Source organism: Streptomyces sp. NPDC026575, from assembly GCF_055567415.1.
This window is the reverse complement of record NZ_JBVHQM010000012.1, coordinates 114,326-171,996: the sequence shown is the minus strand read 5'-3', so window position 1 is coordinate 171,996 and position 57,671 is coordinate 114,326. Positions and strand designations below refer to the sequence as shown.

Genomic DNA, 57,671 nt, shown 5'->3' with positions numbered 1-57,671 from the left:
GGGGCTGACCCGGGAGCGGTCGCGGCCGGCCGTGGTCGCGCATGACTTCGGCGGGTGCGTGGCCCTGCGGGCCCATCTGCTGCACGGCGCGCGGTACGCCCGGCTGGCGCTGGTCGACCCGGTGGCGCTGGCCCCCTGGGGCTCCCCCGCATACCGGCTGCTGGGCGGTCGCAGCGAGGTATTCGGTCAGCTGCCGGCCGCGCTCCACCGGGCGCTGGTGCGCGAGTACGTCTCCTCCGCGAGCCATCCGGGCCTGGCTCCCGCCGTCCTCGACCGACTCGTCGAGCCCTGGTGCACGGACGAGGGACGGCCGGCGTTCTACCGGCAGATCCAGCAGAACGACCAGCGCTTCACCGACGAGATCCAGGGGCGCTACGGAGAGATCGAACCGCCCACGCTGGTCTGCTGGGGCGCACAGGACGGCTGGATCCCGGTGGCGAAGGGACACGAGCTGGCGTCCCGTATCCCCGGCGCGCGGCTTCGGATCATCGAGGGCGCGGGGCATCTGGTGCAGGAGGACGCGCCCGCGGAACTCGCCGTGGCGCTGGCGGAGTTCCTGCGGCCGTAGGCCCGCCCTGCGGAGGGGCGGACGGGCCGGCCCGGAAGGATCGGACGGGCCGCCGTACAAAGCCGACGGGGGCACCCGGACGTCTGTGTCCGGGTACCCCCGTCAGGGATGGGACGGCGTCGAGGGCCGTCTGCCGGGAGCTGGAGAGCCCGTTCCGTTCAGCCGGGGCCGTCCGGAGGTCTCCGCTACTTCCCCTGGGGCGCCGCCTTGACCGCGATCTGCGGGTTGCGGGCCTTCAGGACGAACCAGCCGATCGCCAGGCAGACGGCCCAGCCGGCGCCCACGTACAGCGACACGCGGCTGTCGGGGTCGATGGCGATCAGGCCGGTCACCAGGAGCAGGAACGCCACCGCGATCCAGCTGCACACCGTGCCGCCGGGCGCCGGGAAGGGCGAGGCGGGCAGGCGGCCGGCGACGACCGCGCGGCGGTAGAGGATGTGGCTGACGAGGATCATCAGCCAGGTCCAGATACCGGCCGCGGTGGCCACCGAGGTGACGTAGCCGAACGCCTTCTCCGGGACGACGTAGTTGAGCACCACGCCGATGCCCATGAGGACGGCGGAGAGGGTGATGCCGAGGGCCGGGGTCTTGGTGGAGCTCAGCTTGCCGAGCACCTTCGGGGCCTCGGAGTTGGCGGCGAGGTCGCGGAGCATCCGCCCGGTGGAGTACATGCCCGAGTTGCAGGAGGACAGGGCGGCGGTCAGGACGACGAAGTTGACGATCGCCGCACCGGCCGGGATGCCTATCTTCGCGAACGCGGCCACGAACGGGCTGACGCCCGGCTGGAACTCCGTCCACTTGACGACCATCAGGATCACGCTCAGCGCGCCGACGTAGAAGACGATGATGCGCCACGGCAGCGTGTTGATGGCCTTGGGGAGGGTCTTCTCCGGGTTCTCGGACTCACCCGCGGTGACGCCGACGAGCTCGACGGCCAGGTAGGCGAACATGACGCCCTGGAGGGTCATCAGGCTGGAGCCGACGCCCATCGGGAAGATCCCGTCGTGGGCCCAGATGTTGGAGACCGCCGCGGTGTCGCCCGCCTGGCTGAAGCCGAAGGTGACGACGCCGAGACCGATCACGATCATGCCGATGAGCGCGGTGACCTTGACCATCGAGAACCAGAACTCGATCTCACCGAAGATCTTCACCGAGATCAGGTTCGCCACGTACAGCACGACCAGGAAGACCAGTGCGGTGACCCATTGCGGGATCTGTGGGAACCAGAAGTGCACATAGATCGCGGCGGCCGTCAGTTCGGCCATGCCCGTGACGACCCACATGAGCCAGTACGTCCAGCCCGTGACGAACCCGAAGAACGGGCCGAGGAACTCGCGGGCGTACTCCGCGAAGGAACCCGAAACGGGGCGGTACAGGAGCAGCTCGCCGAGCGCTCGCATGATGAAGAAGACAATCACGCCGGCGAGGGCGTACATGAGGATGAGACTGGGCCCGGCCTTCGCGATGTTCGCGCCCGCGCCCAGGAAGAGGCCGACGCCGATGGCGCCGCCGATGGCGATCATCTGGACTTGACGGCTGCCGAGACCCCGCTCGTAGCCCTCTTCCGGTGTGCTGCCCGATGCCTCGTTGCCTTCGTCGAGGTTCGTGCCGACCTGCGTTGAGGTCATGTGTGGTGCGCCTTCCGCTCCATGCCGACCCGCGCCTTCCTTGGCGTCGGATCGGGTCTCGATCCCCCCGGATACTGATGGAGTTGCATGCCGGCGATCGGCCGACTCAAGCGCCCCCTACGCAGACATGGATGACGTCCGGCAGGTGGTGGTCGTGAAGATGTACCACGGTCGAATTCCAGCCAGCGTGACGGCCGTCACGGAGCAAATGCGACATACCGCAAACGTTCCGGCAAATTGCCAGTCGGTGTGACCGAATCGATATCCGGTTCGAGCAACCCGCTGAGCGAACACCGATACCCCGCACCCGTTACCGATGAGGCTTTGCGGTCATACCGAGGCGCAGAGTCGACTATTGCGAACAAAATGCGACACAGCGCGAGGGGCGAAGCGGAGGCGCATTCTCCGGTTGGGGCGGGCGGTCGCCTCGCCGATGGCGTGATCCAGACGTCCAGAGGGCAGAACCGGGCAGGACCGGGCAGAGCCGGTCAGGGCGGCGGCGCAGGGCCGCGCCGGAAGCCGCGCCTTTGCGGAGGCCGTGCCCTATGCGGTGAGGCGGCCGCTGAGCGTGTGGACCGTGTGCGCCGCGTCGAGCGTCTCGGGGTCGCGGGCCCACTCCGGCAGGGACCCGGGCGAGGACGCCTCCGCCAGGGACGTGCGCAGGAGCGCGAAATCGGCCCGCGGCGGGCGGCCCGTACGCGCGAAGTCGTCCGTGTGGAGGGCGAGTTCGGCCTCCAGGGACGCGAGGGTGGCGAGGATCGGGCTGTGGGGAGCGGCCTTGGCCCGAAGGCGGTCGCGGAGGACGCCGACGGCCGCCGTCAGGTCGCGCAGGACCGTGCCGACGGTCGCGATGCCCGTGGTGCGCGACGCCCCGTGCTTGTGCGCGCCGCCCGCCGGCGCGGCCGGCTTGTCCCGTAGCAGGGCCCGTACACCGTCGGCCTCCGGGGCGCCGAACGCCTCGTAGACGCCGAGCGCGTCGCGCCAGTGCGCCTGGGCGCCCTGCTTGCGGCCGAGGGCGGTCTCGGCGTGCCCCAGCGCGGTCAGCGCATCGGCCCGCCACCGCTCACCACCGGGCACCAGCAGCCGCTTCGCGGCCTCCTGCCCCGCGGCCGCCGCCTCATTGGGCCGGATCAGCGCGGCCATCTCCTGGGCCATCCGGCAGCGGGTGCGACCCGCCCAGACGCGCTGGCGGTCCTCCTCGAAGAGCGGCAGCGCCTGGAACAGCGTACGGAGCGCCTCGGTGTGCCGGCCGGCCGACGACAGCGCCTCGGAGAGCGCGTACAGGCCGTGTGCCAGGCGCGGGGAGCCGTCGCCGTCGCGGCGGTGGATGTCCACGCTGCGCTCGGCGAACAGCAGCGCGTCCTGGCTGTTGCCGACCGCGGCCCACAGCCGCGCCAGGGCGGCGAGCACGACGGCCTCGCCGGCCTCGTCCTTGCGGTCGCGGCAGTGCACACAGGCCGTGGTGAGATACCGCCCCGCTTCGTCGTGCCGCCCCTGGTGGAGGGCGATGACACCGCGGAGGTACGGGGCACGGGCGCGGGTGAGGGCATCGCCGGAGCGGTCCGCCAGGCTTTGCGCGCGCCGCGCCTCGGGCTCGGCCTCGGCGACCTTGCCCAGGGCGAGGTATGCCTCGGCGAGCGCGACCCGCGCCCGGCCCTCCGCCTGGCCGTCGCCCTCCGCCGCCGCCCGCGCGGCCACGGTCCGCCCGGCCGTCTCGAACGCGGCGGAGCGCGCCCCGCAGTCCGCCGTCACCTGCGCCAGCAGCAGGAGGTCGGCGGCGGGCCGCAGGAGCGCCGGGGCGGCTGTCGCCGCCTGGCGGACGAGCGCGAGGAGGTGGGGTGTCTCGTCGGCCCAGGCGGCCAGCTGCCCGGCGCCGTCCTGCGCCTTCGGGAGGGACGGGGAGGCGGCGCGGGTCAGGCGGCTCAGCCACCGCTCGCCCGGATACCGCGTCTCGTGCAGCCGGCGGCCCATGGCCAGATACAGGTCCAGCAGCCGGGACAGCGCCTTGTCGCGCTGCTGCCTGGGCAGCTCGCGGTGGGCGATGCCCTCGGCGAAGGCGCGGAGCCGGCCGACGTGGCGGTAGCGGCCGCCGGAGGTCTTCTCCAGGGCGCCGATCGCCGTCAGCTCGTGCAGAGGCGCCCGCGCCCGCTCCGGTGTCGTGGCCAGCAGGGCGGCGACGGCCGGCAGCGTCAGCCCGTCGCCGGACGGTACGGCCAGCAGCACCAGGGCGCGCCGCGCGGGCGGGCCGAGCTGGGCGTCGAGCCACTGGAGCAGCAGATGCTCGGGCAGCGCGGTCTGGGCCTCGGTCGCCGGCAGCCTGGTCAGCGCGGTATCGCCGGTGAGCCCGTCGAGCCGCGGGCGGTGCCGGCCGGTGATCAGGACGGCGCCGGCCCAGGCGGACGGCTCCCGCAGGAGGGCGGCGAGCGCCTCGTCGTCGTCGAGCACGTCGTCCAGGACGAGCAGCACCCGCCGCCGGGCCAGCAGCGCGCGGCAGTGCGCCCAGCGCTCGGGGCCGGCCTCCCGCATGTCGATGAAGAGCGGCCCGTCGGGGAAGTGCCCGGCGACCTCGTGCGCGACCCGCAGCGCCAGCGCCGTCTTGCCCGCACCGGGCGGTCCGTGGACGGCCCAGCAGGGCTTGTCGGCGTCGTGGCTCCGCAGTGCGGCCGCCAGCTCGGCGATCTCCTCCGTCCGGCCGAAGAAGTGCTCGGGGACGGGCGGCAGGGCGGCGGAGTCGTCCTCGGCCAGGGGGTGGTACCGCCCGGCCAGGAGGTCGGCGCGCCAGCGCGCCAGGCGCTCGCGGGGCGCCTCGGCGAAGGCCACCGGGAGGCCGGCGAGCGGCTCGCCCTCCCACAGGGCCAGTGCGGCATCGCACAGGCGGCGCGCCTCGGCCGGATCCGCGGCGTCGCGGGCGTGGGCCACCAGCCGCTCGGCCAGATGCAGATCGAGCTCGACGACGGCCGCCCGGCCGTCGGGGTGGCGCAGCCCGTACCCCTCGTCGGCGTCGCCGACCACGAGGTCCCAGTCCAGCTGCCGGCCCAGCCGGGCGGCGTAGACGTCCAGCAGCTCACGGGCCTCCCGGGGCGGCGCCTCGCCCCAGAGGTCGCCGACCAGTTCGTCCGCCGTGGCCGCGTAGCCGGGCCGCAGCAGCAGGCAGGCCAGCAGCGCCCGGACCTCCGGGCCGGCCAGCGCGACCTCGCTCTCGCCCCGCCAGGCCCGCACCGGGCCGAGCACCCCGAAGCGCAGCGGCGGCCCGGCCACCGGGCGGCGCGGCCGGGGCGGTGGGTCGTCCGCGGTCACCACGGGGTGCTCCGGCACCGCCCCGCCCATCCGCTCCAGTACCGGGCTGGCGAGTACGGCGAAGGCCCGTGCCGACGCCCGCAGCCGCAGCTCGCCGTCCTCGTCGCCCATCAAGACCGGGAAGTCCGGCAGCCGTCCCAGATACGGCTCCAGGGACCGGCCGACCGCCTCGACGACCTCCACGGCCTGTTCGGTGCCGAGCCCGCTGAACAGCAGCTCCCGCACCCCGGGGCGGAAGTCGTAGACGGGCTGGACCAGTTGGCCCGGTGGTGCGCCCAGGGCGCGGTCCAGGGTCTGCGCGGCGGCCGTGTCCCTGACTTCGTCGGTGCGCTCCAGCAGGCCGCCGAGCAGGATCTCCGCGACATGGGTGGGGCCCGCGTCGCGCATCGTGGCGGCGCGGACCAGCTGCATCAGCGGGGTGGTCAGCGGGCGGACCGCGGAGAGGCGGACGGCGAGGCGGTATGCCTCGGGGGAGAACGCGCCGCGGAAGCGGGCCAGCAACTCCTCGGCGGTGCCGTGCGGTTCGGGCGGCGCGGTCGGCGACGGCGCCTCGGCCAGCAGCGCCGTCTCGATCAGATGCGGCACTCCGGGGCGGGTGAGCAGCCCGGCCCACTGCCCCAGCGCGGAGGCGGTCGGGTGCAGGACGGGCAGCGCGAGGAAGCCCTCCGCGTCCGGATCGGGCTCACCGCTCAGCGCGTCGCAGACGGTCAGCCGCCCTACGGGCTCGAACTCGCCGGGCGCGGCCAGGAGTCGGGGCCGGGCGTCCAGGGCGGTGCCGCGCCACAGCCGGCGGGGCAGCGGGTTGAGCACGGCCACCGGGCCGCCGCGGCTCCAGGCGGTCAGGGCGCGGACGGCCCGCGGACCGCGCCACCCGGGGTTCGTCCCGTCGGTGAGCAGGAAGGTCACCGACGCGCCCGCGGCCTGCCGGCGCGGCAGGGGGCCGCCGGGGTCCCGGGGGTCGACCGGATGGACCTGGACGGAGCGGAAGGCGGTACTCCGGGTGAGCAGCGCACGCAGCTCGGTGGCGAGCGAGCCCCATACCTGCATGGACGGCGAGCAGTCCACCAGCAGCACCGCCGACCAGCGCCGCTCCTGTTCCGGGCGGGCGACGACGTCCAGGAAGCCGGTCTCGGCGGCGAGGCGGACGGTGGCCTCGATGTCGGTGACGGTGCGGTGCGGGTGGTCCCGGAAGCGGCGCAGCGGGCGCAGCGACCGGCCCAGCTGCTGGGCGTCGGGCAGTGCGCGCTGACCGGGGACCCGGGCGGGGCGGGCGCGGTCCCCGCCCTGCGCGCCGCCCTGGCTTCCCATGGCGTACAGGGCGCGGCGGGGCGGACCGGAGGGGGCCGGGGGCTCGGCGGACTCGCAGGCGTCGGCGGGCCCGGCGGGATCGGCGGGCCCGTCGGCGTGGAGCGGCTCGTCGACGTGGAGCGGGTCGGCCGGCTCCGGGGGCGCGGCGGTCCCGGCGCGATCACCGGGGTCGACGGGCCCGGCGGCGGCCTCACCGGAGTGCGCGGGCTCGGCGTGCTCCCCCTCCCCCGGCGTCGCCGGCTCCCCCGGCTCCTCCGTCGTACGGGACGCCGCTCCGCCCTCCATCGCCCGTGCCAGCCACAGCACATCGAGGAGTTCGGTGGCCCCCAGGTCGTAGCCGGCGGCCGACATCGCCTGTCGCAAGGGGTCGATCATGGCGACATGGGCTCGTCGAGGCGGTGCAGGACGGCGGCGAGCAGCTCTTCCTTGCCGAGGTCGGCGCCGCTGATCCGCAGATGGACGGCGGCCAGCAGCTGGTCGGTGGCCAGGGTCTGGGTCTTGGCGCGCTGGTGGAAGACCTCGATGAGGTCCTCGGCGGCGGCCACCGCCGCCTCGCCCAGATTGTGCTCGATGATCTTCCGCAGCCGGTCGCCGGTCGGCTCCGGCAGGTCCAGCCGTACGCAGCGGCGCATGAACGCGGGCGGGAAGTCCCGTTCGCCGTTGCTGGTCATGATGACGATCGGGAAGTGCGCGCAGCGCACCACTCCGCGCTGGACCGCGACCCGCTCGCGGCTTCCGCTCAGCAGGACCTGCACCTCCTGCTGGTGCTCGGGCAGCCGGGCCAGCTCCGGGATCTCGAACTCGCCCTCCTCCAGGACGACGAGAAGGTCGTTGGGCAGGTCGATATCGGCCTTGTCGAGCTCGTCGACGAGCAGCACCCGGGGGCGGTCGGCGGCCAGCGCGCTGCCCAGCGGGCCCAGGCGCAGGTACTGGCCGATGTCGCCGGCCGCGGCGGCGTGCCGGGCCCTGGGGCGGCGGCCGGAGCCGCGGGGCGCCTCGCGCTCGCGGCGCAGCGATGCCTCGCGCAGCCGGCCCACGGCGTCGTAGCGGTAGAGGGCGTCCTGGAGCGTGGAGCGGCTGTTGACCGACCAGCGCAGTACGTCGCCCAGGCCCAGTTCGTCGGCGACGGCGCGGGCCAGCGAGCTCTTGCCGGCGCCGGGCCGGCCGGTGACGAGCAGCGGGCGGTGCAGATGCAGGGCGGCGTTGACGACGGAGATCTCGTTGCGCTCCAGGAGGTAGGGCGCCTGGGCCGCGGCGCCCCGGGTGGCCGGAAAGCGACGCCACGGGGGCGGGGCGGGCAGTTTGGAGGGGCCGCGGAAGACCCACCAGTCCTCCGGCTCCGGCACCAGGCCGTCGGGGGCGCCAGCTGCGCTTGATCCGGTCACCGCGGGTTCTCCTCGTTCGTGGCGTGCGTCCACGCACAGGCGTTCATGGTTGCGTCAACACCCAGGCGTCGGGGGCGAGTTGCGGGGGTCGGTGATCCGGGGCGTCGTACAGCAGGGACAGCCGGCGGCCGTGGTGGGCGGCGCTCTCGGGCTCGGCCATGGCCTTGGCCCGCTCCAGGCGCACCGCCTCGGGCACCTCGGTGTGGTCCATGCCGTCGACCAGGGCCAGCAGGTCCTGGGCGATGTGCTCGCCGTGTTCGACGCGGTGCCACAGCACGGTGTGCACACCCGCCTGGACGCACTGGCGCAGCAGCGTGCCGTGGTGGTGCGGTTCGCAGCACACGATCACCGTCCCGGCGTCGCGGTGCACCTCCAGCTGGGCGCGGGCGACCTTGCGGTCGGTGTGCCGGTGGTCGAGGACCAGGCGCTTGGCGTGCGGCAGGGCCGCGGTGCGCTGTTTCCAGCCCGCGTAGCTCTCCCGGGAGCGCTCGGTGGTGCGCACCACCACCCGGCGGGTGATGCCCGGCGCGAACGGTCCGTCCTCGTCGCTGTCGGGCGACTCCCAGGAGTCGACGTCGAGGCCGAGCCAGGCGGACGGCAGGAAGTACTCCACCAGAGCGGTCTCCGGGTCCTCCCTGACCTCGGTGCGCAGCACCCGGCGGATGTCGTCGACGACCTGCTCGCTGCCCGCCTCCGCGTCCCGGACCAGCGCGAGACGGTGCGGCTGGCCGTCGGCGAAGGTCCAGATCTGGTACGTGAAGCGGCGCCCCGTGGCGGTGGGCAGCAGCTCCACCTGGACGCGCGGCGGAGCGGCGGAGGGGCGTGCGCCGGGGGCCGAGGGGTCGGCCCCGGGGATGCGCGCCGGGGACCGGGTGGCCTCGACGTCGGCGCGGAACTGGCTGACCGCCGCCTCGTCCACCCCCGACCGGGCGGCCACCCGCTCGACCCAGGCGTCCAGGTCCTCGGCCGGATAGACCTCGCCGGCCGCGCGCTCCTCGACGCTGATCCGCACCACCGCCTGGAGCAGCGGCGGCACCGGCGCGCCGCTCGCGGAGCTGAAGCCCTCCAGCGCGTCCATGGTGTCGGCGAGGCCCGCCACGGCGGGGAGTTCCGGGGCGTGCGGGAGTACGCGTTCCAGCAGGGCGCGGGGGTCCGTGCGCGTGCAGTGGGCCAGCAGACCGGAGAGGTCGCGGCGCTGGCGGGTGGTCAGATACTCGCCGGGGCGGACCGTATGGGCGGCGCGGCGCAGCCGTTCCCAGTCCTCGCGGGCGCCGTAGTGGCCGGGGCGGCCATGGGGGTCGTACGGGGCGGAGTGGGCGGGGGGTTCGTAGTCCCGTACCAGGTCGAGGAGTTCGGGGATGCCGCGGCGGACGCCGACCGCGAGGCCGACGAGCCGTTCGAGGTCGGCCGCCGGGCCCGCGGAGGGCCTGCCGAGCCGGGCGGCGAGCCGCTGCTCGCAGGCCAGCACCGCCTCGCGTCCCTTGAGGACCCGCTCCAGGGCGGTGAGCAGCTGCTGGACGCCGCGGCGGGCGGTGGGCACCGCCGAGGGCGGCAGCGCGGGGAGTTCGGCCTCGATGGCGGGGACGCTGATCGCGTACATCGTCGCGGGCGGCGCCCCGGGGGCGGCGGATTCCGGGGAGCGGTGCACGGCCGCGACGAGGCCGACGACTGCCTGCCGCTCGCGGTCCCACAGCGGCCCGCCGCTGAACCCCTCGGTGACCTGGGCGCCGCCGAGCACGTCCAGCGCGATCCACGGCGGTGCGGAGACCCGCGGCACCGCCCGGAGCGTGGGCAGCGGATTGCCGCTGGCCCATAACGCGATGGTCTCGCCCGCGTAGTTGTGCTGCAGGAACGGGGCCGGCTCGGCGCCCTGGGGCGGGGCGGCCGCCAGCTCCAGTACGGCGAGGTCGCCGTGGTAGGGCAACCGCCCGGGCCGGACGGGGTCGTTGCCGGCCGCCCTGGCCCGCGGCGGCACCCACATCTCCGGCACCACCCGGGCGGTCAGGTCCGTGCCGGCCGCGACATGCGGCAGCCGGAGCGTGACGCTCTCGCTCCGGCCGGGGAGGTCCTGGGCGAAACGCTCTCTGCCCAGTGCGCTGTTGACGACATGGGCGCAGGTCAGGACGAGCCGCTCGGCGACCAGCACGCCCGCGCCGACGGCCTGGTCGCCGTGGCGTACTGAGGCGAAGGACAGCTGGAGCGGGGTGTCCGGACCCACGCCGGCGATCATGGTGTCGACCCGCCCGATCCGCCCGAGTCCCGGTCGAGGTTCCAGGTGGCGGAGACCGTGAAGCTCGCCTCGCCGTTGCCGGAGAACACGCCCAGGCGGAGATCGGATCCGAGGGTGACGCCGAACTCCACCGTGACCTCGTCCGGGCGGTGTTCGCCGCCGGCGATCGAGCGGTGGATCTGGCCGAGGACGCCGCCGAGCGGGCGCAGGGCCTCCTCCAGGACCTCCCCGCCGCGGGTCAGCGCACGGCCCATCCGGCTGTCCACGCTGACCGGCTGGGCGGAGCCGAACGCGTCGGGAAGCTCCAGCTCGCCGTCGTCGTCGCCGGTGTGCGCGGAGCGGCCCGCGCCCGAAGGGTCCTTCGCGGCCGGCTCGTCGGCCCGCAGCCACACGACGGTCCCGTCATCCAACTTCAGTGCCACGTCCCCCATGCCGCTCAGTCTGGCATGAGGCCCAGGGCCCACGCGCGCACTTTGCGTCACACTCCGCCCTTCGCCACCGGTAGCCGTCTGCGAAAAGGGGGTTCCAAAGGGGTCGGCACGGCACATGGCGGGCAGGCGCGTCGCGCCTACTCCGCGAGCAGGACCCTGGCCAACTGGCGCGACTGCGCCACCAGTCGGTCCTCGGAGTCCCAGACCTCCGCGTCCTCCTCCAGGAAGCCGCCCGCCATGTTGCGGGTGGTGATGGCGACCCGCAGCGGGCCGGGGGCCGGGCGCCGCCGGATGTGGCAGGTCAGCTCGACGGTGGGGACCCAGCCGGACAGGCCCATCTCGAAGGCGGTGGGCGGCAGCGCGTCGACGGTCAGCAGGAGGGAGAGCGGGTCGGGCTCGCGGCCGTCGGCGAGGCCGAACCAGGCGCGCATCTCGCCCCTGCCGGACGGGGCGCCGACGGCCCAGCCGGCGGTCGCCGGGTCCAGGCGGATGGCGAGCCGGTCGGCGATCGCGGTGCTGCCGGGGATGGCGGGGCGCTCGCCCGGGGCGCTGTCGGCCCCCAGGCAGTGCTCGTACGGCGGGATGGCGGGCGGCTTGGCGGTCGTGCGGACGTCGTCGGGCAGCGCGCCGAGGTCGCCGTACGAGGCCAGCACCCGCAGCCGCTCGACCTCGCTGCCGTCGTCGGCGAACTGCACGAGGGTGGCGGTGCCGGTCGACATCGTGCGGCCGGTGCGGACCACCTCGGTGCGGATGACGGCGGGGCCCGGGACGGAGGCGGTCAGGTAGTGCGCGGTGACCGTGAGCGGGTCGGGGTGCGGGAGGGCGTCGCCCAGGGCGCGGCCCATGAGGGCGAGGAGGTAACCGCCGTTGACCGCCTGGATGATCGTCCAGCCGGCGGAGAGGTGGGCGTCGTAGACGCCCGGGGCGCGGCGGGTGACCGCCGTGTCGCGGTCGAACTCACTGTTGCCAAGCGTCACCAGAGCCATGGGTTGCACGCTACACCGGATAGTTACCGACCGGTAGTGTCAGTTTTGACGACCGCGCCCGGAAGCCCTCCGTCCGGGCCTGCGATGATGCCGCCATGCTTCACGTGCTCTACCTGTTCGGCGTCGCGGCCTTCGCGGCGAGCGGCGTGCTGGCCGCCTACCGCGCCAACATGGACCCCTTCGGCGGCCTGGTGCTCGCCTTCGCCGCGTCCATCTCCGGCGGGACGCTGCGCGACCTCATCCTCAACCGGCAGCCGCTGTACTGGACGCACGACTGGGTACTGCTGACGGTGATCATCTGTGTCGGCGTCGGCACCATGATCTATCTGCGCTTCTGGACGCTGCCGCGCAAATCGCTGCTGGTCGTCGACGCGATCGGACTCTCCGTCGTCACGGTGATCGGCGCCCGCGCCGCAATCCAGGCGGGCGCCACCCCGCTCGCCGTGATCATCCTGGCCGTGCTGACCGGCGTCGCCGGCGAGGTCATCCGCGATGTGCTGTGCGGGGAGTTCCCCCCGCTGCTGCTGCGCGAGGACGTGTACGCGATCGCCGCGATGGCGGGCGCCTGCTGCCTCCTGCTGCTGCACCAGCTCGGCGTCGGCGCCACCCCCGCCGCGGCGGTCTCGGCGGGGCTGGTCTTCGCACTCCGGATGGGCGCGGTCTACCTGGGCCTGCACCTGCCGCGTCCCCAGCAGCTGCGCCCCAGGCCGGGCCAGAAGAACACCGACTGACCCGGCCCGCGGTGCCTACTTGCCGGGCAGCGCCGGCTTCTTGGCCGTGTACAGCCAGGTGTCGAAGAGATCGTCCAGCTGCTGCCCCGAGATCTTCTCGGCCAGCGCGATGAACTGCGAGATCTCCGCGTTGCCGTAGCGGTGCTGGCGCGTCCAGGTGGGCAGCAGGTTGAAGAACGCCTTGTCGCCGATCCGCTCGCGCAGCGCCTGCAGCGTCATCGCGCCCCGCTGGTAGACCGCGCCGTCGAACATCGTGTCCCGCTGCGGATCGCCGACCTTGATCTTCCAGAAGGGGTCGTCGGCAGGCCGCTTGCCGTATGCCTTCAGGAAGGAGTCATGGGCGCTGGCGCGGCCCTTGTGCTCCTCCCACAGCCACTGGGCATACGTGGCGAAGCCCTCGTTGAGCCAGATGTTGGGCCAGGTCTTGACCGACACCGAGTCGCCGAACCACTGGTGGGCCAGCTCGTGGACGATGGTGGACTCGTCGCGGACGGCCGAGTAGACGGGCTTGGACTGCACCTCCAGCGAGAAGCCCGCCTCGGGCATGTCGTCGACGATGGCGCCGGTCTCCTCGAAGGGGTACGGGCCGAAGACCTTCGACCAGTAGTCGGTGGCCTCGGCGGTGATGCCGTAGACGTCGACCTTGCCGGCGGGCAGGGTGGGGTCGGTGGCGACGTAGATGGGGGTGCCGCCGGGGGTGGTGCCGGTGCGGACGTCGAACTTCCCGATGGTGGCGGTGGCCAGGTACGTCGCCATCGGCTTGGTCTCGCGCCAGTGGGAGTACGAGCGGTCCCCCTTGACCCGCGACGAGACCAGACGGCCGTTGGAGACGCCGGTCAGCCCCTTGGGGGCGTCGATGCGGATGTCGTAGGTGGCCTTGTCGCTCGGGTGGTCGCTGGAGGGGAACCACGTCGAGGCGGCGTTGGGCTGGCAGGCGACGAAGACGCCGTCCTTGGTCTTCATCCAGCCGTAGTCGGAGCCGAACAGGATGGGGCCGCTGAGCGGCTTCGGTATGCCGCCGTAGGTCACCGTCACGGTGAACCGCTCGCCCTTGGGCAGGCGGGCGGCCGGGGTGACGGTGATCTCGTCCCCGGACCTGGTGAAGGCGGCCTTGCGCCCGTTCACCTTGATCGCGTCGACGGTGAGCTTGTGCAGATCGAGATCGAAGGTGCGCAGGCTCTGGGTGGCCTTGGCCTTGAGGGTGGTGCGGCCCTCCAGCAGGCCGCTCTGGGGGTCGTACTTGACGCCGAGGTCGTAATGCAGGGCGTCGTAGCCGCCGTTGCCCAGCTCGGGGAAGTACGGGTCGCCGACACCGGGGGCACCGCCCGACGCGCCGGGCGCGGCAGCCGAGACACCGGGCGCGGCGGCGAGGGTGGCGGCCGAGGCGACCGCGATGGACAGGGCGATCAGGCGGGGAGTGCGACGCACGGACCGGGAGAGTGCCATGGGCCGTCCTTTCGAACATGCGAATGAATGATCAATCGCGCCAACTCTGCACTCTCCCGGCCGGTTTCGCCGGGGATTTTTCCAAGCTCTCAGGTGTCACTGATCACTTGACGCCTTACCGGCCGCCCCGGCCGGCGCGTTCTCCGGGTGGTGGCAGGCGACTTGGTGCCCCGTCCGCAGCGCGACGAGCGGCGGCTCGGTGGTGGCGCACACCTCGGTCGCCTTCCAGCAGCGGGTACGGAACCGGCAGCCGGAGGGCGGGTTGATCGGCGAGGGCACGTCGCCCTTGAGCAGGATCCGGTCGCGCTGGGTGCGCCGCTTGGGGTCGGGCACCGGCACGGCGGACAGCAGCGCCTTGGTGTAGGGGTGCATCGGCGTCTCGTAGAGCCCCTTGCGGTCGGCCAGTTCCACGATCTTGCCGAGGTACATCACCGCGATCCGGTCCGAGACGTGCCGGATGACCGAGAGGTCGTGGGCGATGATGACGTAGGTCAGGCCCAGCTCCTCCTGGAGGTCGTCCATGAGGTTGACGACCTGCGCCTGGATCGACACGTCCAGCGCGGAGACCGGCTCGTCGGCGACGACCAGCTTGGGCTTGAGCGCGAGCGCGCGGGCGATGCCGATGCGCTGGCGCTGACCGCCGGAGAACTCGTGCGGATAGCGGTTGTAGTGCTCCGGGCTCAGGCCCACCAGCTCCAGCAGCCGCTGCACCTCCTTCTTCACCCCGCCCTCGGGCTCGACGCCCTGGAGGCGGAAGGGGGTGGAGACGATCCCGCCGATGGTGTGGCGGGGGTTCAGCGAGCCGTACGGGTCCTGGAAGATCATCTGTACGTCGCGGCGCATCGGGCGCAGCCTGCCCGGCGACAGATGGGTGATGTCCGTGCCCTGGAACTCGATCGAGCCGCCGGTCGGCTCGTCGAGCCGGGTGATCAGCCGGCCCATCGTCGACTTGCCGCAGCCGGACTCGCCGACCACGCCGAGCGTCTCGCCCGGACGTACGTCGAAGTCGATGCCGTCGACCGCCTGCACCGCCCCGACCTGCCGCTTGAGCAGGCCCTTGGTGATCGGGAAGTGCCGCACCAGCCCGCGGACCCTGAGCAGCGGCTCGGCCGCGGCGGAGCCCTCCGCGGTCCCGGCCGGGGCCTCGGTCCCCTTCTGGAGCGGGATCTTGTTGTTCTGGTCGTCAGTCGTCTCGGTCACAGCTTCGGCGCAATCTCTTCGGTCCAGATACGCTCCCGCTCCTCCGGCGCCATGTGGCAGGCGGAGAAGTGCCCGCCGCCGGCCTCGCGCAGTTCGGGGCGGACCGTACGGGTGAGGTTGTCCTTGGGCACGTCCGCGTACGGGCAGCGGGGGTTGAAGGCACAGCCGGACGGCACGTTGATCAGGCTGGGCGGGGAACCCTTGACCGGGATCAGCCGCTCGGTCTGGTCGCGGTCGATGCGCGGCATGGAGCCGAGCAGGCCCCAGGTGTAGGGGTGCTGCGGCTCGTAGAAGACCTTCTCGGCCGGGCCGCGCTCGACGCACCGCCCGCCGTACATCACCAGCAGATCGTCGGCCAGCTCGGCGACCACTCCGAGGTCGTGGGTGATGATGATGACCGCCGAGCCGAACTCCTTCTGCAGATCGCGGATCAAATCCAGGATCTGCGCCTGGACGGTGACGTCCAGGGCGGTGGTCGGCTCGTCCGCGATCAGCAGCTCGGGGTTGTTGACCAGCGCCATCGCGATCATGGCGCGCTGGCGCATACCGCCGGAGAACTGGTGCGGATGGTCGTCCACGCGCTTGTCGGGCTGCGGGATGCCGACCCGGTCGAGCATCTCGATCGCCCGCTTGCGCGCGGTCTTCTTGTCGACGTCGTTGTGGACCCGGTATGCCTCCATGATCTGCTTGCCGACCGAGTAGAAGGGGTGCAGCGCGGACAGCGGATCCTGGAAGATCATCGCCATCTCGCGGCCGCGCAGCCGGCGCACCTCCTCGGGGTCGGCGGAGACCAGCTCCTTGCCGTCCAGCCAGATCTCGCCGGACATCCGCACCCTGTTGCGCTGCTGGCGCGAGGCGCGGTGCAGGCCCATCACGGCGAGCGAGGTCACCGACTTGCCGGAGCCGGACTCGCCGACGATGCCGAGCGTCTTGCCCTTCTCCAGGCTGAAGGTCAGCCCGTCGACGGACTTCACCAGGCCGTCGTCGGTGGGGAAGTGGACCTTGAGGTCCCGCACCTGGAGGAAGGCCGCCGGCCGCGCTCCCGGCTCGGTGGCGGCCGCGGCGGGCTCGGCCGCGGCGCTCTGGGGCTTCTCTACGGTCTTGTCCTCGGAGGAGTCGGTCACGAGAGCCTCACCCGCGGGTCGACGGCGGCGTACAGAACGTCCACCACCAAGTTGCATATGACGATGAAGAACGCGGCGAGCAGGGTGACGCCGAGGATGTTCGGCAGGTCGTTGGCGTTGATCGCCTCGACCGCGAAGGCGCCGACTCCCTTGAGCGAGAAGACCTGTTCGGTGATGAGCGCACCACCGAGCAGCAGGCCCAGGTCCATGCCGAAGACCGTGATGATCGGGGTGAGCGCGGCCCGCAGACCGTGCCGGACGACCACCTTGCGCTCGCGCAGGCCCTTGGCGCGGGCCGTACGGATGTAGTCCTCGCTCAGCGTCTCCAGCATGCCGGCCCGGGTGAGGCGGGCGTAGAGCGCGGAGTAGAGGAAGGCCAGGGTGACCCAGGGCAGGACCAGGGTCCGGGCCCACAGGAACGGGTCCTCCAGCAGCGGTACGTAGTCGCTGCGTTCGAAGATCGGCCACTGGTAGGTGAACAGGGCCAGCGCCAGCGCGCCGGTGAAGAACATCGGGAGGGAGACGCCGGCCAGCGCGACGCCCATCGCCATCCGGTCGAAGAACGAGCCGGGGCGCAGCGCGGAGAGCACGCCGGTGGCGACACCGGAGACGACCCACAGCACGGCCGCGCCGGCGGCCAGCGAGAGCGTCACCGGGAGCCGGGACTGGATCTCCGGCCACACCTCGATATGGGTCTTGAAGGAGTAGCCGAAGCACGGCACATGGCACTTGGCCGCTTCCGGACCGAACTTGTAGTCGACGCCGACGAAGATGCCCTTGAGGAAGTCCCAGTACTGCTCGTACACCGGCTTGTCCAGGCCGAGGTTCTTCTTGACCGCGGCGATGTCCGCGGGCGTGGGGGCCTTTCCGATGTACTGCTGGGCAAGCTGGTCGGTGCTCTGCCCGGCCAGTTTCGGCAGCAGGAAGAAGATGCCGAAAGTGACCGCGCTGACGATCAGCAGCAGGATCACTGCGCTGATCAACCTGCGGATGATGTACGAGAACACGGGGATGCGGCGTCGGCGCCGCGGGCCGGCCGCAACCGGCCCGCGGACACCAATGCCTTCACCTGCCTTCCAGGGCTGCTACTTCTTGACGCCGATGTTGAGGTAGTCGTACTGACCGCTGAAGGCCGAGGTGGACACCAGGTTGGTGGCCTTGGGCGAGCGGTACATCAGGACCTTGAAGTAGGTGAGCGGGACCATCGCCGCCTGCTCCATCGTCTTCTTGTCGATCTCGGCGTACGCCTTCTCGCGGGCCGCCTTGTCGGTGTTGGCGATGGCGGAGTCGAGCAGCTTGTTGATCTCCGGGTCGTCCAGCTGGGACAGGTTGGTGTTACCGGACTTGCTGATCGCCTTGCCGTTGAGGATCTGCTGCAGGTAGCCGTAGCCGGTCGGGAAGTCCGAGCCCCACTGCATCATGATCAGGCCGACGTTGTTCTTCTTGTTGAACTCCGGCACACCGGCGTAGTCCGAGAAGTACTTGCTGGTCGGGTACGACTGGATCTTGGCCGTGACGCCGATCTTCTTCAGCGACTCGATGACCGAGGTGGCCGCGTCGACCTCGTCCTGGCGGTCGTTGCGGGCCAGGATCGTGGTGCTGGTCTTGCCGGCGCCGCACTTGTCCCAGTGCTTCTTGGCCTCGGTCAGGTCCAGCTTGTCGCCGTTGTACTTCTGCGGGTACAGGTCGTACTTCTGGTAGCCGTCGATGTCGGTCGGCAGGACCGTGGAGGCCAGCTCACCGCGGATCGGGCCGCCGAGCGAGGTCTGCACGGCCTTCTTGTCGATCGCGTACTCGACGGCCTTGCGGCACTCCAGGTTGTCGAACGGCTTCACCTTGGTGTTGATCGCCGTGTAGACCAGGCGCTGGCCGAGCGCGTTGTCGGTGTTGGCCTTCTCCTTGGGGTCCGTCAGGAGCTGGGCCTGCGTCTGGCCGTCCACACCGCGGCCGGCCAGGTCGACCAGGGTGTTGCCGGACTGGAGGTCCTTGTCGATGGTCGACTGGGCGACCTTCAGCTTCAGGACGATCTTGTCGGGCAGCTGCTTGCGCAGCTTGTCGGTCGCCGCCGACCACTGCGGGTTGCGCACGAGGGTGAGCTGCTTGCCCTCCTCGTAGCTCTGGAACTTGTACGAGCCGGTGGACAGCACGGACTTGGTGTAGTCCGCGCCCTTGTCCTTGGCCTGCGGGACCGGAGCCGTCTGCGGGGCGCTGACCAGGTAGTCGAACTCGGCGAACGGCTTCTTGAGGTGGAAGACGATCGTGTGGTCGTCCGGGGTCTCGATGGACTTGAGCCCTTCCTTGCTCTTGTCCTTGTAGGGCCCCTTGTAGCCGCCCTCGTTGTCCTTGAGGAACTGCTGGAAGTAGTTCGGGCCCAGCGAGAGGGTGTCGCGCGCGAAGTTGGAGCGCTCGACCGCGTACTTGACGTCCTGCGCGGTGACCGCGGAGCCGTCCTCGTACTTCACGCCCTTGCGGATCTTGTACGTCCAGGTCCTGCCGCCGTCGCTGGGCTTGCCCATCTCCTCGGCGAGGTCCGGGACCAGCTCGTTGCCCTTCGTGCCGGGGCCCGGCTTGAAGGTGGTCAGCGGGCGCGCGTAGAGCCGGCTGAAGTTGTAGATGAAGGCGTAGTAGGTGTTGCCCGGGTCGAACGACTCCGGGGCGTCGCTCATCGCGTAGTCGACCGTGCCGCCCTTCGCGTCCGAGGCGTTGACCACGCCCTTGGTGGCCGCGTTCGCCTCGGAGGAGCCGTCCGAGGAGCCCTTGCCTCCGCTGCAGCCGGCCAGCAAAAGGCCCGCACTGGTGATGGCCGCTATCGCCGCGACCGGAACTGACCTTCGCATGATGGTCCGTGTCCCCTTCGTTCGTCGAGAAACTTCACACTCAAAAACTTCACTGGCGGTGGAGATTGGTGGGCGCCGGCGCCCGGCGGAGCCGTCAGCGGCTGCGCGGGTCCAGCGCGTCCCTCAGGCCGTCACCGAGCAGGTTGAACGCGAGCACGGTGACGAAGATCGCGAGGCCGGGGACGATCATGTACTGGGGGTCGACCTCGTAGTACTTGACGGCCTGGTTGAGCATGCCGCCCCAGGACGCCTGGGGCGGCTGGATGCCGACGCCCAGGAAGCTCAGGGCCGCCTCGAAGAGGATGTTGGAGGGGATCAGCAGCGTCGAGTAGACGATGATCGGACCCACCAGGTTGGGCAGCAGCTCCCGGAAGAGAATGAAAGGCCCGCGCGCACCCATACCGCGGGCGGCGTCCACGAATTCGCGCTCGCGCAGCGACAGTGTCTGCGCGCGCACGATCCGCCCCATATACGGCCAGTTGAAGAAGCCGATCACGAAGATCAGCACCGAGATATGCAGCGGCAGGCCCTCCAGGCCGAAGGCGCCGCCCTGCAGCGAGGCGGAGATCGCAATGGCGAACAGCAGCAGCGGGAAGGCCAGGAAGACGTCCATCATCCGGCTGATGAAGGCGTCCACCCGCCCGCGGTAGAAGCCGGCGACCACACCCAGCACGGTGCCGATGGCGACCGACAGCAGCGTCGCGCCGAACGCCACGATCAGCGACACCCAGGAGCCCTCCAGGATCCGGGCGAGCAGATCGCGGCCGAACTTCGGGTCCACACCGAGCGGGTGGTCCCCGCTCATCCCGCCGAACTCCCCCTTGGGGAGCGTGGTGTTGGGGTCGATCAGCGACTGGTTGGGGGAGTTGGGGTCCAGGCCGAGCAGCGCCTGGAGGGGGCGGGAGAGCGCGGCGATGACGACGAGCAGGATGACAACGATGGCACCCGCCACCGCGACCTTGTCCCGCCTGAAGCGCAGCCATGCGATCTGGCCGAGCGAGCGCCCTTCGATGCGCTTGCCCTCCACGCCTTTCAGCACCGCTTCCGGCTGCGCCTCGGCAGCCGCCCCGGTGGTCTCGATCGGTGCGGTCACGGTGACCTTGACCCCTCTCGGCCGACGGTTCGGCCGGCCCCTGCCCGCCGCAAGAGCGGCCTGATTCACATCACTGGTGCAATTCGGTGCAAGTACTGCGGGTATCGCGGAAGTTCAGACAGTGGAACTCGGAGATTTCACGCGACGCCGTACGCGATGACGCTCGATGACGCTCGCACAAAGGGCCGAGGCCCTCGGTGTTTTCCGGAGTCTTCATCCCCTTCGCGATCAGTCACCAGCCCTGACCGGGAAAGGATGCGCAACTGTGATGTGCTCCACGGCATTCCGTTATACGGACTCACGGTCGAGCTGAGCGGAGTGAATATCCACAAAAGAGGGCCCCAACCGTGGGGAATACGGGGCGAATTCACCCCGGAATAGACGCCTCGGCGACACGCTCCGTCACCGGAGGGTGTCGCCGAGGGGTGGTGCGATCCGGACAGCCGGCGGGCGGGTCAGTAAGGGCGCGGGTAGCCGTAGCCGTACGAGGGCGCGGGGGCCGGCTGGCCCTGCGGCTGGGCGTAGCCGTCGCGGTCGAAAAAGGGGCGCGCGCTGGCCCGCATCCACATCGCGACCGGGTCGTAGTCGTCGTTCATCGCGACCGTGGAGACCGGCAAACCGTCCGGAACCGCGCCGATCGACTGCTGGATCATCAACCGGGCCGAATCCACCGCTTGTTGGCCGGTGTCGTACAGATCCAGCCCGACCGCCAGATACGGGGCGCCGAGCGCGGGCTGCACCCAGGCCCGGCGCAACGACCGCACGGCGGGGGTGCGATGGGCGTTCTGGGCCAGCAGGGCGTAGAACTGCGGGATGTCGATGACCGGCTCGGAGATCCGCAGCGGTCCGGCCGGCAGCCGGTCGAGGCCGCCGGCGATGCGGCGCAGGTCCAGCCAGGGGATGCCGACACCGCCACCGGGGGCGTGCGGGTTCAGCCACAGGCCCCAGCGGTCCGGGAAGAGCGCGCCGGCGATCTCCAGCCCGCCGACGACCTCGTGGTCGCGATTCCAGCCGGAGGCGGCGAGTTCGGGCGCCGAGGTCACGCACGGCGCATAGCCGAGGCCGTCGACCTCCATGTTCCCGTACTGCGCGTCGGGGGAGCCGGCCCGGCCGTGCCACAGCAGCATCCAGACCTGGCCCGCGGCGAGCGCCTGGAGCAGCGCCTCATAGGCGTCGTAACGGCCGGGCGAGACCTGCTGGAGCAGCTGCTCCAGCGCTCCGGCCGCCGGCGGCCCCTGATGCGCACCCGCGCTCACGTGGTCCGTCCCTTCATCTCGGCAGGGCACGTGTGGGTGCGCCCGCGCGTCATCCAACCAGCTTACGAGTGGTCGCGAGAGTAGAAGGGCCGCACGCGCTCCAGCATCCGGTCGGCGACCGGGTCGCCGTGGGCGAGATCGAGCATCACCAGCTGCACCGGCCAGGGCACCGGGACCGCGCCGAGCGCACGTCCCAGGGCCATCAGGACCGTCTCGCGGGCGGTGCCGTCGTGCAGCGCGGCGGGGTCCACCGCGATCTGAACACCGACGAACAGTGTGGGCGTGTCGCCCTCGACACTAGCCAGGACACGCCGGGCAGTCAGGACAATTCCGGCACCGGAGAACTCCAGTCCGGCGGCGGCCAGGAAGTCCACCGGCTCCTCCTGCCAGTCCGGCTCGAAGAGCCGCACCCGCCCGCCGCTCGGCAGCCCCTCGGCCTCATGGCGCCCCAGCCGGCACAGCTGGGCCACGGCGGGCGGCGGCAGCGGCACACCGACCACACCGTCCGGATTGACCGCGATCCCGATCTGCGGCGGCAGCCCGCGGGCGAACTCCACGGCCGGCGCGACGGTGAAGGACATATGCGAGCCGACCACCCGCAGGAACTCCTGCTCGGAGCTGTAGACCGGGACATGGGCCAGCCCGCCGATCTCGACGGTGGGCAGGTCCAGGCCGCGGGCGCCCAAGCCCGCGCTCTCCGGGCCGCCGCCGTTGGGCAGCGGCACCCACACCCGGCTGCGGCCCAGGACCTCGACGATCCGGCCGCCGGCGCCGGGATGCCCGACCGACGCGGCGAGCACCTCTTCGAGCTCGTTCGCCGGCCACGCCAGCTGCGGTATCCCCTGCTCCGGAAGACTCATCTGTTCCCACCCGTTCCGACCACGCACATCGGCCCACGACACTAGACGAGAAAGGCCGGAGACAGTTCATACGGGGGCGGGGTACGGCACACCCGGAAGCGGCAGTCCGCTCAGTGGAAACCGACCGTCTTCAGTGCGCTCGCCGCCCGCCGGTCCAGCAGCACCACCGAGCTGAACCCCTTCGGCGGCCCGGCCGCCTCCGCCGCGCCGACCAGCCGGCCCACCGCCCTGCGGTGCCGCGCGAAGGCGTACCCCGACACCCCGCGCCCGCGCGCCTCCTGGCCGGACCGCGCCACCTCCGGCGGCACGTCGAGCAGCACCAGATGCAGCCCGCGCCCGCCGCGCGCCGCCGACCGGGCGACCCAGCGCCGCACCCATGCCAGCGTCCCGCAGTCGTGCACCACCACGCTGTCGCCCGACCGCAGCGCCCGACCCAGCGCCAGATAGTGCGCGGCCCGCACCAGCGGGCGGTACAGGCCGTACGGCAGCCGGCGCAGCCTGCCGCGCGCCCAGCGCTCGCGGACGTCCTGCGAGTCGATGCGGTGCACCACGAGGCCGCGGCCGTCCGACGGCGGCACCACCCGATGCATCAGGGTGCTCTTGCCGCTGCCCGGCAGCCCGGAGACCACGACCAGGTCACCGGCGGCGAACCGCAGCTCGGCGGTGCCGCGGGCCCGTCTGCGGCCGCGCAGGTCCCGCACCCGCGCACCGCTCCCCGGCCGGACGACGGCCCGCCCCGCGCGCCGGGCCGGGGGCGCGGCGGCGGACGCCGCCACCGGCGCACCCGGGGGCACGGCCCCTGAAGTGGCCGCGAATGCCGCTTCCCTCTGCACCGTGATCGCCCTCCCCGTCCAGTTCCGGTCCGAGTCCGTCCCTTACCCGCAGAGTGTCAAGAAAAGGTAATGGCCATCAAGGCGATTGTCCGATCTGTCGGCGTGGCGGGCCCGGTCCTGGACGGGGCGGCGACCAGGGCTCCTCGATCCGGCGATCCCGTGTAATGATGTGGCCGCCACGTGCACGGCTCAGCTCATCCGTGCACCGCCAACTCCATACCGGCCGCTTGAATCCGCGCGGGAGAGTCCCCGGCCGCCATGGCGGGGCGCCGAAGGAGCAAGTCCTCCCTTGAATCTCTCAGGCCCCCTATACCGCGCGGGCGAGGCAGATCTGAAAAGCGAGCCACTGCCCGGTCCACGGGGCGGCTCCACCCAAGGTGCAAACCGGGTCCGTTCGCGGGATCCCGGTGAACCTCTCAGGTTCCGATGACAGATGGGGAGAACGTCTTGTCACCCATGCCTGGGAGCCCAGAACCATGACAGATGCCCCCCGCCGCACCGCGCTGGACGCCACCCACCGCGCGCTCGGCGCGACCATGACCGACTTCGCCGGCTGGGACATGCCGCTGCGCTACGGCAGCGAGCGCGACGAGCACGTCGCCGTCCGCACCCGCGCCGGTCTCTTCGACCTCTCCCACATGGGCGAGATCACCGTCACCGGCCCGCAGGCCGCCGACCTCCTCGACTACGCGCTGGTCGGCAACATCGGCGGCGTCAAGACCGGCCGCGCCCGCTACACCATGATCTGCGAGGACGGCGGCGGCATCCTGGACGACCTGATCGTCTACCGGCTCGCCGACCAGGAGTACATGGTCGTCGCCAACGCCTCCAACGCCCAGGTGGTGCTGGACGCGCTGAACGCGCGAGCGGGCGGCTTCGACGCCGCGATCCGCGACGACCGGGACGCCTACGCGCTGCTCGCGGTGCAGGGACCGCAGTCCCCGGGGATCCTCAAGTCGCTGACCGACGCCGATCTGGACGGCCTGAAGTACTACGCCGGTCTGCCCGGCACGGTCGCCGGCGTCGACGCGCTGATCGCCCGTACGGGATACACCGGCGAGGACGGCTTCGAGCTGTTCGTGCGGCCGGCGGACGCGGTGGCCCTGTGGGAGGCGCTGACCGCGGCCGGCAAGGACGCGGGCCTGGTGCCCTGCGGTCTGTCCTGCCGCGACACGCTGCGCCTGGAGGCGGGCATGCCGCTGTACGGGCACGAGCTGACCACCGCCACCACGCCGTTCGACGCGGGCCTGGGCCGGGTCGTGAAGTTCGAGAAGACCACCAACAACGGCGACTTCGTGGGCCGCGCCGCGCTCGCGGCGGCCGCCGAGCGCGCCGAGACCGCCCCGCCGCGCAAGCTGGTCGGGCTGATCGCCGAGGGCCGCCGGGTGCCGCGCGCCGGATACCCGGTCGTCGCGGCCGACGGCACGGTCATCGGCGAGGTCACCTCCGGGGCCCCCTCCCCCACCCTCGGCAAGCCGATCGCCATCGCCTATGTCGACGCGGCCTACGCCACCCCGGGCACCGAGGGTGTCCGCGTGGACATCCGTGGAAGCCATGAGCCGTACGAGGTCACCGCGCTGCCGTTCTACAAGCGGCAGAAGTAACGGTTCGCCGGCGGCAGCCCCGGAAGTGGGGCGCGCCCGCGTGTCTCACTGTGCAAGACGCTCCCCCGGACCTTCGCCCGGGAGGTGCCCCCATTCACGATCACACCCTCGCGTACAGGAGAATCGAGCCATGGACAACCCCCAGCAGCTGCGTTACAGCAAGGAGCACGAGTGGCTGACGGACGCCGTGGAGGGCGTCTCGACGGTCGGGATCACCGAGCACGCGGCCAACGCGCTCGGCGATGTGGTCTTCGTGGAGCTTCCCGCGGTCGGCTCGACGGTCACGGCGGGCGAGTCCTGCGGTGAGCTGGAGTCGACCAAGTCCGTCAGCGATCTCTACTCGCCCGTGGACGGCGAGATCACCGAGGTCAACGAGGATGTCGTCGGCGACCCCTCGCTGGTGAACTCCGCCCCGTTCGAGGGCGGTTGGCTGTTCAAGGTGAAGGTCAGCGGTGAGCCCGAGGACCTGCTCTCGGCCGACGAGTACACCGCCTTCGCCGCCGGCTGATCCCGGACCCCTCTCCCCAGGAAGACTCATGTCGCTTCTCAACAGCTCCCTGCACGAGCTCGACCCCGACGTCGCCGCCGCCGTCGACGCCGAGCTGCACCGCCAGCAGTCCACCCTCGAAATGATCGCCTCGGAGAACTTCGCCCCCGTCGCCGTCATGGAGGCCCAGGGCTCCGTCCTCACCAACAAGTACGCCGAGGGCTACCCCGGCCGCCGCTACTACGGCGGCTGCGAGCACGTCGACGTCGTCGAGCAGATCGCCATCGACCGCATCAAGGCGCTCTTCGGCGCCGAGGCCGCCAACGTGCAGCCGCACTCCGGCGCACAGGCCAACGCCGCCGCCATGTTCGCCCTCATCAAGCCGGGCGACACCATCCTGGGCCTCAACCTCGCCCACGGCGGTCACCTGACCCACGGCATGAAGATCAACTTCAGCGGCAAGCTCTACAACGTGGTGCCCTACCACGTCGACGAGAAGACCAACCTCGTCGACATGGAAGAGGTCGAGCGCCTCGCCAAGGAGCACCGCCCCAAGCTGATCGTCGCCGGCTGGTCCGCCTACCCCCGCCAGCTCGACTTCGCCGCCTTCCGCCGGATCGCCGACGAGGTCGGCGCCTACCTGATGGTCGACATGGCGCACTTCGCCGGCCTGGTCGCCGCCGGACTGCACCCCAACCCGGTCCCGCACGCCCACGTCGTGACCACCACCACCCACAAGACCCTCGGCGGCCCCCGCGGCGGCGTCATCCTGTCCACCCAGGAACTCGCCAAGAAGATCAACTCCGCGGTCTTCCCCGGCCAGCAGGGCGGCCCGCTGGAGCACGTCATCGCGGCCAAGGCGGTCTCCTTCAAGGTCGCCGCCTCCGAGGACTTCAAGGAGCGCCAGCAGCGCACCCTCGAAGGCGCCAAGATCCTCGCCGAGCGCCTCGTCCAGGACGACGTCGCCCAGCACGGCGTCTCCGTCCTGTCCGGCGGCACCGACGTCCACCTCGTCCTGGTCGACCTGCGCGACTCCGAGCTCGACGGACAGCAGGCCGAGGACCGCCTCCACGAGGTCGGCATCACCGTCAACCGCAACGCGATCCCGAACGACCCCCGTCCGCCGATGGTCACCTCCGGCCTGCGCATCGGCACCCCGGCCCTGGCCACCCGCGGCTTCACGGCCGAGGACTTCCGCGAGGTCGCCGACATCATCGCCGAGGCCCTCAAGCCCGCCTACGACGCCGAGGCCCTCAAGGCCCGGGTCACGGCGCTCGCCGACAAGTACCCGCTGTACCCGTCGCTGTGACGCGTCTCATGCGGTGATCCTCCGCCCCGCCGGTCACCGGCGGGGCGGAGGCCGAACGGGCCGTGGGCCCGGGGCCGTTGGTCCCGGGCCCACCGTCCGCGTACCGGTTCTCCTCCCCCCTTTCGCGAAATCACGAGGAAAATCCGGTGATCGGCGAGAAATAAGGTGGCCCCCGGCAAATGGCAGGGCCCCTCGACCGTGAAGGGGGCACTTCTCGACGGCAGGACGGACGACACATCCCATGGACATGAGCGCGGGCGAGCGCAAGGGGCTCAGCCTCTTCGCCCTCATCATGATCGGCATAGGCTCGATCTTCGGCTCCGGCTGGCTCTTCGGCGCCGGTGCCGCCGCCCAGGTGGCGGGCCCCGCGGCGCTGGTCGCATGGGTGATCGGCGCCGTCTTCATCGGCATGATCGCGATGTCCTACGCGGAGGTCGGCTCGGCCTACCCGATCCCCGGCGGCATGGCCCGCTACGGCCATCTCTCCCACGGGCCGGTGCTCGGCTTCCTCACCGGCTGGGCCGTGTGGATCGCGGTCGCCTCGCTCATCCCGATCGAGTCGATCGCCGCCACCCAGTACATGACGTCCTGGAGCTTCGAGTGGGCGAAGGGGCTGGTCGACCCGGCCACCCACCAGCTCACCCTCTCCGGCATCTGCACGGCGCTGGCGCTGACCGTCGTCCTCTGGCTGACCTGCTTCTGGTCGGTCCAGCTGCTGGCCCGCGCCAACACCGTGCTCACCCTGGTCAAGTTCGCCATCCCGGTGCTCGCCGTGCTGGCGCTGATCGGCTCCGGCTTCCACACCTCGAACTTCACCTCGCAGGGCGGGTTCGCCCCGTACGGCTGGCCGGCCGTGCTCACCGCCGTCACCACCTGCGGCGTGATCTTCGCCTTCAACGGCTTCCAGGCCGTGGTCAACCTCGGCGGGGCCGCCAGGAACCCGGGCCGGGCCATCCCGATCGCCCTGGTCGGCGCGCTCGCGCTGGGCCTGGTGATCTATCTGGCGCTGCAGACCGCCTACCTCGGCTCCGTACCGCCCGAGCAGCTCCAGCGGGCCGGCGGCTGGCAGGGCGTGAACCTCAGCTCGCCGTTCGCCGACCTCGCCAAGCTGCTGATGCTGCACTGGGTGGTCACACTGCTGCAGTTCGGCGCCTTCATCTCGCCGGCCGGCTCCAACATCGCCAATGTCGCCTCGGCCGCGTACATGGTCACCAATCTCGCCGAGACCGGCTTCTTCCCCAGGAAGCTGGCGGCCGTGCACCCGCGCTACGGCACCGCGCGCCCCGCGATGTGGCTCAACCTCGGCTTCTCCGTCCTGCTGCTGCTCACCGTCGGCCGCAGCTGGCAGGCGCTGGCCGGGGTGGTCTCGGCGGCCATGGTCATCTCGTATCTGATCGGCCCGATCGCGGTGGGCGTGCTGCGGCGGACCCAGCCGGACCTGCCGCGCCCCTTCCGGCTCCCCGCCGCCGGGTTCCTGTGCCCGCTCACCTTCACCTTCGCCGCCTGCGCCCTGTACTGGTCGAAGTGGCCGGACACCGGCAAGGTCGCCGTGCTGACGCTGGTGTCCGTGCCGATCGCGGTGCTGGTGCTGCGGCGCAAGGGGGAGACGCGGCTCGCCCGGCAGTTCGCCCCGGCCTGGTGGATGATCGTCTTCCTGGTCTGGATGGCCGCGCTGTCGGCGCTGGGCAGCCCGGACTTCGGCGGCCATGGCATCATCCCCGGCGGCCTGGACATCGCCCTGGTCGCGCTCTCGGCCCCGGCCTTCTATTTCTGGGCCGTACGCGCCGGAGTCGGGGCGCGGACGGCGGGCCTGACCGGCCCGTCCGCCGGCTCCGTATCCGTCCCGAAACCCACTGTTACGCCCGAGGACGAACGCCCGATGGTCTCCGTCTGACGGCACCGCGCCGGGTCCGGGTTACGCTCGACAAACGGCGCAGAAACGTACCTCCTGCCCCATTGCTCCACCGTCCACCACGAGCAGACAAGGGAGTCCGCCACCGTGGCCATCTCCGTCTTCGACCTCTTCTCCATCGGCATCGGCCCCTCCAGCTCCCACACCGTCGGCCCCATGCGCGCCGCCCGGATGTTCGTCGGACGCCTCAAGAAGGACGGCCTGCTCGCCCAGACGGTCAAGGTACGCGCCGAACTCTTCGGCTCCCTGGGCGCCACCGGCCACGGCCACGGCACCCCCAAAGCCGTCCTCCTCGGCCTCGAAGGCCACTCCCCCCGCACCGTCGACGTCGAAACCGCCGACGACCAGGTCGAGCGCATCCGCACCACCAAGCGCCTGCGCCTGCTCGCCACCGAAATAGGCACCGACCAGGAAATCGACTTCGACGAGTCCAGCGAACTGATCCTGCACCGGCGCCGGGCCCTGCCCTACCACGCCAACGGCATGACCCTCTTCGCCTACGACGCCGCCGGCGCCCCCCTGCTGGAGAAGACCTACTACTCCGTCGGCGGCGGCTTCGTCGTGGACGAGGACGCCGTCGGCGAAGACCGCATCAAACTCGACGACACCGTCCTGACCCACCCCTTCCGCACCGGCGACGAACTCCTGCGCCTGACCCAGGAGACCGGCCTGTCGATCTCCGCCCTGATGCTGGAGAACGAGAAGGCCTGGCGCACCGAGGAAGAGATCCGCGCGGGACTGCTGGAGATCTGGCAGGTCATGCAGGCATGCGTGGCCCGCGGCATGTCCCGTGAAGGCATCCTGCCCGGCGGGCTGAAGGTCCGCCGCCGCGCCGCCACCGCCGCCCGCGCACTGCGCGCCGAAGGCGACGCCCAGGCCCACGCGATGGAGTGGGTCACCCTCTACGCCATGGCCGTCAACGAGGAGAACGCCGCCGGCGGCCGGGTCGTGACCGCCCCCACCAACGGCGCCGCCGGCATCATCCCCGCCGTCCTGCACTACTACCTCAACTTCGTCCCCGGCGCCGACGAGGACGGCATCGTCCGCTTCCTGCTCGCCGCCGGCGCCATCGGCATGCTCTTCAAGGAGAACGCCTCCATCTCCGGCGCCGAGGTCGGCTGCCAGGGCGAGGTCGGCTCCGCCTGCTCCATGGCCGCCGGCGGCCTCGCCGAAGTCCTCGGCGGCTCGGTGGAACAGGTCGAGAACGCCGCCGAGATCGGCATGGAACACAACCTCGGCCTGACCTGCGACCCCGTCGGCGGCCTCGTCCAGATCCCCTGCATCGAGCGCAACGGCATGGCCTCGGTCAAGGCCGTCACCGCCGCCCGCATGGCCCTGCGCGGCGACGGCCGCCACCACGTCTCCCTCGACAAGGTCATCAAGACCATGAAGGACACCGGCGCCGACATGAGCGTCAAGTACAAGGAGACGGCGCGGGGCGGGCTCGCGGTGAACATCATCGAGTGCTGAGGCCGCTCCTCGATGTAGGCCCTGACCAGCGCGTTCGTCTCTTTCAGCGCTGTCAGGGCCTTCCCTGCTTACGCGGCGGAAAGTCCCTGAAATCTCCCTGGGACAGGCGTGAAAGTCCCTGAAAAGTCCCTGGGAAATTCTTCGCCGATCGGCGTCTGACCTGGGGTTCATCGCACCTGCTCGACGACGGCCCCCTCTCCCAGCGCCCTTCGATCGGCTCTGCGGTGACGATCAACTAGGCAATGCCTGCACGGAGGATCGGGCACGGTTAGCGACCCCCTCAATAACAAGAGTGTTGTTAAAGTAGATCCATGGCCACCTCCTCCGCTCCCGGCGAAGGCCCCGTCCGTCCGGTCTCCGTCTCCCTCCACGAAGGCACCATCGCCGCCCTCAAGGCACGTACCGGCAAGCGAGGCATGTCCGCCTACGTCGAAGCCCTCATCCAGCGCCAGCTGGAGCGGGACCGGCTGCGCGAACTCATCGAAGACGCCGAAGCCGAACACGGCCCGGTGGACCAGGCAGCGGTCGAGACCAAGCGAGGCATCCTGCGCGGTGACACGGCCAGCTCGGCGGACGCCGCGTGAGCGGGACGCTCGTCCTGGACTGCGAGGGGCTGTCCAAACTCGTACGACGCTCCCCTGAACTCACCGAGTGGCTGGCTGCGGCCGAGGCCGAGGACATCCGCGTGGTCACCAGCTCCGTCACGCTGGTCGAAGCACGCGATCCCAAGGTCAACCAGGCCCGCTTCGACTACGCCGTTTCCCGCGTGAACATCGTCCCGCCCACCGAAGCCATCGCCCGCCACGCCAGCAAACTCCTCGCCGCTGCCAGCCTGCACGGCCACAAGTACGCCCTCGACGCCATCGTGACCGCCACCGCACTCGCCTCGCCGGCCCCTGCGACCGTCCTGACGTCGGACCCCGAGGACCTCCTCATGCTGTGCGGCCCCGGCATCCGCATCGTCAAGGTGTGACCGCGAGGCCGCGGCTCAACGGAACGCGGATATCCCTGCGTGTGGAGCGCGCCGCGCACAGCCCGCAGCCCGTCTTCGTCCCATCCTTCGACCACGGCCCCGACGGTAGCGCGCCACCGAGGACGTACGACGCCGGGACCCATCGGCTTCCCGCTGCCCGATCCGTACACAGGCGCCGGTCTCGCCCGGCGCCGGCGGGGTGGACGATGTTGTTCCACTCAGCGGCGCCGCTGGCGGCCGCTCTTGCCTGCGGGGCGCCTGGGCTTCCGGGCGCGGCCGAGGAGAGCACCGGGGGTACCCAGTGCCCGTGCCGCCAGCTGCCTGAGCTCGTCGAGTCCGGACCGATCCGGGTGCGCGGAGTCCAGTGCGGCGGCAACCGCATCCCTGGCCTCGATGCCCTGGGCGCGCAGCGCCTCCTCGGCGCCGTCCCGGCCGCCCGCCAGCTCCACGAACTGGAGCAGGCTCTCGGCGAGCACCAGCAGATGCTCGGCGTCGGTCATGTCCTCGGGAGGCAGCAATTCATGGCGCGCCAGTTCGCTCAGCGCGAGCGGCGCGAGCTGAGCATCGCCACGCAACTGGCGCAGCAGCCGTTCGCCCTCGCCGTCCGGCAACGCCGCCAGAAGTACGCCAAGCATCGCCTGCGCACGCACACGGAAAGGCATCGACCGTACCGCTTCGACGAGTTGCCGCAGTGCGGCATGCCGCTCGCCGTGGGCCGAAATCCAGCCGGCCAGCTCCGCGCGGGCGGCATCCGGGTCGTAGTCGTCGGCCAGCACCCCCAGCAGGCCGGCCGCCGAGGCATGGGCCAGCTCGCCGACCAGCGGGGCGTCCCGGCCGACCGCCAGCAACCGCTGCCGTACGGCCCAGGTGCCCAGCTCGGTGAGACGGATGAGCTCGACCGGCCCAGCGGTCAGCTCCTCACGCTGGGCACGGTCACGCTCCTGCGCCGCCGGATCCGCTGCCGCCCCCGCGACACCCAGCAGCTCCGCGAGCTCGGGTGGCATGTCCGCGGGCAGATCGTCTCCGACGTCCGAGAGGTCGACATCAAGGAACACCGGATCGGCCATGCCTCGGTCGCGGTCGATCGCGCCGAGGTCCACCAGAACGTCGAGTACCGTGCGCAGATCCCGGTCAGCGTGTTCGAACCACATCCGGTGCTGGACGTCCGACCCGCCGTCCCACTCGAAGATGGCCCGGTAGGCCAGGTGCACAGAGTCACGCAGCCGCGGCCAAGGCATCGGGTACGGAAGGCTGTAGAGCGTGTTCAGCACGTCCTCCAGCACGTCCTCGTACACATCGAAGAGCATCGACTCCACATGCCAGCCGCTGCGCGCACCGATCACGGCCTGCCGGAGCTCGAAGCACGCGTCGAAGGCGCGCAGCCACAGCTGAAGCGGGTCGGCCAGCAAAGGCCGGGCCTTGGCCACCGCATGCAACCGCCCCTTGACCACCCGGACCAGCCGCGCCTTCTTCGCCCACTCCACCAGCAACCCCAGCCGCGGCAGGTCAGCCGATGAGCGCACCCCCTCGACGTTGTCGCCAGTGCCCAGCACGTCCACCAGTTCGCGGGCATCGGCCATCCGCAACCGCCCCGCCGCCGTCACCACGCGGCCGCCCTGGCCCGCCCACTCGGCGAGCCCACGCAACTGCGCCACGATCGTCGACGCCTCGGCCCGTCGGCGCAGTTCGCCGTCCGGGAGGAGCGCCACGGGCAGCTGCGGCTCGGCCCGGGCCGAGCCGGACAGCGCATGGCCGGTCACCCGCCGTTCCATGATCGCGTCGAGGGCCTGCTCATCGTAGGCGGCCTCCCCACGCTGCGCCCGCTCCGCGAACCGCTGCAACGCCGCACCGTCCAGGACGTCCACGCCCTGTTCGGCGGCGGTCATCGCCCAGAACTTCGCCAAACCCCAGCGGGTACGGTCCGCCATCGCCGCCGGATACTGCTCGGCCACTGTGTCGACCGCTGCGAGGGAGTCCTGAAGTGCGGGGCCGCGCGGGTCCGCCAACTGCGCGGCGTGCAGATAGCGCAGCAGCATATGCAACGTGCCTGGGGCGTCGCCGCGTTCCTCACCGGGGAGTCCGGTGACCGTCTGCGGCAACCAGAAGAGCAGACACTCCTCCACATGCCGCGACTCCCACAGCCCCAGCCGCCCGTCGGCCGTCGCCCGGTGCCGGTAGTCCAGCGCCGCCTCGGCCATGAACCCGTCAACCGGCAGACCCCGCTCCCCAGCCCACCGAACCAACCGGTCGACCAGCAGCCCACGCGCCGCCTCGTACTCCTCCTCGGCCCCGGCTTCGAACCGCATCCGCATGAACCCGCCCAACGTGTCCGCAGCACTCCTTGCCACACCACGCTATCGCCGAACCACGACGCGCAACGCAGCCGAGGAGGAGCGGCCCGCTACCCCGTGGGCAGCACGTAGTGGTAGTTGCCGTCGCCGACCGCGGCTTCGAGCATCCGGACGACAGACCGTGCATCGTCGTACGGACCCGCGACATAGAACGGCACGCCGTCCCGGCCGAACTCGATCGGCACCGGCCCCGCAGGCTCACCCAGGTACGCGGCCGCCGCGGCGAACTCCTCATGCGGCTCGAAGCCCAGCCCGCGGGCAAACGCCACCGCTCCGTGCACCACATGCTGGGCCAACTCCAGTGGCGCCTCGACACCCGGCGAGTCGAACGCGGAGAAGAACTCCCGCCGCCAGGCATCGAGGGAACCTGATCCCATCATGTGCGGCCCGTTCACGTTCTTCACACCGAGGCAGTGCACGTCGACCAGGAACCCGCAGACCGTGACCCGGCTCGCCCGCTCCCGCCGGGCAACCACCACCCCGGCCAACCCACCCGAGGCAGTCTCCACACCGAACAGCGGGTCGCTCCGGTGCCAGGCATGAGGATCGTCGCCGAGGCCGAGCCCCTCGCTCCACCCCGGGCTGAGCCAGCAGCCGACCAGGGCACGGCCCGCCGGATCATCGATCGCCTGTTCGGCCTCGGCAGCCCGCCGCACCAACGCGCTCGCGGCCGACGGTCGCACGCCAAGCGCCCGGGCGATCTGCTTCGGCCCGCTGCCGCGCCGCCGAAGCTCACTGGAAGACCAAGGGCTCACACGCCCCGGGTGGGCACCGATGTCCCCAGCTCGGGGACGGGCGCGACCCGGAGCGCTCCTTCCCACAACGACAACCGCGGTGATCACTCCGTACCCGTCTCAGGTCGACGACACCGCAGAGTCCAGCCTCGCGCTTGTTGTCCGACATCGACAAACCTCGACACGCTCGGGAACTACCGCCTGCCCGACCGCCGCGCACGCCGCCTGCCGCACTACCAGTGCACCGATGCGCTCCCTTTGTGCACCCCGATCGGCAAGGAGGCTGACCAGCCATCAACCATCCACGAAAACAGCAGTTCAGGGCCTGTCCGCACACCCCTTTCCGTGGACTGCCCTCAACGGCGAACCCCAGACCTACGCATTTCGTCTACGCAGGCCAGGGACTGCATTCACGCCCGGACCAAACAGCATGAAAAGAAAGAAACCCCAGGTCAGAAGGCTGACCTGGGGTTCCGCTGGAGCCGCCGTCGGGATTCGAACCCGAGACCTACGCATTACGAGTACGGCGCCCAGATGAAGCAATCGAACGTCCGCATGGGCGCCAAAGATCCGACCCGTACAGGCATGCCACACGCCGGTCGGATACCTTGTAGACAATTGCCGGCAAGAAGTCCCTGCAAAATCCCTGACGTGTCGCACGGCGCGCTTGCCACGCCAAATTCGCAGGTCAGAGCCATGATCAAAAGTGGCCGACATGAGCGTCAAGTACAAGGAGACGGCGCGGGGCGGGCTCGCGGTGAACATCATCGAGTGCTGAGGAAAGAGGCCCTGACCAGCGCGTTCGTGTCTTTCGGCGCTGTCAGGGCCTTCCCTGCTTACGCGGAGGACCGGGCGGGGCGGGCGTCCGCACGGTCCCGTCACAGGACCTCGGAGACCTGGTAGGCGATACCGCCCTCGACGAGGTACCCCGACCCGACGCCGTGGGGTGAGCGGGCCGACACACGAACGCCGGTCGCCGTTCAACAGCGTTGATATCGTGGGCAGTTGACGCTGTGATCAAGAACGACCGCAGGCGAGGGGCAGAACCGACCTATGGCATCAGGCACGTTCAGCATCGGCGGCGAGCGCACCGTTCGGCGGCTGGGGTTCGGGGCGATGCGTCTGCCGACCGCTCCCGGGCCGGCTCGGGAGACCTCCCTCGCCGTGGCCCGGCGCGCCGTCGAGCTGGGTGTCACGCTGATCGACACCGCGCACATGTACGGATGGGGTGCCAACGAGGAGCTGCTCGCCGAGGCGCTGCACCCCTACCCGGGCGATCTGCTCGTCGCGACGAAGGTCGGGATCGCGCCACCGACCGCCGACCGCGAAGCGGCGGTCCACGGCCGGCCGGAGTTCCTGCGGGAGCAGGTCGACGAGGGCCTGCGCCGGCTGCGGGTCGAGCGCCTCGAACTCCTCCAGCTCCACCGCATCGACCCGGAGGTGCCGCTCGCCGACCAGCTGGGCGCGCTGCGGGAACTCCAGATCCAGGGGAAGATCGGCCACCTCGGGCTGTCCGAGGTCACCGTCTCCGAGCTCGAAGAGGCCCGGAAGATCATCGACGTGGTGAGCGTGCAGAACCGGTACAGCATGCTCGACCGCGAGCACGAGGCCGTGCTCGACGCCTGTGACGCCGCGGGCATCGCCTTCCTGCCCTGGCGGCCGGTCCACCCCTCGGCGAACTCGGCGGCCGACGAGATCGCCGCCGTGGCGGCCGAACTCGGCGCCACGGCGGCACAGGTCTCGCTCGCCTGGCTGCTCGACCGCTCGCCGGTCGTGCTGCCGATCCCGGGCACCGGCTCGATCGACCACCTGGAGGAGAACACCGCCGCGGCGGACCTGCGGATGACCAAGGACCAGTGGCAGCGGCTCGACCGGCTGCAGGCGAGCTGAGGGGCCGCCGGCCGCGGACGGCCTACCGGCCGATCTCCCAGGCGAAGGGGGGAAGTTCGCGGGCCCTGGAGTAGATGTCCAGGGCGTGGTGTGCGAGGACGAAGGGGTGGACGCGGGCGCCTTCGAGGCCGGCCAGGAGGCGGGCGCAGTGCTGGACGCAGCCGGCGACCTCCTTTCCGTGCCGGTCGACGATGGTGGCGGCGTCGTGCGGCCCGTCGCACGGGGCGGGATCCGCGGCGGCGGCGGCCGGGCAGCGGCGGTGGCGGAGTGCGGAGCGCGCGGCGCCCTCGCCGGTCGGCGGGTACGGGATGGCGGCGTCGAACGGCTGGTTCATGCGCATGTCCCCCTGGTGGTGCGGCGGTACGGACCGTGGCGGTGCCGGTGGCGCGATCGTGTCGGTCCCGGCTCCCAGGACAGTGGTGCTCGGTGCGGAAGCCGTCCATGCCGCCTTGGGGAAGACCTGGACCGATCGTCAGCTATTCATGGGAATGGCGGGCGGACGGCGGGTCCGCGCCCCCGGCCGGGCGGGGGACGGCGTACGGCTCCAGGAGCAGGGCGAGGGCGAGCAGGGCGGCGGCCAGGAACCAGCCGGCGAGGACGTCGACGGGCCAGTGGACGCCCAGGTAGACACGGGTGAGGCCGACCCCGGCGGCCCAGACGGCGAGCACCGCGCACCAGGTGCCGGCGACCGCGGGGCGGGCGCGGCGCGCGATGCCCCAGGCCAGGATCCCGGCCGCCAGCACCGCGGTGGTCGCGTGGCCCGAGGGGAAGGCGTAACCGGAGGCGTACTGGGCCCAGTCGGTGACCGGTGGGCGGGGGCGGGTGAGCAGCCGCATCAGGCCGAAACGGACCGCCTGGCCGACGGCGAGGACGGCGACGGCGTACGCGACCGCGCGGATCCGGCCGCGCGTGCCCCGGCCGGCCAGCAGGCCCCCGAGCACGGCGGCCAGATACGGGAACAGGCCGGTCCCGGTGTCCGTCAGCACACGGGCCAGCGACAGCGCCGGCTCCCCGTGGTGCGCCACGGACCAGCGGACGGCGACGTGTTCGGGGGCGAAGGCGCCGTGGTGGACGGAGACGGTGACGGCCGCGGCGGCGAAGAGCACCGCGCAGACCGCGGCGACGGCGAGCAGCGGGCCGGTACGGGGCCACGGGCCCGGCACCGGACGCGCCTCCGGCTCCGCCCCCGGACTCCGTCCCGGCGCCGTCACCGCGGGGCCGCCTGGGGGTGCGGCCGAGTGGTGCGGACGGCGGTGCCGGCGGGCGGATTCGGGGCGCCGGACGCCGCGGGCGGCGCATCGGCGCCGAGACCGCCGGCGGACCGGGCGATGCCCGTGAGCCCGCCTCTCACCTGCGCGGATGTGGCGGCTGCGGCCATGTCGGTGGCCCCTCCCATAATGGGTTGCGGGCCTGTCGAGCGGCCGGCCCGACCGACTACAGCCCCGTAGACGGTCTACGGCACTGTAGGCGAACGAACCGGTGAAGGGCGTTCCATGTCGGAGAGATCACCCGCGCAGCGGCGCCCCTCGGGCGAGCTGGAGGCGAGCGTGCTCGCGGCGCTCTGGGCGGCCGAGGGGCCGCTGAGCCCCGCCGAGGTGCAGAGCGCACTGGGCGGCCGGCTGGCCCGCACGACCGTGACGACGATCCTGACCCGGCTGCACGACAAGGGCGCGGTGTCCCGCTCCCGGGCCGGCCGCGGGTTCGCGTACTCGCCCATACAGGACTCCGCGGGGCTGACCGCCCGGCGGATGCGCAGCGAGCTGGACAAGCAGGACGACCGCGGCACCGCGCTCGCCCGCTTCGTCTCCCAACTGACCGATGAGGACGAGCGGTTGCTGCGCTCCCTCCTGGAGGAGGCCAGGGACCCCGGCCGGACGGGAGCTGTCGGCGCCGGTCCACAGGAGCCGGGAGCCGGGCCCCGGCCGGGCCCCGGGGGCACCCCGTGATCGTCGCCGTGTGGATTCCGCTGCTGGTGCCGCTGGTCGCGGTGCCGGCCGCCCGACGGCTGGCCGAGTCGCTGCCGCCGCGCACCGCGGCCTGGCTGCTGGCCGGCTGCTCCCTCGCCCTGGCCGGCTGCACGCTCGTGGCACTGGGCCTGCTGCTGGCCGCCGGGGCGCTGCGGCTGCCCCCGGTCGCCGCCCTGGGCCATCTCTCCCTCCCGCTCCTCGGCGGCGATCCCGCCGTGTCGGTCCCCGCGGCCTGCCTCGCCGGCGGACTCCTGGCCCTCTGTGCGATCGCCGTCGCGGTCCGCGCCCGCCGGCATCGCGCCGAGCTGCGCACGGCCCGGCGGGCCATCGACGCCCACCCGGTCCGCGGCGATCTGTGCGTGCTCCCGGACGCCGCGCCCGATGCGTACGCGCTGCCGGGGCGGCCGGGCCGGGTGGTGGTCACCGACGGCATGCTGCGGGCGCTGGAACCCGCCGAGCGGGAGGCGCTGTTGGCCCATGAGCGCGCCCATCTCGCCGGGCGGCACCACCTCTTCCTGCTCACCGCCGCGCTCGCCGCCGCCTGCCACCCGCTGCTCCGCTCGCTGCGCGGGCCGCTCGGCTATGTGCTGGAGCGCTGGGCCGACGAGTCGGCGGCGGCCCAGGTGGGCGACCGCCGGGTCACCGCCCGCGCCATCGGCCGCGCCGCCCTCGCCGCCCGTCCGCACGCCCCGGCGCCGTACCGCCCCCGCACGTCCCTCGCCGCCACGGCCGGCCCGGTGCCGCGCCGGGTCGCCGCCCTGCTGGCCCCCGGGCGGCCGCCCGGCCACCCTCCGATACGGGCCGGTCTGCGCGGCCGCCGTCCGATCGCCGCGGCGCTGCTCCTCTGCGTAGCCCTCTCCGCGTCCGCCGCCCTGGACGCCGCCGCCGACCTGCACGAGACGGTGGAGGTGGCCCAGGCGCAGTCGGCACACGGGCAGCCGGCACACGGGCAGCCGGCGGCGCGCTGAGCGGCGACCGGGCCGCAAGTCAGCGCCCGGCCCCCTGCCGCCCGGTCACACCCGGCTGCTGCGCGGCGCCGTCAGCGGACCGGTCCAGGGGCGCGCGCCCGCGCCGACCCCCGTGCCCGCGCCCTTGCCTCTGCCCACGGTGAAGCCCAGGACGGCGCCGCCGCCCGGTCGGTGGGTGACGAAGGCATGGCCCCCGTGGGCGGTGGCGATCTCGTGGACGATGGCCAGGCCCAGGCCGGAGCCGGGCAGGCCGCGTGCGGCCGGGGCCCGGTAGAAGCGGTCGAAGACCCGGGTGAGGTCGGCCTCCGCGATGCCGGGGCCGCGGTCGAGGACCTCGATGCGGGCGCCGGTCACGACGACCTCGATCGGCTCGGTCCCGCCCGCGTCGAACTTCGCGGCGTTCTCCAGCAGATTGCTCAGCGCCCGGTTCAGCGCGGCGGACCGCCCCTCGACCACCGCCGGGCGCACGATCCGTACGGCGATCTCGCGGCCGGTGCGCCGACGGGCCGAGGCCGCCGCCTTCTGCGCGACCTCGGCCAGGCACACCTCGGACAGCGGATCGTCGGCGCGCTGTCCGGCCGCCAGGTCGACCAGCTCGTTGACCAGACCGCTCAGTTCCCGGGCCTCGCCCGCCAGGTCGGCGAGCAGCTCCTCGCGGGCGTCCGGCGGCAGCTCGTCGAAGCGCCTGAGCAGCGAGATGTTGGTGCACAGCGAGGTCAGCGGGGTGCGCAGCTCATGGCCGGCGTCCTGGACGAGCCGCTGCTGGTCCTGCACGGCGCCGGCCAGCCGCCCGAGCATGTCGTCGAAGGCCCGCCCCAGCCGTGCCACCTCGTCGCGCCCGGCCGCCGGCACCGGGACGTCCAGCCGCCCGTGCTCCGCCACGCTCTCGGCGACCGAGGTCAACCGCACCAGCCGGCCGGTGATCCGGCGCGCCAGCCACCAGCCGGCCGCCCCGGACAGCGCGGTGACCGCGGCCGCCAGGAGGGCGGTGCGATGCTGGAGCGCGGCGAGCAGCTCCTCGGTCCCACTGGACCGCCGGGCCACCTGGACCGCCCCGCGGCCGCCGCCGAGCGCGACGGTCGCCACGTGGTACTCCCCGTCGCCGAGTTCCGCCTCGCCCCCGGTGTGCACGCCGGCCCGCTCGTCCATGGCGATCCGGCGCTCCGCTGCGCCGACCGGCAGGACCGGGCTCCCCGGCTCCACGATCCGGCCGCCGGCGCCCAGGATCTGCACCTCCGTACGACTGGGCCGGATCAGGTCGTCGCGCGGTCCGCCGCGGTCGGGGTGGGAGCTGGCGTAGTCGCCGGGCCCGTACGGCTTCTCCCGGACCTGGGTGCGCAGATCCCGTACGACCTCGGAGAACACCGACTTCTCGTCCACCCGCACCAGCCGGGCCGCCGCGTCGTAGCCCAGGCATCCGACGAGCACGCTGACCGCCGCGGCCCCGGTGGCGAACGACACCGCGAAGGCGGTGCGCAGACTGGCGGGCTCGCGGGTGCGCAGCCAGCGGGCCGGGCGGCCGCGCCGCCATGATCCGGGCACCTCAGTCCGCCCGCAGGACGTAGCCGACACCGCGCACCGTGTGGATCAGCGGCCGGCTGCCCGGGACGTCGACCTTGCGCCGCAGATAGCCCACGTACACCGCGAGGTTCTTGGAGCCCGGCCCGAAGTCGTAGCCCCAGATCCGGTCGTAGATCGTCGAGTGTTCCAGTACGGTCCCGGCGTTGCGGGCGAGCAGTTCCAGCAGGGCGAACTCGGTCCGGGTCAGCTCCAGCTCCCGTCCGTCGCGCCAGGCGCGGCGCGAGGGTCCATCGATCCGCAGATCGGCCGCCTCGACGGCCCCGCCGCCGGCCGCCCGGGCGTCCTCCGCCCCGCCGGCCGCCGCCTCGGCAGCGCCGGCGGCCTCGGTGTCTTCGGGGGCGTCGGCGGCGTCCTCCTCGCGCTCCGCGGTCCGCCGCAGCAGCGCCCGCAGCCGGGCGAAGACCTCCTCGACCTCGAACGGCTTGACCACGTAGTCGTCGGCCCCGGCGTCCAGACCGGCGATCCGGTCCGCCGTCCCGGCCCGGGCGGTGAGCATCAGGATCGGGGTGCGGTCCCGCTCGGCCCGCAGCGCCTGGCACACCTGGAGCCCGTCGATGCCCGGCATCATCACGTCCAGCAGGATCACGTCCGGCCGTTCGCGGTGCGCGGCGGCGAGCGCCTGGACGCCGTCGGCGACGGCGGTGACCTGATACCCCTCCAGGGTCAGGGCGCGCGCCAGTGCGGTGCGGATGGGCCGGTGGTCCTCGGCGAGCAGTACGGAACGGGTCACCCGGCAAGTCTGCCAAGGGCCCGGCGGCGCGGGCCCGGCCGGTCGTCGCGCCACCGCCGGAACTCGGCCGCCGAGGCCGCCGCCGGATTTCCTCCGCGCCCTCAATATGCCTGTGCGGTAAGGAACTTCTCGTCCACGATCTGGCGTCCTGACTGGCGAGCATGTTGAACTGCTGGCACGAACTGGACGGCACGAACGGGTACAAAACCGCATCGCAGGGGCACACAGAACGTAACGCAGAGACCAGTTCGACCAGTTGGCGTTTCGAATCCGCAGGTCCGACGGCAGGAGGCCGTTCATGCTGCACGGTGTCGATGTCAGCTCCTACAACACCTCGTATTCCACCGAGGGACTGGACTTCGTTTTCGTCAAGGCCACCGAAGGCCGGTCCTACATCAATCCGCACCAGAACACCCAGGCCGCAAAGGCCCGTAAAGCAGGCTGCGTGGTCGGTTTCTACCACTTTCTGTGGCCGGGGAATATCGCCGCCCAGGCCCGGTATTTCGTCGAGAAGTGCGCGTCGGTCCAGGGCGACATCCTGGCCTGCGACTGGGAGCGCACCGGCGAGGGCACCCATGCGAGCAACGCACAGAAGGACCAGTTCCTCGTCGAGGTGAAGAAGCTCCGCCCCACGCACCGCGTGATGCTCTACTGCAACCGCGATTTCTGGCTGAATCACGACACCACGTCCTATGCGGCCGACGGCCTGTGGATCGCCGACTACGTCTCCGCCGGGCACCCCCGGATCAAGGCGAAGTGGCGTATCCACCAGTACACCGACCGGCCGCTGGACAAGGACGTCGCGGACTTCTCCAGCAAGGCCGCGATGAAGAAGTGGGCGCACCCGGCATAAGGTTTCCTCTCGGCACGCGGATTCACGTATCCAGGAACCGCGCGTACGCACCAGGCGAACACCGAGTCACCAGGCGCGGTATCCGGCGCACACCGGGTAATGCCGCGTCACGCCCGGTAACTCCCCTGGCGCCGAACGGCACCGCGTACGCGCCCGGGAACAGCGCGTGACACCGACCGCCACACCCGCCGTGACACAGGCCGTGCCGCACACCGCGCGGCGCAGCGAGAGAACCATTGAGGAGCAGTCGTGACCGACCCGGCGTCCAAGGCCCTGCAGCAGGAGATCGCCCGGGATCTCCAGGTGACCGCGTCCTTCGACGCCGAGCGGGAGATCGAGCGCCGGGTGGCCTTCCTCACGGAGCGGCTGACCTCCACGGGCCTGCGGTCGCTGGTCCTGGGGATCAGCGGCGGCGTGGACTCCACGACCACCGGCCGGCTCTGCCAGCTGGCCGTGGAGCGGGCCCGCGCCGCCGGGCACGAGGCGACGTTCTACGCGATGCGGCTGCCGTACGGCGTCCAGGCGGACGAGAAGGACGCCCAGCGGGCGCTGGAGTTCATCCGCGCCGACCGGGAGCTGACCGTCGACATCCGCCCGGCGAGCGACGCCGCGCTGCAGGCCGCGCTGGACGGCGGGCTGACCTTCCGCGACGCCCACCACCAGGACTTCGTCCAGGGCAACATCAAGGCCCGCCAGCGCATGATCGCGCAGTACGCGGTCGCGGGGGCCCACGACGGCCTGGTCGTGGGCACCGACCACGCGGCCGAGGCGGTGTCCGGGTTCTTCACCAAGTTCGGCGACGGCGCGGCCGACGTCGTACCGCTGACGGGGCTCACCAAGCGCCGGGTGCGCGCGGTGGCGGCCGTGCTGGGCGCCCCCCGGGAGCTGGTGACGAAGGTGCCGACCGCCGATCTGGAGACGCTCGACCCGGGCAAGCCCGACGAGGACGCGCTCGGCGTGAGCTACGACCAGATCGACGACTTCCTGGAGGGCGAGCCGGTCGAGGCCGCCGCCTTCGAGGCCATCGTCCGCCGCTACCGCCTCACGGACCACAAGCGGGCCCTGCCGATCGCCCCCTGAGGCGCGGGGCGGGCGCCTGGTGGCCCATCGGCGGCGAGGCGCCCCACCCGACATGTCATGAGCCGGCAAGGGGACGGTCACCGTCCCGGTGCTAAATCATGGGCCGGGGCGGGCATGCATGCGGCCATGGGAAGCCGCGAAGTGAGATCGAAAGATCAACTGTCAGTGGGGCCGCCTACGCTCCAGGACATGGGTTACGCAAACCTGCGCGAACTCCAGACCGCGCTGACCACCGCCTCCGGCCTTGCCTCCGCTCTGCAGTCCGCGCCGACCCGGCAGGGCGCGGACCAACTCGTCGACGTCCTCCGGCAAGCGCTGACCGCCGCCAGCTCGCTGGGCGCCGAGACCGGCCCGACCGGCTGCGCCCTCCATCCGGGCGGCCCGGTCGACCCGCTGTACGGCGACCCGGAGGACCCCCTCCCGCCGGGGTACGGCAAGTGCCTGCTGTGCAACGACCGCCGGCGCCGGGCCGACGCCCACCACCCGCACATCCGGCCGCACACCCGCACCCACCCGCGCTGGCGGCGACGGCTCAGCGCCTAGGGTCTGCCCGATGGGTCATGGTCGGGAAGGGCCCGGCCAGGACTGATCGGACAGGCCCTGGCCGGGCCGGATCTCCCCGGCCGCCGGCGCGGCTGCCCGGCGGCGGGACGGCCGGCCCGCGGCCGGCGGGGCTACGATCCGCGCATGCGACCTGCCACATACAGCGATGAGGACCTTGAGCAGCACTCCCTGCGCCGACGGGTGCCCGACGACGGGCAGCGGTCCGGGTTCGAGCACGACGTGGACCGGATCCTGTACTCCACGCAGTGGCGGGCGCTGGCCGGCAAGAGCCAGGTCGTGGCGAGCGCCGAGCTGGGCGCTTACCACACCCGGCTGACGCATTCGATGAAGGTCGCCCAGCTCGGCCGCCGGATGGCGGAGCGGCTGGAGCGCCGGTACGGCGGTCCCAACCCGGCGCTCGTCGAGGCGGCCTGCATGGCCCATGACATCGGCCATCCGCCCTTCGGGCACGCCGGTGAGATGGCGCTGCGCACCACGATGGACGAACTGCACTTCGCCGACGGCGTGCTGGACAGCTTCGAGGGCAATGCCCAGACCCTGCGGGTGCTGACCTTCCTCGCCGCCCACAAGTACCCGGGCCATCGCGGACTGCATCTGACCCGCGCCTGCCTGGACGCCGCCACGAAGTACCCCTGGGAGCGGGCGCCGGTCGACCAGGATCCGGCGCGGCATGTGAAGTGGGGCGTGTACGTCGCCGACCGGGAGGCGTTCTCCTGGGTGCGGGCCGGCCGCGCGGACTTCGCCGTACCGGTCGAGGAGCAGGTCATGGACTGGGCGGACGATGTCACCTACGCCTGCCATGACGTCGAGGACTTCTACCGCACGGGGCTGATCCCGCTGGCCGCGCTCTTCCCGCCGGACGGCGGTGCGGGCGGCGAGACCGAGCGGGAGACCCGCCGCTTCCTGGACTATGTGCAGGCCAAGCGGGCGCGGTCGGGTGAGTCCTTCGACCGCGAGGCGGCGCTGGTGCTGATGGCGGACATCGGCAAGCGGCTGGCGGTACCCGCCCCGTACAGCGGCGGCCAGGAGGACGCGGTCGCGGTCAACCGCCGCACCGCCGATCTGATCGCGTACTTCACCCGGGGCATCGAGCTGGAGGTGGGCGGCGCGGCGGCGATCCGCTACGGGGCGCGGCTGGTGATCCCGCCGGAGCGGCGGGCCGCCTGCGATCTGCTCAAGGAACTGGTCTGGTGCTATGTCATCGACCGGCCCGCGCTGGCCACCCAGCAGCACGGCAAACGACGGATCGTCGGCGAGCTGCTGCGCTGGACCCATGACGCCCCCGAACTGCTGCCGCCGGACCGGGCCGAGGAGCTGGCGCTGCACGGCGACCGGCTGCGCGCCGCGGCCGACCATGTCGCCTCGCTCACCGAGGACCAGGCGCTGGCTCTGCACCGTCGGCTGTCCGGTACGGGCCTGGGCTCGGTGAGCGACAACGTGTGGCGGTGAGACGGGCGGGACCGGGGGCGCGGACGGACACCCTCCGCCCGCGACCCCGCCCCGCGGCTACTCGGCCCCGTCCCGCGGCCGGCGCTCCTGCCGCAGCGCGATCCGTCCCAGCACCCCGGCGACGAGCAGCGCCCCCACCGCGATCAGCACATAGTCCGGTACGCCGTTGCCGATCCTCCTCGCCCACTCCTCGACCTGGAACTCGGTGTCCGCGTCGAGGATCCCGGGCAGCGCGCTGGTCCCGTTGAAGCGCAGGAACAGCACGCCGATGCCGATGAAGAAGACCCCGGACAGCAGCGAGGTGGTGTGCAGCCGCAGCCTGCCGAGGCTGAGTTCCCGGCCGCGCAGCCAGCCCCGGGTGCCGAGCTGGAAGCGGTCCCACAGCAGTGCCAGGACGAACAGCGGCAGGGCCATGCCCAGTGCGTACACGGCGAGCATCGAGGCCCCGTACACGGCGTTGCCGCTGACCGCGGTCACCGTCAGCACCGCGCCCAGGATCGGTCCGGCGCAAAAGCCGGCCAGGCCGTAGACGCAGCCGAGGAGGAAGGTGGAGACGGCGGAGCGGGGGGTGATCCTGGCCGCCGCCGCCTGGGCGCGCCGGGAGGCGAAGCCCAGGCCCAGGATCTGGGCGAGGCCCATCGCGATGACGACCCAGCCGCCGACGGCGATCAGCAGCTCGCGGTGGCCGTTGAACAGCCGGCTGGCCGCCGTACTGGCCGCGCCGAGCGGCACGAGCGTGGTGGCCAGCCCCAGATAGAACACCCCGGTGCGGGCCAGCAGCCGGCCCGGCGTGGCGAGCGAGTACGCGAAGAACGCCGGCAGCAGCAGTGCGCTGCACGGGCTGAGCAGGGCGAGCGCCCCGCCCAGGAACGCCGCGAGGTAGCCGATGTCGCCGGTCACTCGCCGGCCCCCGAGCCCTTCGCACCCGCCTTCGCCGCGGCGTCCTCGACGGCCTGCGCGAAGACCGCGGTGGGCTGGGCCCCGCTGATCGGCCGCCCGTTGACCAGGAAGGACGGCGTGGACTGCACACCGAGCTGGTAGCCCTCGTCCTGGTCCTTCTTCAGCGCGCGCTCGGCATCCGCGCCGCCCAGGTCCGTACGGAACTTGTCGATGTCCGGCACACCGCTCTCACGGGCCAGCTCGACGAGCTTGTCCTCGGCCAGGTCGCCGCCCTTGCGGGTCTTGGCGTACAGCGTGTCGTGCAGCTGCCAGAACTTGCCCTGCTGACCGGCGGCCCAGGACGCGCGGGCGGCCCGCTCGGAGTCGGCTCCGAAGACGGGGAAGTTGCGGAACTCGATCCGCAGGGTGCCCGCGTCGACGTACTTCTTGACCAGCTCCGGCTGGGTCTCGCGGGTGAAGCGGCCGCAGAACGAGCACGCGTAGTCGGCGTACTCGACCAGGACCACCGGGGCGTCCTTCCGGCCGACGGCCAGCGGATCGCCGGCCGTCCGCCGGCTGGTCTTCTCGGCGAGGCCGTCGAACATCTTCTGCTGTGCGGCGTCCTCCTGGGAGCCGCTGGAGGCGGCGGCCTCCGATTCGCCGGTGCGGCCGGTGTCGCGGTCGCCCTCGACGGCCTTGCCTACGGCGATGCCGATGGCGATCACGGCCACGACGAGGGCGATGACCGCGCCTACGGCGGCGAGTTTGCGGGTGGGTGAGGCGGAAGCGGGCATGCGGAAGCTCCATACGTACGAAGAGGGATTGCGGCGGCCTTTGCGGGGGCGGCCTAGATCCTCAGTACGGGCAGGAGCGCGGTGTGGTCGACGGCGGAGGTGCCGTCGGTCGGCGGGCGGGCGAGCGCGAACTGCGCGGGCAGGTCGACGGCGAGCGGCCCCGGGCCGGCGGTCGCGGGTGCCAGTGGCTCACCGCGGTGCGGCGCGGACGGCGGGACGGACTCCTCGGGGCCGGGCGCGTGCCGGTCCGAACACCTCTTGGGCGCGTCGGCCACCGGGGCATCGGCCGGGCCGTCGGCGGCCCGGCTCTCCTGCGCGGCGGCGTGCCACACCCGCTCGGCGCCGGCGGTCCGGACGCCCGCCCAGGTCTGGTCGCCGCCGGCCCGGCACAGCAGAGGCCCGAAGGCCACCGCGAGGAGGAGCAGCAACGTCATCGCAGCCGACCGGCGCATGGCGTTCATGTCCCTCCCTCCGTACCGTCCGCGCGCATGGAACACCCATCCTACGGACCGCTGTCGGATGACCGGAGCCACGACCGGCGTGCGGCAGCAGGCGCGCGAGGGCCGCTGCTCAGCGGTCGGTGACCCGCATCTCGAACCAGGTGGTCTTGCCTCGGGGCAGCAGGTCCACGCCCCAGCGGTCGGAGAGCGTGTCGACGAGGAAGAGGCCCCGGCCGCTGATGTCCATTTCCTGGACGGGCATGAGACAGGGCAGTCCGCGGGACGGGTCGCGCACCTCGATGCGGATCCAGCCGCGGCGGCGCAGCATCCGCAGCCCGAAGGTGCGGGCGCCGGTGTGGCGTACGGCGTTGCCGACGAGCTCGGAGACGAGCAGGACGGCGTGCTCGGCGAGCTGGGGCGTCAGGGACCACTGCCGCAGGAGTACGCAGGCGGTCAGCCGCCGGGCGGTGCCGGCGGACTGCGGACGGGAGGGCAGCCGGACCTCGCCGATGTTCGGGTCGCCGACGAGGTCGAGCGCCGCGGGCGCCGGCCCGCAGGGGGCCGGAGCCCGATTCCGGTCCGCACCGGGGATGTCCCACCGTGCGGCGGCCGGATCGCTCCGCGGCCGCGGCTGCTCCATACCTTCGAGGCCCGCCATGCCCCCCATCATGGCTGCTACTTGGCGGTCACGGGGGTGGAACCGGCGGAATCCCTTGCCCGGAATCTCCGGTTCCAGACCCCCTGTGGGACATATGCCAACGACATTTAAGGTTCCGGGACTTACACCCTGACCTGCGACGACACCCGGCCTGCGCAGGCTTGGCAAGACCTGTCAACAAGGCTGCCTTAAGGCGCAATTAAGTTTTCCGCAATTCGCCCACACGAGGCATCTGGTCCCGGCCAAACCTCAATCGTCCCGCCAACACCACCGGTTTCAGAGGAACTTGGCCTTGCCGGGTCCCTCCTCGACGAAGCTGCGCATTCCGATCTCCCGGTCCGCGGTCGCGAACAGCCCCGCGAACCAGTTGCGTTCCACCGTCAGCCCGGTGTCGATGTCCGTCTCCAGGCCCGCGTCGACGGACTCCTTCGCGGCGCGCAGCGCCAGTGCGGGACCGGCCGCCAGCCGCGCGGCCCAGGCGTGCGCCTGCGCAGGGACCTCGGCGGCCGGCACCACCCGGTCGACCAGGCCGATGGCCAGCGCCTCCTCGGCCTTCACATGGCGGCCGGTGAAGATGAGGTCCTTGGCCTTGGAGGGGCCCACGAGGCGGGCCAGCCGCTGGGTGCCGCCGGCGCCCGGGATGAGGCCGAGCAGGATCTCGGGCTGGCCGAGCTTGGCGTTGTCGGCGGCGATCCGGAAGTCGGCGCAGAGCGCCAACTCGCAGCCGCCGCCGAGCGCGTAGCCGGTGACCGCGGCGACCACCGGCTTGGGGATCCGGGCCACGGCGGTGAACGAGTCCTGCAGGGCCTTGGAGCGCAGGACCATGGCCGTGTGGTCCATGGCCTGCATCTCCTTGATGTCCGCACCGGCCGCGAACACCTTCTCGCCGCCCCAGATGACGACGGCACGCACATCGTCGCGGCGGGTGACCTCTTCGGCCAGCTCGCGCAGCCGGTCCTGGGTGGCGATGTCCAGCGCGTTCATCGGCGGGCGGTCCAGGCGGATGGTGCCGACGCCGTCGGCGACCTCAAGATGCACAGTCATGGGGGAAGGTTAGTCCCCGTTAACGACGTGGGACCCGGTGCACTTGGTCACAGTGCGGGACCGGGCCCCAACGGGTGATGCGGCACGCCCGCCCCTACGAGCCGGCCTTCCACCGCTCCCAGGACATGTTCCAGTCGCTGAAGCCGTTGTCGGGCTGGATCGTTTCATCGTGCGAGTTCTCGACCACGACGACATCGCCGACGAGGGAGTTGCGGAAGAACCAGGCCGCCGGGGTGGACCCGTCGCCACCGCCGCGCTGGTCGAACAGGCCCACACAGCCGTGGCTGGCGTTGCGCGTGCCGAACGTCGGCCGGCCCGACCAGTAGTTGCCGTGGATGAAGGTGCCGGACGTGCTCAGCCGCATGGCGTGCGGTACGTCCTTGATGTCGTACTCGCCGCCGAAGCCGACGGTGTCGCCGTTCATCCGCGTCACCTCGTGCTTCTCGCTGATCACCATCTTGCCGTTGTACGTCTCGGTGCCCGGCGCGCCCGACGTGATCGGGATGGTCTTGATCCTCTTGCCGTCGCGGACCACGGTCATCTGCTTCGACTTGGCGTCGACGGTGCTCACCTGGCTGCGGCCGATGGTGAAGGAGACCTCCTTGGCCTGGGTGCCGTAGACGCCCGGCCGGCCCTCGACGCCGTCGAGGTCGAGCTTGAGGGTGACCTTGGTGCCCGGTGCCCAGTACTTCTCGGGGCGGAAGTCGAGCCGGTCGTTGCCGAACCAGTGGCCCTCGATCGGGACCGACGGCTCGGCGGTGACCTTGACGGCGTCCTCGACGGCCTTGGGGGAGGTGATGCCGCGGGTGAAGTGGATCGAGACCGGCATCCCGACGCCGACCCGCTGGCCGTTCTCGGGGCTGTACCGGCCGATGAAGGTGTTCTTGGGGACGAGGGTGGTGAACGTGGCGTGCTCGGCGGCCTCCCGGCCCCGGCGGTCCACCGCGACCGCGTCGACGGTGTACTCCGTCGAGGCGCCGAGATGGCCGCTCGGCCGCCACTGGGCGCCGTCGCCGGATATCTTCCCGTCGACCTCGTTGCCCTTGCCGTCCTTGACCCGGACGGAGGTGAGCCGGCCGTTCTTGGCGGTCACCTTCAGCGCGCCGCTGGTGGCGACGTCGTCCGCGCCGTCCTTGGGCGCGATCGTCACCGCGGCCCGGGAGGCGGCCTTGTCCCCGCCGGCCTTGCCGGCCGGTCCGCGGTCGTCGGTGTCGTCCCCGCCGCACGCGCTCACCAGCAGCAGCGTCGCGCCGAGCAGAAGTGTGAGCGGGCCCCGGCCCCCGCCTGGCCACCGGCGCCGGCGAGCCGGCACCCCCGGATTCGGCTGGACGTTCACGATCGGCCCCTTTCCCCCTCGCACGGCCCGCGGTCGCCCGCACGCGTCTGAGCACAGCCGCGCGCTTGCCGTTAGGTAACCACACCGCTGTGACAGTGAACTCCCCGCGGATGTCACCGTTCAGTCCCAAGTGCGAGGGTGGCTCGGGGGTACGCGCGGACGCGTGCGCGCGCCCGGCGACCGCTCCCCGGTCAGCCCAGTGCCGAACCGGCCCGCCACTGGTCCCACGGCATGTTCCAGCCACCGAGGCCGTTGTCCGGTGCGACCGTGCGCTCCGGGGAGTTGTGGACCACCACCACGTCGCCGACGATCGACTGGCCGAAGAACCAGCCGGCCGGGGTGCCGCGGCCACCGCCCTTGATGTCCCTGAGGCCCACGCAGCCATGGCTGGTGTTCCGGCCGCCGAAGACCTCCGGACGCGCCCAGTAGTTGCCGTGCAGGAAAGTGCCGGACCTGGTGAGGCGCAAGGCGTGCGGTACGTCCGCGATGTCGTACTCGCTGCCGAAGCCGACGGTGTCGCCGTCCATCCGGGTCACCGAATGGCGCTCCAGAATCACCATCCGCCCGTTGTACGTGGGGTTCTCGGCGTTGCCCGCGGTGACCGGCAGCACCGCCACCACCCGGCCGTCGCGCCGCACCGTCATGGTGTGCCGCGCGGCGTCGATGCTGCTGACCTGGTCCCGGCCCACCCGGTAGTGGACGGTCCGGTGCTGCATGCCGTAGGTGTCCGGTCCGGCCTTCACCCCGCGCAGCCGCAGCTGCACGGTGACCTCGGTGCCCGGCCGCCAGCGCTCGCGGGGCCGGAAGTCCAGCCGCCGGTGCCCGAACCAGTGGCCGGCGATCTGGACGGCGGGGCGGGCGCTGACCTGGACGGCCCGCTCGACGGCGGCCCGGTCGGCGACCGGCCGGTTGAAGGTCATCGAGAAGATCAGGCCGGTGCCGACCGTGGTGTCGCCCGGCGGCGAGAAGCGGCCGATGACGCGCCGGGCGGGCACGGCCGTGGTGAAGGTGGTGTGGCGGGCCGCGCGGTACCCCGCGCCGTCCAGCGCCACCGCGTCGACGGTGTACTGCGCACCGGGCTGGAGCGGGCCGGTGGCCGGCCGCCAGACCGTGCCGTCCGAGGAGATCCGGCCGGCGACGGCCTGCCGGCCGGCGTCCCCGTTGCGGCTGACCGCCACCCGCTCCAGCCGGCCCTGCGGCACCCGGATCTCGAACCGCCCGTCGGCCCGGACGTCGTGGGCGCCGTCGTGCGGGACGATGCGGATCAGCTCCTCCGCGGTGCGCGGGGTGCCGCCGTCGAACAGCACCGAGTCCGCGCAGCCCGCCAGCGCCACCGCTCCGGCGAGCCCGGCCACGGCGGCGAGCACGGCGCGGAGCCGGCGCGTGGCCCGGGTCCCGCCCCGGCGGCCCGACCCGCCCCGCACCCGGACCGGCGTCCCCGCCCGCACACGGACACCGCCGCGGCTCGTCGCTCGGTCTCCTGCTCGGCCCTGGTGATGGACGGTCATATACCGGATTGTGACGGATGATCCCCGGGTCGGGAGGTATGCCGCGTAAGGGAATGTCACGGACATCTCTCGGCGGGGCATGGACAGAACAATGAGCCGCCGCGGCGGGAAACGTGAGGCAACGCCCGGTTGCGGGAAGAACAACGGGGAGGGCGGAGACGCACGCACGACCGGGACTCCCCCAGCTGACGCTGGGCGGCGCCCCCCGGTGGGGACCGCCCGACCGAGCCATGAGCCGCAGGAGGCCGGCACGTGTCGAGCGCACCCGAGCAGGAGGCGGTGGCGGACGAACCACTCGCCCCACCGGCGGACGTCCGCCCCGGCAGTCCGACGCCGCTGGGGGCCCGCTACCGCACCGGGCCCGACGGCGTCGCGGGCACCAACTTCGCCCTGTGGGCGGGCGGTGCCGAGGCCGTGGAGCTGTGTCTGTTCGACGAGGAGGAGCGCGAGACCCGCCATCCGCTCACCGAGCTGACCCATGAGATCTGGCACGGCTTCCTGCCCGGCATCCGCCCCGGCCACCGCTACGGCTACCGGGTGCACGGCCGCTGGGACCCCTGGAGCGGCGCCCGCTGGAACCCCGCGAAGCTGCTGCTGGACCCGTATGCCAGGGCCGTGGACGGCGACTTCGGGGCGCGTACGGAGCCGGCCGGCGCCGGCCTCGCCCTGCCCGCCCGGCTCTACGGGCACGTCCGCGACTGGCCGCAGCAGCAGATCGCGGACACCGTGCGCGACGACCGGGACTCCGCGCCGTACGTCCCCAAGGGGGTCGTGGTCGGCGGCGACACCGGGGACGAGGGCGGCGAGGACGAGTGGCGCGACGACCGGCGCCCCAAGACGCCCTGGCCGGATTCCATCCTCTACGAGCTGCATGTGCGCGGCTTCACGATGCGCCACCCCGGTATCCCCGAGCAGCTGCGGGGCACCTACGCGGGACTTGCGCATCCGGCCGCGCTGGAGCACCTGGTCCGGCTGGGCGTCACCGCCGTCGAGCTGCTGCCGGTCCATCAGTTCGCCCACGAGGACCATCTGGTGCGCCGGGGGCTGCGCAATTACTGGGGCTACAACTCCATCGGCTACTTCGCGCCGCACGCCGGCTATGCCGCCACCGGCACCCGCGGGCAGCAGGTCGGCGAGTTCAAGCGGATGGTGCGGGCGCTGCACGACGCCGGTATCGAGGTCATCCTCGACGTCGTCTACAACCACACCGCGGAGGCCGGCGAGCTGGGACCGACGCTCTCCCTGCGGGGCATCGACAACCGCGGCTACTATCGGCTGGCGGGCGACGCCCGGCGCTACGCCGACTACACCGGCTGCGGCAACACCCTGCACGTCGTCCAGCCCCAGGTGCTGCGGCTGATCACCGATTCGCTGCGCTACTGGGTCACCGAGATGGGCGTGGACGGCTTCCGCTTCGATCTGGCGGCGGCGCTGGCCCGCTCCATGCACGACGTGGACATGCTCTCCCCGTTCCTCGCCGTGATCGCCCAGGACCCGGTACTGCGCCGGGTCAAACTGATCGCCGAACCCTGGGACGTGGGTTCCGGCGGCTATCAGGTCGGCGCCTTCCCGCCTCTGTGGACGGAGTGGAACGACCGCTACCGCGACACCGTCCGCGACTTCTGGCGCGGCGCCCAGCACGACGTGCGCGACCTGGGCTACCGGCTCTCGGGATCCAGCGACCTCTACGCCTGGGGCGGCCGCCGCCCGTACGCCTCGGTCAACTTCATCACCGCGCACGACGGCTTCACCCTGCGCGACCTGGTCAGCTACGAGCACAAGCGCAACGCCGACAACGGCGAGAACAACCGCGACGGCACCAGCGACAACCGGTCGTGGAACTGCGGCGCCGAGGGCGAGACCGACGACACGGAGGTCACCGCGCTGCGCCACCGCCAGCTGCGCAACCTGCTGACCACGCTGCTGCTGTCCACCGGTGTGCCGATGCTGGTGGCCGGCGACGAGATGGGCCGCACCCAGCACGGCAACAACAACGCCTACTGCCAGGACAACCCCACCAGCTGGGTGGACTGGTCGCTGCTGGACGACCCCGGCTGGCGGCCGCTGGCCGAGCTCGCCGCCCGGCTGATCGCGCTGCGCCGCGCACATCCCGTCCTGCGCCGCCGGGCGTTCTTCTCCGGCCGGCCGCACGGGCAGGGCGGGCTGCGCGACCTCGCCTGGTTCACCGCGGACGGCACGGAGATGACCGAACAGGACTGGTACACCCCGGGAGCCACCCTGGGCATGTACCTCTCCGGCAACGACATCTCCCAGCGCGACGAGCGGGGCGTGCGCATCGTCGACGACAGCTTCCTCGCCGTCCTGCACGCCGCCGCCCACCCCCGCCCGCTCACCCTGCCCGGCCCGCCGTGGGCGCGGGCGTACGAGCTCCTCGTCGACACCGCCCGCACGGACCAGCCGGGTCCGGCGCGGCCGCCGTACGCGGCCGGCGGCACGATCACGCTCGCCGGGCGGTCGGTGATGCTGTTCCGGGCGGTGCCGGGCTGAGACGGCGGAAATTCACAGGAGCGTTGTCAGTGGTGCGCCCTACGCTCGCGGGTGATGGCTGACACCGCGCTCACGACGCCCCCGACCGACCGGACCGACTTACCCCAACGCCCCGCCGTGCGCACGCTGTTGCGACTGTGGCCCTTCGTACGCCCGGTGCGGGCGCGGCTGTTCACGGCCGCGTGCGTGGCGGTGGTCGCCTCGTGTCTGAGCCTGGTCATTCCGCTGGTGCTCAAGTGGCTGGTGGACGGGCCGGTGGCGGAGGGCGACGCGGGCGGGGTGTGGCTGGGCGGCGGATATCTGCTGTTGCTCGGTATCGCGGAGGCGCTGCTGTTCGGGCTGCGGCGCTGGCTGGTGGCGCGCCCGCTGGCGGGGGTCGAGGCGGCGATGCGCGCCGCGCTCTACCGCCATCTGCAGCGGCTGCCGGTCGCCTTCCACGACCGCTGGCCGTCGGGCCAGCTGCTGTCGCGGGGCACGACCGACCTTCAGATGCTGCGTATGTTCCTCACCTTCCCCCTGACGTTCCTGCTGGTCAACGGGGTGACCATCCTGGTGGGCTGGGTGGTGCTGCTGGCCCAGCACTGGACGCTGGGGCTGGTGCTGCTGACGCCGGTGCTGCCGCTGATGGTGCTGTGCTCCGTCTTCGAGGCGAAGTACGGGCGCGCGGCCCGCCGCACCCAGGACCAGCTGGGCGATCTGACGACCGTGGTCGAGGAGTCGGTGCTCGGCATCCGCGTCATCAAGGGCTTCGGACGGCACCGCAGCCAGGCCCGCGCCTTCAAGGAGCTGACCCGCGCGCTGCGCGCGTCCGAGCTGCGCAAGGCGCGGCTGCTGGCCTGGATCCTGGGGGTCAACACGGCGCTGCCGGAGATCGCGGTCGGCGGCGCCCTGGTGCTCGGCACGCTCCAGGTGGCCGACGGCGCGCTGTCCGCGGGCACCCTCGTCGCGTTCCTGTCGACCGCGCTGGCGCTGCGCTGGCCGGTGGAGTCGATCGGCTTCCTGCTGGCCATGAGCAGCGAGGCGGCGACGGCCACGGAGCGCTACTTCGAGGTGATGGACGAGCCGGCGGTCGCGGACGACGGGGACGAAAGAGGCGAGGACGAAGGAGACGGGGTCGGGGACGGGCCCGACGGCGGCCCCACCGGCGGCCTGGCCTTCTCCGGCGTCGCGTTCCGCTACCCCGACGCGTCGCCGGACAGCCCGCCCACCCTCAAGGACGTCACCCTGCACATCCGCCCCGGCGAGACCATGGCGCTGGTCGGGGCGACGGGCAGCGGGAAGACCACCCTCACGGCGCTGGTGCCGCGGCTGTACGACCCCACCGCCGGCCGGATCACCCTCGACGGGCGCGATCTGGCGACGATCGGCCGGGACGAGGCCCGCTCCCTGGTCGCGGTCGCCTTCGAGGACCCCACGCTCTTCTCGGCGACCGCCGGGGAGAACGTCCTGATGGGCGCCGCGCACGCCCAGGAGGCGGATCTGCGGCGGGCGTTGGAGGTGGCGCAGGCCGACGGGTTCGTCGACGCCCTCCCCGAGGGCGCCGCGACCCAGGTCGGCGAGCAGGGCCTGAGCCTGTCCGGTGGACAGCGGCAGCGGCTCGCCCTAGCCCACGCCGTCGTCGGCCGGCCCCGCTTCCTGATCCTCGACGATCCGCTCTCGGCCCTCGACGTGCGCACCGAGGCCGCGGTGGAGGCGGCGCTGCGCCAGGTCCTGGCCGGCACCACGGCGCTGGTGGTCGCCCACCGCCCGTCCACGGTCCTGCTCGCCGACCGGGTCGCGCTGCTGTCCGGCGGCCGGATCGCCGCCGTCGGCACCCACCACGAACTCCTCCGGGACCACCCCGAGTACGCCGCGCTGATGTCCGGCGAGGAAGAGGGCGCCCGATGACGACCACCACGACCGGCCTCCCGTCCGACGGCCCCGAGGAGCGCCCCGGGCCGCGTCCCTCGCCGCCGCCGCACCAAACGCAGCCGCAGCCGCCCCAGTCCCCCGAGCCCGAGCCCGCCGACTCCTTCGCCCGGGACCGGCTGCCCGCCCCCAAGGGCGCCGCCCGCTCGCTGCTCGCCTCCCTGCTGGCACCGCACCGCCCCCGCGTCCGGGCGGCGGCCGTCCTGCTGCTCCTCCAACAGGCCGCCGTGCAGGCCGGGCCGCTGCTGGTCGCCTATGCGCTGGACCGCGCCGTGCCGGCCGTACGCGCGGGCGAGTTCGGGCCGCTGATCGCCGTCGGGCTGGCGGCCGCGGTGTGCGCCGCGGCGTCCGGCGGGCTGCAGTTCGGCTTCATCCAGCTCTCCGCCCGGGTCAGCCAGGACGTGCTGCTCGCCCTGCGGGGCCGGATCTTCCGGCACGGCCAGGCGCTGAGCCTGGACTTCCACGAGCGCTATACGTCCGGGCGGCTGATCTCCCGTGCCACGACCGACGTCGAGTCGCTGCGCGAACTCCTGGAGGAGGGGCTGCAGGAGCTGATCACGATCGCCCTCGCGACGGTCTACATCACCGTGACCCTGGTCTTCCTGGACTGGGGCTTCGGAGCGGCCGCGCTGGCCTCCGGCGCGCCCCTGTACCTCCTCATCCGCTCCTACCGGCGCCGCACGCACCGGGTCTACGGCGAGAAGTCCACGGCGATGGCGGACCTCATCGTGAAGTTCGCCGAGACCCTCAACGGCATCCGGCCGGTGCAGGCGTTCCGCCGCGAGCGGCTCAACGACGAGGTGTTCGCCCGGCTCAACCACCGCCACGAGCGGGTCAACGGCGACGCCCTGCTGGAGATGGCGCGCTATGTCGTCACCTCCCGGCTGGCGGCGAACACCGCGGTGGCCGCGATCGTCCTGTGGGGCGCCTACCGGGTCGCCACGGGAGATCTGGCGCTCGGCGTCCTCGCCGCCGCGGTGCTCTATCTGCGCCGGCTGTACGACCCCATCGACCGGCTCGGGATGTTCCTCAACTCCTATGAGTCCGCGGCCGCTTCGCTGCACAAGATCGCCGGCCTGCTGGCCCAGCCGGTCGGTGTCCCGGAGCCGGCGGCCCCGGCCGCGCTGCCGGCCCCGGCGGGCGGGCGGCCGGGGCGCGAGGTCGACTTCCGCGGTGTCCGCTTCGCCTACCGCACGGGCGGCGAGGTGCTGCCGCGCTTCGATCTGACCCTGGCGGCCGGTACGACCACCGCCGTGGTGGGCGCCACCGGCGCCGGCAAGTCCACCCTGGCCAAGCTGCTGGCCCGCTTCTACGACCCCACCGACGGCCGGGTGCTGCTCGACGGCGTCGATCTGCGCGAGCTGTCCACCGCCGAGCTGCGCCGCGGCGTGGTGCTGGTCACCCAGGAGGCGTTCCTGTTCAGCGGGACGGTCGCCGAGAACATAGCCATCGGCCGCCCGG

General features: G+C 72.2%; 47 protein-coding genes and 1 riboswitch (2 of these 48 running past the window's edge). Of the genes, 19 read left to right on the top strand and 28 right to left on the bottom strand.

Going from position 1 to position 57,671, the window contains the following annotated elements:
• Window positions 1-568: the 3' portion of an alpha/beta fold hydrolase gene (locus ACZ4NB_RS18950; RefSeq protein ID WP_467662879.1), read on the top strand. The gene continues 278 nt to the left of window position 1, outside the view; 568 of the gene's 846 nt are visible here — the last part of the coding sequence; the start codon falls outside the window, past its left edge; the stop codon is at window positions 566-568.
• Between the two features lie 185 nt (window positions 569-753).
• On the opposite strand, the gene ACZ4NB_RS18945 is transcribed toward ACZ4NB_RS18950, so the two are convergent.
• The 6 genes from ACZ4NB_RS18945 to ACZ4NB_RS18920 form a co-directional block, all read right to left on the bottom strand.
• On the bottom strand, window positions 754-2,196 hold the full coding sequence (locus ACZ4NB_RS18945) for an amino acid permease (RefSeq protein ID WP_467662877.1): 1,443 nt from the start codon (window positions 2,194-2,196) through the stop codon (window positions 754-756).
• Window positions 2,197-2,739: 543 nt separating this feature from the next.
• On the bottom strand, window positions 2,740-7,176 hold the full coding sequence (locus ACZ4NB_RS18940) for an SAV_2336 N-terminal domain-related protein (protein ID WP_467662875.1): 4,437 nt from the start codon (window positions 7,174-7,176) through the stop codon (window positions 2,740-2,742).
• On the bottom strand, window positions 7,173-8,186 hold the full coding sequence (locus ACZ4NB_RS18935) for an AAA family ATPase (RefSeq protein WP_467662873.1): 1,014 nt from the start codon (window positions 8,184-8,186) through the stop codon (window positions 7,173-7,175). Before ACZ4NB_RS18935 ends, ACZ4NB_RS18940 begins: the two co-directional genes overlap by 4 nt.
• Before the next feature lie 43 nt (window positions 8,187-8,229).
• Window positions 8,230-10,404 (bottom strand): VMAP-C domain-containing protein, encoded by a 2,175-nt coding sequence (locus ACZ4NB_RS18930; protein WP_467662871.1) that lies wholly within the window; start codon window positions 10,402-10,404, stop codon window positions 8,230-8,232.
• Between the two features lie 8 nt (window positions 10,405-10,412).
• Window positions 10,413-10,847 carry a CU044_2847 family protein gene (locus tag ACZ4NB_RS18925; RefSeq protein ID WP_467662869.1) on the bottom strand — a complete coding sequence of 145 codons (435 nt, stop codon included), beginning with the start codon at window positions 10,845-10,847 and terminating at the stop codon, window positions 10,413-10,415.
• 137 nt (window positions 10,848-10,984) lie between these two features.
• The gene (locus ACZ4NB_RS18920; RefSeq protein WP_467662867.1) at window positions 10,985-11,833 is read right to left on the bottom strand and encodes a thioesterase family protein; all 849 of its coding nucleotides are present in this window, start codon (window positions 11,831-11,833) and stop codon (window positions 10,985-10,987) included.
• Between the two features lie 95 nt (window positions 11,834-11,928).
• On the opposite strand from ACZ4NB_RS18920, the gene ACZ4NB_RS18915 reads away from it, so the two are divergent.
• Complete coding sequence (locus tag ACZ4NB_RS18915) at window positions 11,929-12,564, top strand: trimeric intracellular cation channel family protein (RefSeq protein ID WP_467662865.1); 636 nt, start codon at window positions 11,929-11,931, stop codon at window positions 12,562-12,564.
• Window positions 12,565-12,579: 15 nt separating this feature from the next.
• Here the strand turns inward: ACZ4NB_RS18915 and ACZ4NB_RS18910 are convergent, their stop codons facing one another.
• The 9 genes from ACZ4NB_RS18910 to ACZ4NB_RS18870 all read right to left on the bottom strand — a co-directional run bounded on the left by ACZ4NB_RS18910 (window position 12,580) and on the right by ACZ4NB_RS18870 (window position 23,219).
• Window positions 12,580-14,010, bottom strand: coding sequence for a M1 family metallopeptidase (locus ACZ4NB_RS18910; RefSeq protein ID WP_467662863.1), 1,431 nt, complete (start codon window positions 14,008-14,010; stop codon window positions 12,580-12,582).
• 96 nt (window positions 14,011-14,106) lie between these two features.
• Window positions 14,107-15,210 (bottom strand): ABC transporter ATP-binding protein, encoded by a 1,104-nt coding sequence (locus tag ACZ4NB_RS18905; protein ID WP_467662861.1) that lies wholly within the window; start codon window positions 15,208-15,210, stop codon window positions 14,107-14,109.
• Entirely contained in the window at window positions 15,207-16,334 is a 1,128-nt protein-coding gene (locus ACZ4NB_RS18900) for an ABC transporter ATP-binding protein (RefSeq protein ID WP_467662859.1), read from the bottom strand. The genes ACZ4NB_RS18905 and ACZ4NB_RS18900 overlap by 4 nt, the downstream gene beginning before the upstream one ends.
• Window positions 16,331-17,341, bottom strand: a complete 1,011-nt coding sequence (locus tag ACZ4NB_RS18895) for an ABC transporter permease (protein WP_384431879.1) — start codon at window positions 17,339-17,341, stop codon at window positions 16,331-16,333. Before ACZ4NB_RS18895 ends, ACZ4NB_RS18900 begins: the two co-directional genes overlap by 4 nt.
• 78 nt (window positions 17,342-17,419) lie before the next feature.
• Window positions 17,420-19,171, bottom strand: coding sequence for an ABC transporter substrate-binding protein (locus ACZ4NB_RS18890; protein WP_467662857.1), 1,752 nt, complete (start codon window positions 19,169-19,171; stop codon window positions 17,420-17,422).
• 94 nt (window positions 19,172-19,265) lie between these two features.
• Window positions 19,266-20,264 (bottom strand): ABC transporter permease, encoded by a 999-nt coding sequence (locus ACZ4NB_RS18885; protein ID WP_467662855.1) that lies wholly within the window; start codon window positions 20,262-20,264, stop codon window positions 19,266-19,268.
• Window positions 20,265-20,719: 455 nt separating this feature from the next.
• Entirely contained in the window at window positions 20,720-21,520 is an 801-nt protein-coding gene (locus ACZ4NB_RS18880; RefSeq protein WP_467662853.1) for an enhanced serine sensitivity protein SseB C-terminal domain-containing protein, read from the bottom strand.
• Between the two features lie 62 nt (window positions 21,521-21,582).
• Window positions 21,583-22,380 carry an enhanced serine sensitivity protein SseB gene (locus tag ACZ4NB_RS18875; protein WP_467662851.1) on the bottom strand — a complete coding sequence of 266 codons (798 nt, stop codon included), beginning with the start codon at window positions 22,378-22,380 and terminating at the stop codon, window positions 21,583-21,585.
• A gap of 110 nt (window positions 22,381-22,490) precedes the next feature.
• Window positions 22,491-23,219 carry an AAA family ATPase gene (locus tag ACZ4NB_RS18870; RefSeq protein WP_467662985.1) on the bottom strand — a complete coding sequence of 243 codons (729 nt, stop codon included), beginning with the start codon at window positions 23,217-23,219 and terminating at the stop codon, window positions 22,491-22,493.
• 222 nt (window positions 23,220-23,441) lie between these two features.
• Window positions 23,442-23,538, top strand: a riboswitch (glycine riboswitch).
• A gap of 151 nt (window positions 23,539-23,689) precedes the next feature.
• Here ACZ4NB_RS18870 and gcvT point away from each other — a divergent pair.
• The 7 genes from gcvT (at window position 23,690) to ACZ4NB_RS18835 (ending at window position 30,968) form a co-directional block, all read left to right on the top strand.
• Window positions 23,690-24,817, top strand: coding sequence for a glycine cleavage system aminomethyltransferase GcvT (gene gcvT / locus ACZ4NB_RS18865; protein ID WP_467662849.1), 1,128 nt, complete (start codon window positions 23,690-23,692; stop codon window positions 24,815-24,817).
• Between the two features lie 130 nt (window positions 24,818-24,947).
• Window positions 24,948-25,325 (top strand): glycine cleavage system protein GcvH, encoded by a 378-nt coding sequence (gene gcvH / locus ACZ4NB_RS18860; RefSeq protein ID WP_467662847.1) that lies wholly within the window; start codon window positions 24,948-24,950, stop codon window positions 25,323-25,325.
• Window positions 25,326-25,353: 28 nt separating this feature from the next.
• On the top strand, window positions 25,354-26,613 hold the full coding sequence (glyA, locus tag ACZ4NB_RS18855) for a serine hydroxymethyltransferase (protein WP_407287973.1): 1,260 nt from the start codon (window positions 25,354-25,356) through the stop codon (window positions 26,611-26,613).
• A 241-nt stretch (window positions 26,614-26,854) separates the two neighbouring features.
• Window positions 26,855-28,507: an APC family permease gene (locus ACZ4NB_RS18850; RefSeq protein ID WP_467662845.1), complete on the top strand. Its 1,653-nt coding sequence runs from the start codon at window positions 26,855-26,857 to the stop codon at window positions 28,505-28,507.
• A 105-nt stretch (window positions 28,508-28,612) separates the two neighbouring features.
• On the top strand, window positions 28,613-29,995 hold the full coding sequence (locus tag ACZ4NB_RS18845; protein WP_467662843.1) for an L-serine ammonia-lyase: 1,383 nt from the start codon (window positions 28,613-28,615) through the stop codon (window positions 29,993-29,995).
• Window positions 29,996-30,306: 311 nt separating this feature from the next.
• Entirely contained in the window at window positions 30,307-30,579 is a 273-nt protein-coding gene (locus tag ACZ4NB_RS18840; protein ID WP_467662841.1) for a hypothetical protein, read from the top strand.
• Complete coding sequence (locus tag ACZ4NB_RS18835; RefSeq protein WP_093647231.1) at window positions 30,576-30,968, top strand: type II toxin-antitoxin system VapC family toxin; 393 nt, start codon at window positions 30,576-30,578, stop codon at window positions 30,966-30,968. Before ACZ4NB_RS18840 ends, ACZ4NB_RS18835 begins: the two co-directional genes overlap by 4 nt.
• Window positions 30,969-31,186: 218 nt before the next feature.
• Here ACZ4NB_RS18835 and ACZ4NB_RS18830 read toward each other — a convergent pair whose 3' ends face one another.
• Window positions 31,187-33,292 carry a hypothetical protein gene (locus ACZ4NB_RS18830; RefSeq protein ID WP_467662839.1) on the bottom strand — a complete coding sequence of 702 codons (2,106 nt, stop codon included), beginning with the start codon at window positions 33,290-33,292 and terminating at the stop codon, window positions 31,187-31,189.
• Window positions 33,293-33,369: 77 nt separating this feature from the next.
• Window positions 33,370-34,002 carry a hypothetical protein gene (locus tag ACZ4NB_RS18825; RefSeq protein ID WP_467662837.1) on the bottom strand — a complete coding sequence of 211 codons (633 nt, stop codon included), beginning with the start codon at window positions 34,000-34,002 and terminating at the stop codon, window positions 33,370-33,372.
• 1,104 nt (window positions 34,003-35,106) lie between these two features.
• Here ACZ4NB_RS18825 and ACZ4NB_RS18820 point away from each other — a divergent pair.
• Window positions 35,107-35,943 carry an aldo/keto reductase gene (locus ACZ4NB_RS18820; RefSeq protein WP_467662835.1) on the top strand — a complete coding sequence of 279 codons (837 nt, stop codon included), beginning with the start codon at window positions 35,107-35,109 and terminating at the stop codon, window positions 35,941-35,943.
• A gap of 22 nt (window positions 35,944-35,965) precedes the next feature.
• Here the strand turns inward: ACZ4NB_RS18820 and ACZ4NB_RS18815 are convergent, their stop codons facing one another.
• Window positions 35,966-36,277 carry a hypothetical protein gene (locus tag ACZ4NB_RS18815; RefSeq protein WP_467662833.1) on the bottom strand — a complete coding sequence of 104 codons (312 nt, stop codon included), beginning with the start codon at window positions 36,275-36,277 and terminating at the stop codon, window positions 35,966-35,968.
• 142 nt (window positions 36,278-36,419) lie between these two features.
• Window positions 36,420-37,106 carry a phosphatase PAP2 family protein gene (locus ACZ4NB_RS18810; RefSeq protein WP_467662831.1) on the bottom strand — a complete coding sequence of 229 codons (687 nt, stop codon included), beginning with the start codon at window positions 37,104-37,106 and terminating at the stop codon, window positions 36,420-36,422.
• A gap of 330 nt (window positions 37,107-37,436) precedes the next feature.
• On the opposite strand from ACZ4NB_RS18810, the gene ACZ4NB_RS18805 reads away from it, so the two are divergent.
• Together ACZ4NB_RS18805 and ACZ4NB_RS18800 are read left to right on the top strand one after the other, a co-directional pair.
• Complete coding sequence (locus ACZ4NB_RS18805) at window positions 37,437-37,889, top strand: BlaI/MecI/CopY family transcriptional regulator (RefSeq protein WP_467662829.1); 453 nt, start codon at window positions 37,437-37,439, stop codon at window positions 37,887-37,889.
• Window positions 37,886-38,878, top strand: a complete 993-nt coding sequence (locus ACZ4NB_RS18800) for a M56 family metallopeptidase (RefSeq protein WP_467662827.1) — start codon at window positions 37,886-37,888, stop codon at window positions 38,876-38,878. Before ACZ4NB_RS18805 ends, ACZ4NB_RS18800 begins: the two co-directional genes overlap by 4 nt.
• A gap of 45 nt (window positions 38,879-38,923) precedes the next feature.
• On the opposite strand, the gene ACZ4NB_RS18795 is transcribed toward ACZ4NB_RS18800, so the two are convergent.
• Entirely contained in the window at window positions 38,924-40,420 is a 1,497-nt protein-coding gene (locus tag ACZ4NB_RS18795) for a sensor histidine kinase (RefSeq protein ID WP_467662825.1), read from the bottom strand.
• A 1-nt stretch (window position 40,421) separates the two neighbouring features.
• Complete coding sequence (locus ACZ4NB_RS18790; protein WP_467662823.1) at window positions 40,422-41,189, bottom strand: response regulator transcription factor; 768 nt, start codon at window positions 41,187-41,189, stop codon at window positions 40,422-40,424.
• Window positions 41,190-41,487: 298 nt separating this feature from the next.
• Between ACZ4NB_RS18790 and ACZ4NB_RS18785 the strand changes: the two genes are divergently transcribed.
• From ACZ4NB_RS18785 to ACZ4NB_RS18770, 4 genes are all read left to right on the top strand, one after another.
• Complete coding sequence (locus tag ACZ4NB_RS18785; protein ID WP_467662821.1) at window positions 41,488-42,042, top strand: GH25 family lysozyme; 555 nt, start codon at window positions 41,488-41,490, stop codon at window positions 42,040-42,042.
• A gap of 249 nt (window positions 42,043-42,291) precedes the next feature.
• The gene (nadE, locus tag ACZ4NB_RS18780; protein ID WP_467662819.1) at window positions 42,292-43,122 is read left to right on the top strand and encodes an ammonia-dependent NAD(+) synthetase; all 831 of its coding nucleotides are present in this window, start codon (window positions 42,292-42,294) and stop codon (window positions 43,120-43,122) included.
• Window positions 43,123-43,311: 189 nt separating this feature from the next.
• Window positions 43,312-43,665 (top strand): hypothetical protein, encoded by a 354-nt coding sequence (locus ACZ4NB_RS18775; RefSeq protein ID WP_467662817.1) that lies wholly within the window; start codon window positions 43,312-43,314, stop codon window positions 43,663-43,665.
• A 144-nt stretch (window positions 43,666-43,809) separates the two neighbouring features.
• Window positions 43,810-45,135 carry a deoxyguanosinetriphosphate triphosphohydrolase family protein gene (locus ACZ4NB_RS18770; RefSeq protein WP_467662815.1) on the top strand — a complete coding sequence of 442 codons (1,326 nt, stop codon included), beginning with the start codon at window positions 43,810-43,812 and terminating at the stop codon, window positions 45,133-45,135.
• 57 nt (window positions 45,136-45,192) lie between these two features.
• Here the strand turns inward: ACZ4NB_RS18770 and ACZ4NB_RS18765 are convergent, their stop codons facing one another.
• The 7 genes from ACZ4NB_RS18765 to ACZ4NB_RS18735 form a co-directional block, all read right to left on the bottom strand.
• A complete protein-coding gene (locus tag ACZ4NB_RS18765; RefSeq protein WP_467662813.1) occupies window positions 45,193-46,035 on the bottom strand; it encodes a cytochrome c biogenesis CcdA family protein in 843 nt (280 codons plus the stop codon).
• Window positions 46,032-46,808, bottom strand: coding sequence for a DsbA family protein (locus ACZ4NB_RS18760; protein ID WP_467662811.1), 777 nt, complete (start codon window positions 46,806-46,808; stop codon window positions 46,032-46,034). The genes ACZ4NB_RS18765 and ACZ4NB_RS18760 overlap by 4 nt, the downstream gene beginning before the upstream one ends.
• A gap of 53 nt (window positions 46,809-46,861) precedes the next feature.
• On the bottom strand, window positions 46,862-47,269 hold the full coding sequence (locus ACZ4NB_RS18755; RefSeq protein WP_467662809.1) for a hypothetical protein: 408 nt from the start codon (window positions 47,267-47,269) through the stop codon (window positions 46,862-46,864).
• A gap of 109 nt (window positions 47,270-47,378) precedes the next feature.
• Window positions 47,379-47,918: an ATP-binding protein gene (locus tag ACZ4NB_RS18750; protein WP_467662807.1), complete on the bottom strand. Its 540-nt coding sequence runs from the start codon at window positions 47,916-47,918 to the stop codon at window positions 47,379-47,381.
• A gap of 264 nt (window positions 47,919-48,182) precedes the next feature.
• Complete coding sequence (locus ACZ4NB_RS18745; protein WP_467662805.1) at window positions 48,183-48,950, bottom strand: enoyl-CoA hydratase/isomerase family protein; 768 nt, start codon at window positions 48,948-48,950, stop codon at window positions 48,183-48,185.
• Between the two features lie 94 nt (window positions 48,951-49,044).
• Complete coding sequence (locus ACZ4NB_RS18740) at window positions 49,045-50,286, bottom strand: L,D-transpeptidase (protein WP_467662803.1); 1,242 nt, start codon at window positions 50,284-50,286, stop codon at window positions 49,045-49,047.
• A 191-nt stretch (window positions 50,287-50,477) separates the two neighbouring features.
• Entirely contained in the window at window positions 50,478-51,794 is a 1,317-nt protein-coding gene (locus tag ACZ4NB_RS18735) for a L,D-transpeptidase (protein WP_467662802.1), read from the bottom strand.
• 252 nt (window positions 51,795-52,046) lie between these two features.
• Between ACZ4NB_RS18735 and glgX the strand changes: the two genes are divergently transcribed.
• The 3 genes in view from glgX to ACZ4NB_RS18720 are tightly spaced (at most 54 nt apart) and all read left to right on the top strand, a layout consistent with a single transcriptional unit that may run on beyond the window.
• The gene (glgX, locus tag ACZ4NB_RS18730) at window positions 52,047-54,302 is read left to right on the top strand and encodes a glycogen debranching protein GlgX (protein WP_467662800.1); all 2,256 of its coding nucleotides are present in this window, start codon (window positions 52,047-52,049) and stop codon (window positions 54,300-54,302) included.
• Window positions 54,303-54,356: 54 nt separating this feature from the next.
• Window positions 54,357-56,189, top strand: coding sequence for an ABC transporter ATP-binding protein (locus ACZ4NB_RS18725; protein ID WP_467662798.1), 1,833 nt, complete (start codon window positions 54,357-54,359; stop codon window positions 56,187-56,189).
• Window positions 56,186-57,671, top strand: the 5' portion of a protein-coding gene (locus ACZ4NB_RS18720) for an ABC transporter ATP-binding protein (protein ID WP_467662796.1). Its footprint extends 425 nt past the window's final position; only the first 1,486 of its 1,911 coding nucleotides appear in the window; the start codon lies at window positions 56,186-56,188; the stop codon falls past the right edge of the window. Before ACZ4NB_RS18725 ends, ACZ4NB_RS18720 begins: the two co-directional genes overlap by 4 nt.

Coding starts and splice junctions, on each gene's coding strand:
- ACZ4NB_RS18945 (WP_467662877.1), bottom strand. CDS start 2,196: ATGACCTCAACGCAGGTCGGCACGAACCTCGACGAAGGCAACGAGGCA.
- ACZ4NB_RS18940 (WP_467662875.1), bottom strand. CDS start 7,176: ATGATCGACCCCTTGCGACAGGCGATGTCGGCCGCCGGCTACGACCTG.
- ACZ4NB_RS18925 (WP_467662869.1), bottom strand. CDS start 10,847: ATGGGGGACGTGGCACTGAAGTTGGATGACGGGACCGTCGTGTGGCTG.
- ACZ4NB_RS18920 (WP_467662867.1), bottom strand. CDS start 11,833: ATGGCTCTGGTGACGCTTGGCAACAGTGAGTTCGACCGCGACACGGCG.
- ACZ4NB_RS18915 (WP_467662865.1), top strand. CDS start 11,929: ATGCTTCACGTGCTCTACCTGTTCGGCGTCGCGGCCTTCGCGGCGAGC.
- ACZ4NB_RS18910 (WP_467662863.1), bottom strand. CDS start 14,010: ATGGCACTCTCCCGGTCCGTGCGTCGCACTCCCCGCCTGATCGCCCTG.
- ACZ4NB_RS18890 (WP_467662857.1), bottom strand. CDS start 19,171: ATGCGAAGGTCAGTTCCGGTCGCGGCGATAGCGGCCATCACCAGTGCG.
- ACZ4NB_RS18875 (WP_467662851.1), bottom strand. CDS start 22,380: ATGAGTCTTCCGGAGCAGGGGATACCGCAGCTGGCGTGGCCGGCGAAC.
- gcvT (WP_467662849.1), top strand. CDS start 23,690: ATGACAGATGCCCCCCGCCGCACCGCGCTGGACGCCACCCACCGCGCG.
- gcvH (WP_467662847.1), top strand. CDS start 24,948: ATGGACAACCCCCAGCAGCTGCGTTACAGCAAGGAGCACGAGTGGCTG.
- glyA (WP_407287973.1), top strand. CDS start 25,354: ATGTCGCTTCTCAACAGCTCCCTGCACGAGCTCGACCCCGACGTCGCC.
- ACZ4NB_RS18850 (WP_467662845.1), top strand. CDS start 26,855: ATGGACATGAGCGCGGGCGAGCGCAAGGGGCTCAGCCTCTTCGCCCTC.
- ACZ4NB_RS18840 (WP_467662841.1), top strand. CDS start 30,307: ATGGCCACCTCCTCCGCTCCCGGCGAAGGCCCCGTCCGTCCGGTCTCC.
- ACZ4NB_RS18820 (WP_467662835.1), top strand. CDS start 35,107: ATGGCATCAGGCACGTTCAGCATCGGCGGCGAGCGCACCGTTCGGCGG.
- ACZ4NB_RS18815 (WP_467662833.1), bottom strand. CDS start 36,277: ATGAACCAGCCGTTCGACGCCGCCATCCCGTACCCGCCGACCGGCGAG.
- ACZ4NB_RS18805 (WP_467662829.1), top strand. CDS start 37,437: ATGTCGGAGAGATCACCCGCGCAGCGGCGCCCCTCGGGCGAGCTGGAG.
- ACZ4NB_RS18785 (WP_467662821.1), top strand. CDS start 41,488: ATGCTGCACGGTGTCGATGTCAGCTCCTACAACACCTCGTATTCCACC.
- ACZ4NB_RS18775 (WP_467662817.1), top strand. CDS start 43,312: ATGGGTTACGCAAACCTGCGCGAACTCCAGACCGCGCTGACCACCGCC.
- ACZ4NB_RS18770 (WP_467662815.1), top strand. CDS start 43,810: ATGCGACCTGCCACATACAGCGATGAGGACCTTGAGCAGCACTCCCTG.
- ACZ4NB_RS18760 (WP_467662811.1), bottom strand. CDS start 46,808: ATGCCCGCTTCCGCCTCACCCACCCGCAAACTCGCCGCCGTAGGCGCG.
- ACZ4NB_RS18755 (WP_467662809.1), bottom strand. CDS start 47,269: ATGAACGCCATGCGCCGGTCGGCTGCGATGACGTTGCTGCTCCTCCTC.
- ACZ4NB_RS18750 (WP_467662807.1), bottom strand. CDS start 47,918: ATGATGGGGGGCATGGCGGGCCTCGAAGGTATGGAGCAGCCGCGGCCG.
- ACZ4NB_RS18745 (WP_467662805.1), bottom strand. CDS start 48,950: ATGACTGTGCATCTTGAGGTCGCCGACGGCGTCGGCACCATCCGCCTG.
- ACZ4NB_RS18735 (WP_467662802.1), bottom strand. CDS start 51,794: ATGACCGTCCATCACCAGGGCCGAGCAGGAGACCGAGCGACGAGCCGC.
- ACZ4NB_RS18725 (WP_467662798.1), top strand. CDS start 54,357: ATGGCTGACACCGCGCTCACGACGCCCCCGACCGACCGGACCGACTTA.